This window comes from Paractinoplanes rishiriensis, assembly GCF_016862375.1.
Classification (GTDB): Bacteria; Actinomycetota; Actinomycetes; order Mycobacteriales; family Micromonosporaceae; genus Actinoplanes; species Actinoplanes rishiriensis.
The window spans coordinates 1-55897 of the sequence record NZ_BOMV01000042.1 but is presented as its reverse complement, the minus strand read 5'-3'; the positions used below and the strand labels follow the sequence as shown (position 1 = coordinate 55897).

The window sequence follows — 55897 nt, the reverse complement described above, 5'->3', positions numbered from 1 at the left end:
CCGACCCGAACAGCAGGTTGTCCACGCCGATCACGCCGAACAGCAGGTCGATGCCGGGCTGGTGGTAGACGCAGGTGTCGAAGAAGACGTTCGCCAGCACGCTCTCCTCCAGCGGCGGCCGCCGCAGCATGTCGGCCAGGCCGCGGAACCGGCCCCAGTGGAACGGCACGGCACCGCCCCCGTGCGGGATGATCATGCGGAGGCCGGGCAGGTCGCGGAACAGATCGGCCTGCAGGAACTGCATGAATGCGGTGGTGTCGGCGTTCAGGTAGTGCGATCCGGTGGCGTGGAAGTTCGGGTTGGTCACCTGCGAGACGTGCACCATCGCCGGCACGTCCAGCTCGATCATGGCTTCGTAGAAGGGGTACCAGCTGCGGTCGGTGAGCGGCGGCGACGTCCAGTGCCCGCCACTCGGGTCCGGGTTGAGATTGCAAGCCACAAAACCCATTTCCCGTACGCAGCGGCGCAGCTCGGCGATCGACCGCTCGATCGGCACGCCGGGCGACTGCGGCAGCTGACAGACCGGAGCGAAGCTCTCCGGGTAGAGGCTCGCTACCCGCGCGACCAGGTTGTTGCACGCCTCCGTCCAGCGCCGGCTCACGTCCTCGTCGCCCTCGTGGTGGGCCATCGCGGAGGCACGCGGCGAGAACAGGATGCGGTCGATGCCGCGTACGCCCATCAGTTGACGTTGGGTTTGCACCGACTCCCGGATCGCGTCGTCCGAGATCTCCGGGTAGGTGGGCGGTGCGGTCCCGGCGGCAAAAGATTCCAATTGCGCGGTACGCCATGACGTGTGCGCCGGAGGCACGGTCGTGTAGTGCCCGTGACAGTCGATGATCATGAGGGTGTCACCGGCGGCGTGCCGTGCGTGTGGAACGACTCGATGGTCTGGAGACCCCAGGCCTGCCCCTTGGCCCGCTCCGCCTCGGTCCAGTCGACCGGTTGCCAGTCCGGGGCCAGCACCAGACGCGCACCGGCGTTGCACAGCTCGATGCGGTTGCCGCCGGGCTCGTACACGTACAGGAAAAAGGTTTGTTGAATGGCGTGTTTGTGCGGCCCGGTCTCGATGAAGACGCCCTGCTCGAGCGCGATGTCGGCGGCCTTGAGGATGTCCTCGCGGGTGTCCGTGGCGAACGCGATGTGATGCAGCCGGCCCGCGGTGCCGGTGCGGTCCCGGGTGTAGACGGCGTCGTAGCCCTTGTTGGTGAAGGTCGTCCAGCTGCCGGCCACGCTGCCGTCGTCCAGCACGATCTGCTCGGTGACCAGGGCACCGAGGGTGTCGCGCAGGTAGTCCCGGTTGGCCACCACGTCGACGCCGAGGAAGTTGATGTGGTCGAGGCGGCGCACGCTGACCCCGCGGGCCGGGTACGCCTGGGCCTGGTTCTTCAGCGCCGGCTTCAGCTCATCGGTGGGACGGAACCACTCGCTGTCGTAGTAGAGGCCGAACTCGTGGCCGTCCGGATCGGTGAACACGTACGTGTCCCCGTACCCTTGATCGCCCGCCACCCAGCCGACGCCGCGCCCGCTCGCCTCGATCTCCCGCACCCGGGCTTGCAAAGCCTCCGGGCTGGCCGCGCGCAGGCAGGTGCGGCCGACGCCCGAGGTGGCGTGGCCGGTGAGCTTGATCGTGATGTTCTCGTAGTCGTCCCAGGCGCGCAGGAACACCGAGTCGCCGGATTCGCCGTTCACGGTGAGGCCCAGGTAATTGGTGAAGAACGCGACGCTCTGATCGACGACCGGAGTGCGGATCTCGACGTGGGCCAGATGGGCGATCTGGTGCAGAAGTGGCATGGCGACTTCTTCTTTCAAGAGCGGGGGAACGCGATGCCGTCGAAAAGCCTGCGGGCGGTGCGGACCACGCCCGAGCGGACGACCCGGGGCGGATCGGCGGCCGGATCCACGATCACGTCGACGAGCAGGTGGCCGGTGGGGTGTTCGACGTCGACCCGGCTGGACCAGCCGGCGGTGAGCTCGTGGCCCACGGCGCCGGGCAGCAGCATGCCGGTGACCGTGGTGATGGCGGCCAGCACGCCGATCGCGGTGTGCGGCTGCACCGGGATGAACGACCGGGTGCTGACCTGGCCGCCGTCGCGGGGCGGTGCGATGAGGACGGTCTTGGGGATCGAGCCGTTCTCCGGTAGTTGCATGAGGCGCCCGGCCTGGCGACGGAACGCATCAATCCGTTTCGTTGTTTCTGCGTCGGCAAGTTGCTCGGGCGACTCGTAGCCGGTCAGGCCGAACGCCTCGGCGGTGGCCAGCACCACCGGCATGCCGTTGTCGACGCAGGTGACCTCGATGCCGTCGATCACGTCACGGACCCGGCCGGTGGGCAGTAGCTCTGTGCTGGCGGCGAAGTCCAGGAGCACGGGTGCTGCGGTGCCGGGGACGCCGGAGATCTGGACATTACCGCTGTACTCCACCCGGCCGTCCGGGGTGGGGAAGGTGGCGACCGCGACGCTGTCCGAGTTGACCATGCGGATGCGCACCCGGGTCTCGGTCGCGCCGGCCGGCACCAGGCCGCGGTCCACCGCGAACGGGCCCACCCCGGCCAGGATGTTGCCGCAGTTCTGTTGGTCGCTGACCGTGGCCTCGTCGACGCCGACCTGCAGGAAGAGGTAGTCGACGTCGGCGGCCGGGTCAGCGGACCGGCTGACCACGGCGACCTTGCTGGTCAGCGAGGTGGCGCCGCCGAGGCCGTCGATCTGCCGCGGGTCGGGGGTGCCCATCAGCCGCAGCAGCAGGTCGTCGCGGTCGGCCGGGTCGGACGGCAGGTCACCGGCCTGGAAGTAGAGGCCGCGGGAGGTGCCGCCGCGCATCATCATGCAGCGGACCCCGTCGCCGGTTTTTGTCACGGCCGGTTCTCCGCGTGGCTGACGTTCTCGGTTTTTGTCACGGCCGGTTCTCCGCGTGGCTGACGTACTCGGTTTTTGTCACGGCCGGTACTCCGTGTGGCTGACGTACTCGACTCCCAGCTCGGGCAGTCGCGCGCGCAGGCCGTACCGGTCGAGGCCCAACTCGCCCGCGGCGAAGGCGGCGCGGGCGGCCGACTCCTTCCGGACGCGCTCCTCGGCGGCGACCAGGGCCCGGTCGACCGCGGCGCGCGGCACCAGGGTCACCCCGTCGTCGTCGCCGAGCAGCACGTCGCCGGGGTGGACCGTCTGGCCGCCGAGCGAGATGGGAACGTTCACAGCACCCGCGGTCGACTTGACGGTGCCCTGCGCGCTGACCGCCCGCGACCAGACCGGGAAGCCCATCTCGCGCAGGTCGGCCACGTCCCGGACGCCGGTGGCCAGGACGGCGCCGCGCACGCCACGGTGCTGGAGCGCGGTCGCGAACAGTTCACCGAACAGGCCGTCGGTGCACGGCGAGTTGGTGGCCACCACCAGCACGTCGCCGGGCCGGCACTGCTCGACCGCGACGTGGATCATCAGGTTGTCGCCGGGCCAGCACATGACGGTCACCGCGGTGCCGCCCATCCGCGCGCCGGTCCACACCGGACGGAACTCGGGCCCGAGGTAGCCGACGCGGCCGAGCGCCTCATGCACGGTGGCGACGCCGTAACCACCGAGCGTCTCGGCCGCGGCGATGTCGGCGCGCGGCGGATCGGTCACGACGACGGTCCTCATGACGCCAGCCTAGGTGGCCCTTCCAGATTGTCAACAATCAAGGTGACAGGACTCTCTATTAGCCGAGAGGATGCGCCCTCCCGGCCTGTCAGATTGTCGACAACATTGTTCCCGCAGGTAAAGGGAACGCGTTGCTCCGTACGGCCGGGTAATCCCGGCGTGGCGCCGATTCCGCTGTTGTGCCGATTATCCGGACAATAGCCCCATGTCTCGCAAACGGCGGCGTCTCGCGCTGATGGGGGCCCTCCTCCTCGTCAGCGGCCTGCTCCTCGCACACCGCTATCCGCCGGCCACCCGCCCGGCTTCCGTCCAGATGACGCCACCGTCCGCCGGGGTGCTGCCCGTCCCGACTGACCGGGCCGGCGTCACCTCACCCGAACCGCGCCAGATCACGGTGGGTGCCGCACCGGTCAGCGTGCGGTACACGTTCGACGGTGGCGTCCACCGCCCGCTCACGGATCTGAACGGCCAGCACGAACTGCGGCCGCTCGGGCAGAACGGGGGACTGCTGAGGCTCGTACGCCAAGGACCTGGTTTCGCCGTCGTCTACCCGAACCGCTGCACGCTGACCTTCGAACGCGACTGCCCGCGCGCGATCCTCGAGGGCTTCCGCGACGACAGCCTCAACCCCGGCACGCGAACGCTGCGGTACGGTGCCTCGGTCCTGATGACACACGGCGACCTGTCCGACGGTGCGAACGTGCTGCAGAAGGGCTACTCGGTAGGCGGCACAAGCCAGTTCAAACTGCAGGTCGACCACCGCCTGGGTCACCCCAGCTGCGTGATCACCGGAAACCGCCGCCGCATCTACCGAGCCGAGCCGTGGATCGACGTGGCCGACGGCCGCTGGCACCACCTGATGTGCACCCGATCCGGCAACCGCCTGACCTTGACGGTCGACGGGGTCGACCGGGCTTGGGTGGGCGTGCCCCCACGGCTGTCGATTGCTAATGCCGAGCCGCTCCGGGTGGGTGGCAAGGGCGCCGCGGTGGGGAACGACCAGTTCGCCGGCGCCATCGACAACGTGTTCCTGACGATCGGCCACTGACGGTTCCGGGCGGTGCGGCTCTCGCGGTGTTGATCGCCGCCGGCCAGCACCTCTACAAGGTCGCGCCGCCGCCCGGGGAAGGTCAGGGCAGCTGGTTGATACGCACCATGTTGCCGGCCGGGTCGCGGAACGCGCAGTCACGAACGCCGTACGGCTGGTCGGCCGGCTCCTGCACCACGTCGGCGCCGGAGGCCTGCACCTTGTCGAACGTGCCGGCCAGGTCGTTGGTGGCCAGGATGATGCTCGCGTAACTGCCCTTGGCCATCAGCTCGGCGATAGTCTGCCGCTCCTCGTCGGTGATCCCCGGGTCGGCCGCGGGCGGGTGCAGCACGATCGACGTCTGCGGCTGCCCCGCCGGCCCGACGGTGATCCACCGCATTTGCCCGTAGCCGACGTCGTTGCGTACCTCGAACCCGAGCGCGTCGCGGTAGAACTCGAGCGACTTCTCCGGGTCGTCAGTGGGGAGGAAGGTCGCGTTGATGATGATGTCCATGCAGTTCAGGTTAGGTTGGGCCGACTCGTGGCCGCTTCTCGATTCCTGATCGGTCGCATGACCTGCTTAGCCACGCAGTTCGGAATCCCCGCCCCGTCCTCCCGAGCCAGCCGCCGATAGGTGCTCGGCGACATCCCCACCAGCTCGGAGAACCGGGTGCTGAACGTCCCCAAAGACTGACATCCCACCGCAAAACAAACCTCGGTGACCGACATGTCCCCGATCCGCAGCAGCGTCATGGCCCGCTCGATCCGCCGAGTCATGAGATAGCTGTACGGCGACTCCCCGAACACGGCCCGAAACTCCCGGCTCAGATGCCCCGCCGACATGTGCACCCCACGTGCCAACGCCTCAACATCCAGCGGCTGCGCATAGTCCCGATCAATCCGATCCCGTACGCGTCGCAGCAGCACCAGCTCACGCAGCCGTGCTTCCCCCTTGGCCGTCACGCCTACAGCGTGCCCGCCAACCCACCCGTTTGCCTAGGAACAACTCGGCTTTCAGGTGGTCTGCATGCGTTCGGACAGGCCGCGTAGCTCTGTGCCGCCGGCTTGGCGACGGGAGCGGTTGAGCAGCACTCCGACGGTGGCCGCGACCTCCGGTGAGGTGCGCACGTGCTGCGGTGCCATGCGTTCGGCGGTGAGCAGGAAGCGGATCGCCTCGCGATCGTGGGCACCGAGGCGGGTCAGGGCACGGGCCGTGTCGGCGTAGTAATAGACCTGCCGGACATCGGCGGGGATTGCGGACGGGTCGGTTTGGCGGGCGATCTCGACGACGCGGGCCGGGTCGCCGTCGTCGACCTCGATGCTCATGCGCCAGATGTTCACGTTGGTGGGGCCGAAGAACATGCTCATCGTGGTGGTCTCGCCGGTGCGGCGGGCCAGCTCGGCTGCCTCGATCAACCAGTCGCGGCTGTCGTCCAAGCGCCGGCGGCAGCGGCTGGCCAGGGCGGCGACCAGGTGCAGCGAGCCGAGCACCTCCGGACCGCCGGGCCGGCTCAGGTAGCGGCCCAGGTCGTCGATGGCTCGTTCGGCCAGCGTCTGGCCCCGCTGGTACGAGCCGCACGCGATAGCTGACCTGGCCATCGCGTACGCCGCATGCCCTCGCAGCACCGGGTCGCCGGCGGCGTCGGCCGCATCGCGACATCGTTCCGCACCCAGCCAGGCGTCCGCGGGATGCCCGAGGCTGCGCAGCACCGAGCAGGCGATGGATGCGGCGTCGCAGAGCAGCCGCAGCGCCTCGGCATGATCCGGGCCGGCCGTCTCGGTATGCAGGTCGCGCAGCAGGACCGGCAGCAGCCGGGCGGCCCCCGCGTAGTCGCACGCCTGGTGCAACGCATCGGCCAACGCGACGCTGCGCGCCAACTCAGCCACCGGCGGCGCGGACCCGGCCGGCGGCTCGGTCAGGTCGATGTCGACGAGCGCCCGGCGCAGCCCGAGCACGCTGGCCCGGGCAGCCGCCGTAGCCCGGTCGGGCGCCGGCACCTCGGTTCCCGCCAGATCACCAGGCGCACACTCGAGCGCACTCGCCATGTCCGCCAGCATGAACCGGTTGTCCGTCGCCTGAAGCCCCCGTTCAACCCGACTCCAGGTGGCGTGCGAGACCCCGGCCCTGCTCGCGGCATACCGAACGCTCCACCCGCGCATCAACCGGCGCGCGCGAATGCGTTCCCCCACCGCAGGGTCAGCCCTCCGTCGTGGAGTCATAGAGCGACGCTAGCCTCACCCGAGACCCAAGCGGTCCGTCCCTGTACCACTGCGGGGCGGGGCACGCTGTTGCGATTGCTGCGTTCGTTGCGGGTAATTCGATTGCCGTTGGGGGTGGAATGTCGGCAACGAGCCAGGTCAAGCCGGGAGCTGACGCCGTGACCTTCGTCGTCTACGACGCCAGTGTGCTGTACCCGAGCACGCTGCGAGATCTGCTCGTCCGGATAGCGCAATCCGGTCTGGTGCAGGCCAAGTGGAGCGACGACATCCTCGACGAGATGTTCGCAGCGTTGCGCCGGCAACGCCCCGACGGCCATGACCCAGCGGTCCGCCGGCGGCGAGCGAACAAGCGCACCCCGAAAAGGGGCGTGCCGGGCACCCTGAGGGTGCCCGGCACAGAGGGTGGCGGGTGGATCAGGCAGGCGACAGGGAGAAGCGCTCCCAGGTGCCCAGACCGTAGGTCGGATTTTGTAGGTCGTAGTCACGCGACGAGATGAGCGGCGCGGTGCCCGCGCCGGCCGACGAGACGATCTGGTCGTCGATCCACGACCGGATGTAGACCGTGCCGTCCGTGTTGTAGTCGAAGAAGTCGAACATCTGGGCGTAGCCCAGCGATGTGCCGCTGGCGCGGAGCGGCTTGGTGCCGTTGCTCTCGGAAGTAACCAGCTTGTTGTTCGCCAGCGAACGGAGACCGAAGACGCCGCCGAACTCGTTGTTGGCATCGACGAGCTCGAACTTCTCCCAGCTGCCGACCGCGGTCGAGGCCGGAACGAGCGGGTTGTTTCCGGCGCTCGGTGCCGTCACGATCTTCGAGCTTGCCTTGGAGCGGATGCTGAAGACCGGAGCCGGAGCTTCGATGTCGAACTTCTCCCAGCTGCCGTTGATCTGGGTGGCGCTGGCGAGCAACGGCGACGTGGTGCTGGCCGGGGCACTGACGTACTTGTTGTTGGCCCGGGATTTGACGCTGACCGTGCCGTCGGTGTTGTTGATCAGATCGAATCGCTCCCAGCCCCCGACCGCGCTGGCCTGGGCCAGCAGCGGCTTGGAGCCACCGCTCATCGCGGTGACGTACTTGTTGTTCGCTTTGGAGCGCAGCGCGATCGAACCGCTGCCACCGTCGACGATGTCGAATTTCTCCCAGCCGCCCATCGAGGCGGCGCGCGCCACGAGTGGCTTGGTGCCGCCCGAGTCGGCAGAGACGACCTTGCCGTTGGACCGCGCCCGGAGACCGTGGGAGCTACGGGCCGGGCCGGGGCTGCCCACGTTCAGCAGCCGGTCGACCGAGCCCTTGGTGTCGAAGACCGGACCCGCGATGGCGCCGGTGATGAGGCGGTCGCGAACCTGCTTCGGGGTCATCGACGGGTTGGCCTGGAGCAGCAACGCGGCGGCGCCTGCCACGTGCGGCGACGCCATCGAGGTGCCGCTGGCGGTCAGCGTGCCCTGCGAGGTGCCAGCCGACGCGGACACAATGTTCACACCGGGCGCGTAGATGGTCGTGCACTTTCCGTAGTTCGAGAACCATGCCCGGACGTCGAGGTTGTCGGTCGCACCCACCGTGATGGTCTGCGCGGCGCTGGCCGGCGACGATTCACACGCGTCGGCCGCCTCGTTGCCGGACGCGACGGCGTAGGTGACGCCGCTGGAGACGGACCGGCTGACCGCCTCGTTGAGCGCCAGGTCCTTCGCGCCGCCGAGGCTCATGTTGGCCACCGCCGGCTTGACCGCGTTGGCGGTCACCCAGTCGATGCCCTGGATGACGTCCTCGGTGGTGCCGAAGCCCTGGCAGTCGAGTACGCGGACGGCCACCAGGTTGACGCCCTTGGCGACGCCGTACAGGTTGCCACCAACCGTGCCGGCGACGTGCGTACCGTGGCCGTCACAGTCGTCCGCGACCGGGCTCTCCTCCGCGGGCGTGCCGACGAAGCTGTAGCCGTGGCTGGCCCGTCCGCCGAAGTCGGCGTGGTTGATGTCGATACCGCTGTCGAGCACGTACGCGGTGACACCGGCGCCCGTGCCCGGGTACTGGTAGGACTGGTTGAGCTTCGGCCCGACCTGATCGATCCGGTCCAGTCCCCAGGACGGCGGGTTGGCCTGGGCGTCAGTGGCCGTGAACCGGTGAACCGGCGAGACGTACGCCACGTCAGGGTCCGCCTCGACATGCTTGGCCTGAGGAGCGGTCATCGAGACCGAGTAGCCCTTGAGCGCGTGGGTGAACACAGTTCCGACCTTGCCGCCGCTCTCCTTGACGAGAGCAGTAGCGGCCGCCTCGACCTTCGCGGGCGTGGCCTTCTTGTCCTTCAGTACGACGATGTAGCGGCCCGGCACCTGCGAGTTCAGGTCTGCGCTACGGATGTCCGGCCGCTTCCGCGCATCGTCGGAGGGGGCAGCGTGGGCGGCGCTTCCCACGCTTACGACGGCCGTCGCGGAGGCGAATACGAGCCCCGCCGCCGATAGTGACAGCAAGCCACGGTGTTTCACAGATAGATCTCCCCGTGTTTCAGTAGCCGTCCAACAGGACGCCCAGCAGTGGACATCGACCGTTCACCGGTACGACGCCTACGATCATCGATGGGGAGTTCCTATCCGCGCCTCAGCCTTTTGGTCGATACTGTGGCGTCTCGTCGTGGCGAGCAGTCCGCTGTGGCCCTCGTTCCGGACGAGGTGGGAAGCCTTGACTTCCGCGCACCGCTACGCGGGGTCTGGGGGGTTGGCCCCCAGATCAATATGCGAGAAGCCCTGGTCGCGCACTTTTGCGGATAGGGGCCTCCCGGCTTGGAGCGGGTTCCAGGTGTGACCCCACGAGCTAGCGCCTGGAGCACGAGCGGTCTTGCTGACGGTGTTCCGCAAGACGCGACAGATCGAACGAACTGAGGTCGGGCGTGCGATTGCCGCCCAACAAGCGTGTGAGTCCGGGCACGAGACCCACGCTCCCGCGACCGACATCTACGAACGGAAATGGCTCTGAGGAACCGGAGGCTCAAACGATGACCACGCGTCACAACCGTTGGGAGCGTACCGGCGCCGGCATGACGCAGCCGCAGTTTCCCGCTTGGAGTCGGCGGAGCTACCCCAACCGTGCCACTGCTGGCCCGCCTCGCAGCAGCACTGGACGCCGACCTTGACATCGCGTTCCGCCCGCACAACTCAGTCGCTGCTTGATCGGAGCTGGCGTCGCCGTGCTGCATATGCGTTTTAGCTAGCGCTGCGAGTCAAACAAGTAAGCCGAGCACCGCAGTGACCGCAACCGATAGTCACCGTGGGGGTCTGGGGGGTCGCCCCCCAGGTAGATATGCGAGGAGGCCCCGGTCCGCGCTTTCCGCGGACAGAGGCCTCCCGACGACGAGCGGGTGACGGGAATCGAACCCGCACTGTCAGCTTGGGAACCGTACAGAACGGTACTCGGCTGGCGAAGATCCGCAGGCTGATACGGCCACGAGTGGCCTGGACTGACTTCGGTCAGCCTGCTACAACGGCACGCGGATGGCACGGGCGGCGAGCGAGCGCACTCGCGAAGTATTCACTGCTGCGGGCTGTGGAACTCGTCGCGAGCTGGCTGACATACCAAGAACGGTATATGCTCGTCCGGTGAGCAGCCGGTACGACATTGAGCTGGAACCCGAGGTACGGGACTGGCTTGAGACGTTACGGCTCAAGGACTATGCGAAGGTCGAAGCCATGGCGGACATCCTCGCGGAACGAGCTGAAACTCTCGGTGAGCCATACTCGCGACATCTCAGCGGTAAGACTCGCGAGCTGCGGTTTCACCTCGATCGGGCCGCCGTCCGGATCAGTTACTGGCTGGCCCCGGGAGCGCGAGCAGTGTTGCTGACCGTGTTCCGCAAGACCCGACAGATCGAGCGAGCCGAGGTCGCAAGGGCGATCGCAGCCCAGCAAGTCTGCGAGTCAGGGCATGAGACCCACGCGCCCGCGTCCGAGATCTACGAACGGAAATGGCTCTGAGGAACCGGAGGATCGGACGATGACCACGCGTCACACCCGTTGGGAGCGTACCGGCGCTGACGAACACGTCGCCGCGTACGAAGAAGCTCGCGCGGCGCTGCTGCTCGGTCAGATGGTTCACGACCGGCGCACCGAACTCGCAATGACCCAGGCCGATCTGGCGGAGCGCGCCGGTATGACGCAGCCGCAGCTCTCTCGTCTAGAGTCCGGCGGAGCCACCCCGACCGTGCCATTGCTGGCCCGCCTAGCAGCAGCGCTGGACGCAGATCTCGACATCGCGTTCCGCCCCCACAACTCAGTCGCTGCTTGATCGAGCGCGAAGGCCAAGGTGCCCAACCTCCGCGGGGAGATGGCGGCTTTCGCCTGCCTCCGGCTGAGAAACGAACCGGTGAGGCACGATCGATGCCGGGAACCGCGTCCAGCGGCGCACTATGCTCCGATCTCCGCCGGCCCGATCGTGAAGGAGGCGCCTGATGGGAGCTCATCACGCGGCCTGCAAGTTCAGTGCCACCGTCATGACAGCGGACGTCGCCGTTTTACACATGCTCCGCGCGCTGTGCCAGCACTGTGAGTCAGGCAAGTACAAGCAGATTGCCTGGGGCGGCACGGGAGAGGGCGACTGGCGGAAGAACGGGAACGAGGTGACGTTCCGGTTCACTCGACAAGCTGACCGAGATTCCTTCCTCAGGGAAGCACAACGGCTGTTGCCGGGACTCTGGCACCTGGTCAAGATCAACAACCTAGATCCGGCCACTCCACGCCGATAGGGACGCGTACGTCGGGGTGGGCGCACAGCCGTCTGCGCCGGGTCGAACACACCTCAACGTCATCTCTCCGGATAGTCGCCACCCCGGGCGGCGCCGCCGGTCGGCCACGGCCCTGCTTGATCAAAGGATTGGCCGAGCCGCAAGGGCGAGGGGTTCCGTTGAACGACAAGCGGAGACAGGTGGGACACGAAGATGCCGCGCCAGACCAGCTGCCGAGTGCTGGAGCACTTCACCTAATGGCACGGCGGCAGCTGACAGTGCGCAGGAACGAAGAACGCCTGGCCTTGGCATCTGTCATGACCAGGCGCTTCGTATTGGAGCGGGTGACGGGAATCGAACCCGCACTGTCAGCTTGGGAAGCTGATGTTCTGCCATTGAACTACACCCGCGGCGGCCCCACTGTACCCGATTCGGGTGGGGTGTGGCGGGACCGGGCGGCGGGTCAGCGCGCCACCGCCAACGGGCGGGATAAGCGGGAGCGGGACTGGGCGCGCCACGTGCGGGAGGTGGGTGGAGCGGTGGGCGTGGCTGCCAGCGGGATGGCGCCGGCTGGGCCGTGGTGGCGGAGGGTGGCTGAGTCAACGTGTAGTTCGTACAGGTGCCAGTCGACGTCGGGGGAGGCTCGCAGGGTGCTGGCCAGGGTGGCGATCACTACGGGGTCTTGGACACGGGTGGCTCGGCCGGTCAGGTAGGCCTCGTCGTCGCTTTCCTCGGCGGGGAAGGAGTGCAGGGCGTAGCGGCCGTCGCGTTCCAGGTCGCGGCGTTTGGGGGAGGCGACTATGAAGCAGTACAGGGCCTGGTCGGTGAGCACGGGGGAGACGGGGTGCAGGCGGGGTGCGCCGTCTCGGCGGATGGTGGCCAGGTAGGCCATGCCGGGGCCGTACTGCTGTAGCAACGCTTGGATGCCGGACGCCAGGGTGGGGTCGGCGGCGGCGAAGTCGGACCAGGAAGCCATGGGGAGAGTCTATCGAACAAATGTTCGACACGCCCGCGAAAACACGCCGAATGGGCTGGTAGGTATGGTGTTGCGATGCTGCTCTCCGACCGCGACCTGGTCTCCGAGATCAAGGCCGGCGACCTTGCGCTGGAGCCGTTCGAGCCGGCGCTCATGCAACCGTCCAGCATCGACGTGCGGCTGGACAGGTTCTTCCGGGTTTTCAACAACCACCTGTACACGCACATCGATCCAGCCGAGCAACAGGATGACCTCACCGCGATGGTCGAGGTGGCCGACGGCGAGCCGTTCGTGCTGCACCCGGGCGAGTTCGTGCTGGCCTCGACGCTCGAGGTGATCACGCTGGGCGATCAGCTGGCGGGGCGGCTCGAGGGTAAGAGCAGCCTGGGGCGGCTGGGGCTGCTCACGCATTCGACGGCCGGCTTCATCGACCCGGGATTCTCGGGGCACGTCACGCTGGAGCTGTCCAACGTGGCCAATCTGCCGATCAAGCTCTGGCCGGGGATGAAGATCGGGCAGCTGTGCATCTTCCGGCTGTCCAGCCCGGCCGAGCATCCTTACGGCTCCGCCGTTTACGGATCCCGCTACCAGGGACAACGCGGCCCGACGCCGAGCCGCTCGTCGCAGAACTTCCGCACCTGGCCAACCACCTGAGAGTCGCTCGCGCGCGAGTGGCAGGCTGGCGCGATGAGCGGGGAGATTGAGCGGGCCTACCTGGCACGGACGCGCGCGGCCTATGACACCGTCGCGGCCGACTATGCCGACGTGCTCCGTGGCTTCATGGCCGACGCTACCTGGGACCGGGCCGTCCTCAACGCGTTCGCCGAGCTTGTCGACGGGCCCGTGGTTGACGTCGGGTGCGGGCCGGGGCGGATCACCGGCTACCTGGCCGAGCGCGGCCTCGACGTCAGCGGCATCGACCTCTCCCCGCAAATGGTCGAGGTGGCGCGGCGGGAGCATCCCGGCGTCAGCTTCCGGGTCGGGTCGCTGCTGGCACTCGACCTGGCCGACGCCAGCATCAACGGCCTGGTCGCCTGGTACTCGCTGGTGCACACCCCGAAGGAGCTACTACCCGCCGCTTTTGCGGAGTTTGCCCGGGTGCTGCGACCGCAAGGGCACCTGCTGATCGCCTTCAAGGCCGGCGACGACAAGCGCCACATAACCACCGCCTACGGGCATGACGTCGACGTGGACACGTACGACTACCCGCCGCAGGCGATCGCCGACCTGCTCGCCGCAAATGGGATCCGCGAGACGATGCGGCTCGTGCGGGCGGCCGAAGGCATCGAGCGCCAGCCTCAGGCGTACCTCCTCGGGGTGAAAGCCTAAGCCCGACGCACCCGCACGCCATGCCCGGCAGCCGTGCCCAGCACCTGCTCGATCTGTGCCGGCGTCAAGCCGGCGGTCGGGACCGGCAGGACTCGGGTGCGGGTCCGGCCGAAGATCAGCTGGCCGGACGTCTGCTCGACAAACCTAAAAGCATTCCAGGTGTACGCATGACGCGTGGCCCGGCTCGAGCTGGCAACGCCGGTTTCGGTGATTTCGTACGTGGTGAGCTCCGCGTCCTGCATGGCCTCGCGCATGCCGATGTTCGTCAGGAACATCGGGAACGCGACCGCCAACAGCAACCCGGTGAGCAGCAGCACCATGCTCAGGTCGCCGGTCGTGGCCTGCATCGCCAGGGCCAGGGCGATGGCGGCCCAGCCCAGGCCGCGCGAGGTCAGCACCAGGGGGCGGAGGCCGCGGCGGATGGCGACGGCCAGGAGCCGGGCGTCCGGCTGCGCGGTGATCTGGAGGAGCACAACCCGAAATGTAACTTTTTAGCGATTCGCGGGGAATGGCCCGGTCGGCCGAGCGGGGACCATGATCGTACGATTGCGGCTAGTCACCGGAGAGGAACTGCCGTGTACCTGATGATCTCGAAGTATCTGGTCCCGCTCGACGAGGTCGACCAGGCCCGCAGTGCTCATCTGGCCTTTCTGGACGGTATGGAGGAGCGCGGTCTGCTGGTCACCGCGGGCCGGCAGAACCCGCCGAAGGGTGGCGTCGTGGTGCTCGCGGTCGACGACGAGGCGGAGGCCCGCGAATTGATCGCCGCGGACCCTTATGTGCAGGGCGGACTTGCCGAATACACCGCGGTGGGCTGGACGCCGGCCCGGGGTGCCCTGGTCGACTACGGCAAGCCGTAGTCGAGGTCCTTCTCGGCCAGAAGTCCGCGAATGGTCAGCTCTCGGGAGACCGGGGGCGGGCACTCGTCGACGATCACCGCGGCGCCCACGTAGGACGTCCCGAACAGGCCACGCAGCGCGCGCACCTGTGCGCCGGTCGACGCCCAGTCGTCCACCACCAGCACCCGGTCGTCCGGTCGCACCAGGCCCTCGCGTACGCCTAGCAATTGACGTTGCCCACGATGGTCCGCAGGAACCTCCGCCCAGCTCATGGGCTCGGCGATCGGGCGCCGCGCGCCCGCACGATAAGCTTCCACAAAGCCGGCGCCGAGCGCGCGTGCCACCAGCGGTCCCACCAGAAATCCGGTGACCTCGGGAGCCACCACCACGGTCGGCGCGGGGTCGCGGAAGAGGTCTGCCAGCGCTTCCCCCAGACCGGAAAGGATCAGCGGATCACGCCACCATCCGGAGCGGTTGCTGACCAGGTACTCGCTACCGTCGCCGGGGTCGGTCCAGCGGAACGCGTGCCGGAGGCGGTCACGCAGATCGTCTGCCACGCGGACATCCTGTCACCGGCGGCGGCCCGACTGACCGACACCCAGGTAACAGGTGGTCAGAACCGGGTCAGACTACGGGTCAAGTTGATGCAGTGACTCGCTCCGATCGGGCATGCTGTTCCGCGTAACCATGCCTACCTTGTTGCCGGCGGGCCGTCGCCCGCTCAGTCCCGGATCCCGCGTCGGCCTCGGCGCGGCCCTTGTGCTGCTCGCGGTCGTGTCCGCGGTGGAGCTGGCGGACGGCCGGGGCGCGCATTTCGTGGGCCTCTTCGCCGCCGTGCCGTTCCTGGCTGCGGCCTTCGCCATATGGCGGACGGTGCTGGTGGTCGGCGTCTTCGCCGCGATGATCGGGATGATCTTTGTGGGCGCCAGCCCCAAACCGGACATGTCGATGCTGGTCAACATCCTCGGCATCATCCTGGCCACCGGCATCGCGGCCGGGGTGGCCACCATCCGGCAGCGGCAGGCCGACCGGATCGCCGAGCTTCAGCGCCTCGCCGCGGTGGCCCAGCAGGCGGTGCTGCGCCCGGTGGGACCGCAGGTGGGTGCGCTCGCGGTGGCCGGCCGGTACATCTCCGCGACCGCGGCCGCGGACATCGGCGGCGACCTCTACGAGGCCCTCGACACCCCCTATGGGGTCCGCATCATCATCGGCGACGTGCGGGGCAAGGGACTGGACGCGGTCCGGCTGGCCAGCATGGTGCTGGGTTCCTACCGGCATGTGGCGTACGAGCGGGCGGATCTCAAGGCGATCGTGGCCGACCTGGACCGGGCCGTCGCCCGGGGCGTGGGCGACGAGGACTTCGTGACCGCGGCGCTGGTGGAGGAGCGAGGGGGCACGCTCACCATCGTCAACTGTGGACATCCGGCGCCACTGCTGCTGCGCCGCGGTCAGGTCATCGCCCTCGAACCGCCCGCGCCCGCGCCCCCGCTGGGCTTCATGCCCGAGGTGAAGGCGCGGGTTGAGCGGCTCGAACCGGGCGACCGGCTGTTGCTGTTCACCGACGGCCTGGGCGAGGCGCGCCGGGAGGGCGAGTTCTTCCCGACCGCGGACCGGGCCTGGCGCCTGCTGGGGCACGGCACGGTCGGCGACGGGCTGGCGTCCCTGGAAACCGCGCTGGTCGACTGGGTGCACGGCCGACTCGAGGACGACATCGCCCTGGTGCTGCTGGAATACGCGGGACCCGACGACGGCCCGACCGTACCCATGCCGAGCTGGGAGGTCGGTGCCGCCGGAAGCTAGGCGGCTGCGGTTTCTTCGGCCGGCTTGTCGGGCGAGTTCACGATCGGGCTGGGCGGAACGGTGACCACCGGGGCCGGCGAGACCGGAGCGGCGGGCGGGACCGGCTCGGGCCGACGGTGACGTCCGACGTAGTGACGCGGCTGATCCGACTGGCGCGGCTCGGGAATCAGGTTCTTGATCGTGGCGAACATTGCGCCCCCTTTGTGTCGGCGAAGTCGATGGGCTTCGTCTCTATCCGGAGCAACGAGCCGCAAGACACCTCGATACGTCGAAGCTTCACCGGAAGCCCTAATTAGCCGAACGGCTGTCCTGCTGCCTGCCCGATCGGTGGGGTTTGATGTTCGTTCCGGCTGATGGACCACCCTCCCGAGGTGGTTGGTCACAGAACCACTCATGGCTTGTCGCTCTCTACCGATGAGTAATACAGTGGCTGTTACTGACGGGTAACTCGGATGAGCGGGGCCAGGCACCATGACTCACTACAAGGGCAACCTTCGGGACCTCCAGTTCAACCTGTTCGAGGTCTTCGGAGCGGATCGGGCGTTCGGTCAGGCACCGTTCGACGAGATCGACGCCGACACCGCACGCGACGTGCTCGCCGAGGTGCACCGGCTCGCCACCGAGGACCTGGCTGCCAGCTACACCGAGGCCGACCGCAACCCACCCGTCTTCGACCCGGTCACGCACACCGCCCCGCTGCCCGAGGCGTTCAAGAAGTCGTTCGAGCAGTGGATGGCCGCCGAGTTCTGGCGCCTCGACCTGCCCGGCGAGCTGGGCGGCACGCTGGCGCCGCGGGCGCTGTGGTGGGCCATCGCCGAGAACGTGCTGGGTGCCAACGCCCCGGTCTGGATGTACTCGTCCGGTCCGTCCTTCGCGCACGTCGTCTTCACCGAGGGCACCGAGGAACAGAAGCAGTGGGCCAAGCTCTTCGTCGAGAAGCAGTGGGCCTCGACCATGGTGCTCACCGAGCCGGACGCCGGCTCCGACGTGGGTGCCGGCCGGTCCCGGGCCATCCCGCAGCCGGACGGCTCGTGGCACATCGAGGGCGTCAAGCGCTTCATCACCTCGGGTGAGCACGACCTGAGCGACAACATCATCCACTACGTGCTGGCCCGCCCGGTCGGCGTCGAGGGTGCCGGCGGCCCGGGCACCAAGGGCCTGTCGCTGTTCATCGTGCCCAAGTACCACTTCGACCCGGAGACCGGCGAGCTGGGCGACCGCAACGGCGTCTACGCCACCAACGTCGAGCACAAGATGGGTCTCAAGGTCTCCAACACCTGCGAGCTGACCTTCGGCGAACACGGCGCCCCGGCCAAGGGCTGGCTGCTCGGCGAGGTGCACCAGGGCATCCGGCAGATGTTCATGATCATCGAGTATGCCCGGATGATGGTCGGTACCAAGGCGATCGCCACCCTCTCGACCGGTTACCTGAACGCGCTGGAGTACGCGAAGAACCGGGTGCAGGGCGCCGACCTGGTGCAGAACGACGACAAGGCCGCGCCGCGCGTCACGATCACGCACCACCCCGACGTGCGCCGCTCGCTGATGCTGCAGAAGTCGTACACCGAGGCCCTGCGCGCGCTGGTCATCTACACCGCCACCTGGCAGGACCGGGTGGCCATCGCGGAGGCGGCCGGCGACACCGCGGCGGCCAAGGCGGCCGCCACCGTCAACGACCTGCTGCTGCCGCTGGTCAAGGGCGTTGGTTCGGAACGCGCCTACGAACTGCTCGGGCACGAGTCGCTGCAGACATTCGGCGGTTCCGGCTTCCTGCAGGACTACCCGCTCGAGCAGTACGTGCGGGACGCGAAGATCGACACCCTGTACGAGGGCACCACCGCGATCCAGAGCCTCGACCTGATCTTCCGCAAGATCGTGAAGAACCAGGGCAAGGCGCTCGCCATGCTGGCCACCGAGATGCAGGGCTTCATCGAGAGCGAGGCCGGCAACGGCCGGCTCAAGGAGGAGCGGCTCGCGCTCGGCAAGGCGCTCGGCGAGTTGCAGCAGATCCTCGGCGTGACCATGGGCTGGCTCACCGCGGCGCAGAGCGGCGACACTCGCGAGCTGTACAAGGTGGGGCTGAGCTCGCGCCGGGTGCTGCTGGCGCTCGGCGACGTGGTCCTGGCCTGGCTGCTGCTGCGGCAGGCCGAGGTGGCGCTGAAGGCGCTCGGCGGCGAGGTGCCGGCCGCCGACAAGCACTTCTACGAGGGCAAGGTCGCCGCGGCGCAGTTCTTCGTCCGCGAGGTGCTGCCGCGTGTCGGCGCCGATCGCCGGATCATCGAGAACACCAACCTCGACGTGATGGACCTGTCCGAGGACGTCTTCTAACCGCTCGAAAGAGACGAGGGCCGGACGGCCCTCGTCTTTTCTTATCCGCGGGCGGTGTGCCGCTCGACCAGGCGCATCGAGCCGGGCTCGAGGTCTGCCCAGCCGCTGTCGGCCCGGTGCACGGCCAGGCCGGCCGTCTTCATCTCGACGCCCTGACCGTCGTACTGCTCGTCGGGAACGAGCAGGATGGACACCTCGGAGACGGTCGGATTGTGGCCCACCACGAGGACCGTGCGAACCGTGTCGGGCACCGTGCGCAGCAGGTCGAACACCTCGGTCCGCCCACCGAAGTAGAGGCCGGTCTCGTAGCGCACCTCGGGCGCGACCCCGCCGTGTCCGGCCTGTGCCAGCGCGATCGAAACGCCCTGCCAGGTCTGCCGGGTGCGGGCCGCCGGTGAGCAGAACACCAGGTCGGGACGAATGCGTTCGTCGGCCAGCCAGGAGCCTGCGGCATCCGCGTCGGTCTCGCCCCGCTCGGTCAGCCGGCGGTCGAAGTCGGGCTCGTCGTTCGGGGTCTCGGCCTTGGCGTGCCGGAGCAGTACGAGGGTCCGTGCGGTCATGGGAACAGCTTGCCTGATTGAGGATTCGGACGCGTGGGTAAAGCCATCCTCGAGGCATTGCATTGACCCCGGTGAGGATCAAGGAGGCCCGGTAATGGGCATCGGCGGAAGCATCTTCCTGCTGGCGGTGGGGGCGATCCTGGCGTTCGCCGTCAACGCGGAGATCAGCGGACTGGACATCAACGTCATCGGCTGGATCCTGATGGCCGCCGGGCTGATCGGCCTGGTCGTGACCCTCTGGTATTGGAACAGCCGGCGGCGCACCGTGGTGACCCGGCAGACGGCGCAGCCCGTCGCCCGTCCGGGCTACACCGCCGAGTACCGCGAGACCCGGCGCGAGGACACGGCTCCCCCGCCGCCGCCCCCCGGCTACTGATCAATCCGAACCCGCGACGCCGACCGCCGTCCCTCCCCCTAGCGGCTGGTCGGCGTCGCGTACTTTGAATCTCAGTGAATCGCGGCCCGGATCGCGGCGGCCAGCGGGGTGACCGGACGGCCGAGCAGGTTCTCCAGATCGGCGCGCGGCACCTCGAGCGCGCCGCCGGACGCGGCCCGGTCCGAGTCGGCCAGGATTTCCGCGTACGGCTGCGGCAGGCCGGCACCCACCAGCACCTCGATGTACTTCTCCGGGCTCAGGTCGGTGTAGGTCACCGGCTGACCGGACTCGCGCGAGATCACCTCGGCCAGTTGCGCCATCGTGAACGGCTCGCCGCCCAATTCGTACACCTTTCCGGCGTGGCCCTCGCCCGCCAGCACCGACGCCGCCGCCTCGGCGAAATCGGCCCGGGTCGCGGCGCTGATCCGGCCGTCGCCGGCTGCGCCGAACAGGCCGTGCGCGAGCGCCTGCGCCACGCTGTAGTTCTCGATGTACCAGCCGTTGCGCAGGATCACGTGCGGCAGCCCGGACGCGGCCAGCAGCCGCTCGGTGGCCAGGTGCTCAGCGGCCAGCTTCATGTCGGTGCGGTCCGCCTTGGGCGCGCTGGTGTAGACGATCAGCCCGACCCCGGCCGCCTTCGCCGCCTCGACGACGTTGGTGTGCTGCGGGATGCGCCGGCCGACCTCGCTGCCCGAGATGAACAGCACCTTGTCGGCGCCGGTGAAGGCGGCGGTGAGCGCGTCGCGGTCGTCGTACGAGACCTGCCGGACGGTGATCCCGAGGTCGGCGATCCGGTCGACCTGGCGGCCGAGGCCCACGATCTCGGCGGCCGGCACCCCCTTGGCCAGCAGCGACTCGATGACGAGGCGGCCCAGGTGTCCGGTGGCGCCGGTGACGACGATGCTCATGGTGTGCTCCCTCTGCGATACAACAGTCAGGAGTACGCAACGCCACAGGTCAACGATCACTTCCCAATAGATAGTGGGCACCTTGAAGTGCAGTACTTACCCGAGGGATAGTTAGCGGATGCAGATCAGCGCGTACGCGAAGGACTGCCCGAGCCGGCAGATCCTGGACCGCATCGGCGACACCTGGAGCGTCCTGATCGTGGTCATGCTGGCCGACGGTCCGCACCGGTACACCGAACTCGCCCGGCGCATCCAAGGCGTGAGTCCCAAGATGCTCACCCAGACGCTGCGCGGTCTCGAACGCGACGGGCTGATCGAGCGGACCGTGTACGCGGTGGTGCCGCCGCGGGTCGACTACGCGCTCACCGAACTGGGCCGCAGTCTGCACGGCCTGGTCGAGGCGCTGGAGAAGTGGGCCGAGGCGCACATCGACGAGGTTCTCGCCGCGCGTCAGGCGTACAGCGCAAAATAGACGGCGATGTGGTGGCAGATGGCCGCCACCAGCGTGCAGGCGTGGAAAAACTCGTGATGGCCGAAGACCTCGGGCCACGGGTTGGGCCGGCGCAGCGCATAGAAGATCGCGCCCGCGCTGTAGATCAGCCCGCCGGCGATCAGCAGCACCAGGCAGGCGACGCCGCCGCGGTGCAACACGTCCGGAAGGATCGCCACGGCCGCCCAGCCCAGGGCCAGGTAGAGGGGGGCGCCGACCCAGCGTGGCAGGTGTGGCCAGACCACCTTGAGCGCCACCCCGCCGAGCGCGCCGCCCCAGATCAGGCTGAGCATCAGCGTGGCCTTGCTGGTGGAGAGCAACTCGACGCAGAACGGGGTGTAGGTGCCGGCGATGAATATGAAGATCATCGAGTGGTCGAGGCGGCGCATGACCTGAAAGCCGCGTTTGCTCCACACCCGACGGTGGTAGAGGGCGCTGATCCCGAACAGGCCGCACACGGTGGCGCTGTAGATGAGGCAGCTCAGGAAGGGAGCCGCACCCGGGCGGCTGAGCGCGACCGCGGTGAGCACGATGCCGCAGACGACGGCGACGAAGAACGCGTACTGGTGCAGCCGGCCGCGCAGGCGTGGTTTGCCTAGGTCGGCCGGTTTCATCCGGAACGGGGCGGTAGTCGTCACGCCTCCCAGGTTACGGCACCGTAGGTTACTAGCGGGTAGTGAAGCCGCTCACCCGGGTGCTTCGGGCAGGATGTTGCTCATGAGACTACGGCGTGCGGGTGGGTCTGCGCTGCTTATCGAGTGTCACGACGGTGAACACGTCGAGGCGTGGCGCGCCGAACTGTGGCGTCGCCGCGCGGCCGGTGAACTGGAAGTGACCGACATCGTGCCCGGTGCGCGCACCGTTCTGCTCGACGGCGTAGCTCCGGAAACGGCCGCGCTCGTGGAGAGTTGGCCGGAACCGGCTCCGGCGGCGACCGCGGACGGGCCGCTGGTGGAGATCCCGGTGACCTTCGGCGGCGAGGACCTGCCCGACGTAGCGACGCGCTGGCAGGTTCCGGTCGAGGAGGCGGTCGACCGGCTGCTGGCGACGCCGCTGACCGTGGCGTTCTGCGGTTTTGCGCCCGGATTCGCCTATCTGCGCGGCCTACCGGAGGAGTGCGCGGTGCCCCGGCTCGACGCGCCCCGCCCCCGAGTTCCGGCGGGCTCCGTGGGCCTCGCCGGGGCATATGCCGGCATTTATCCGACGGCCTCGCCGGGCGGTTGGCGACTCGTGGGGAAAACTTCCCAAAACCTTTTTGACGTACGACGTGAGCCACCGGCCCTGCTCGTGCCGGGCACCCGGGTCCGGCTGGTCAGAGCATGATCACCGTGGTCCGCTCGGGGCCGCTCAGCACGGTCCAGGACCTCGGCAGGCCCGGGTACGCACACCTCGGCGTGCCCCGGTCGGGCGCGCTGGATCTCGCGGCGCTGCGGCGGGCCAACGCGCTGGTCGGCAATCCGGTCACGGCCGCCGTCGTGGAGACGACGTTGCTCGGCTGCGCGCTGCGGTTCGCGGTCGCGGCACGGGTGGCGGTCACCGGTGCGACGGCCGCGGTACGCCTGGACCGGCAACCGGTCCCGGACGAGGTGATCGAGGTGCCGGTCGGGTCGGTGCTGGACGTGGGGCGGGCGACGGCCGGGGTGCGGTCCTATGTGGCGGTCGCGGGCGGCATCGACGTGGAACCGATACTCGGCAGTCGCGCCACCGACACGCTCTCCGGCCTCGGACCACCACGCCTGACCGACGGCATGAAGCTGCCGATCGGCACCGAGCAGTTCGGTAGTGCTGTCGTCGGGCCGGCGATGCTGCCCACCACCGAGCTCGAGCTGGGCGTCCGGCTCGGGCCTCGCGATGACTGGTTCGAGGCCGCGGGACTCTTCGCCTCGGCGTACCAGGTCAGTCCGTTGAGCAACCGCGTCGGATGCCGGCTGGCCGGCATCGCCCTGACCCGCACCCGGGCCGGCGAGTTTGCCTCCGAAGGCGTGGTGCTCGGCGCCATCCAGGTGCCGGCCGACGGGCAGCCGCTGATTTTCCTGGCCGACCACCCGACGACCGGCGGCTATCCGGTGATCGGCGTGGTGGATGACGTGACGCCGCTCGCGCAGGCGCGCCCGGGGACTACGGTTCGATTTCGTGCACTCGATTGACCTGAACGCGGACCTGGGCGAGGGCTTCGGCCACTGGCGCCTGGGCGACGACGACGCCCTGCTCGACGTCGTGACCTCGGCGAACGTGGCGTGCGGCTTCCACGCCGGCGACCCGGCCACCATGCACCGCATCTGCCGCGCGGCGGTATCCCGAGGCGTGGCGATCGGCGCGCAGGTGGGCTACCGGGACCTGGCCGGCTTCGGGCGCCGCCGGATCGACTACGACCTGGACGAGCTCCGGGACGACATTCTGTACCAAATGGGAGCGCTGGAGGGCTTCTGTCGGGTCGCCGGCGGGAGAGTGGCCTATCTGAAGCCGCATGGCGCGCTCTACAACACGGCCGCGGTGGATGCGGGACAGGCGTCGGCGGTGGTCGCGGCGGCGCTCGCCTACGACGCGGGGTTGCCGGTGCTCTGCCAGCCGGGTTCGGTGCTGGCGCGGCTGGCGGTGGATGCGGGACTGCCGGTGGTGGGCGAGGGGTTCGCCGACCGCGGCTACCGTGCGGACGGGACGCTGGTGCCGCGCTCGGCCGCGGGGGCGGTGATCCACGATCCGGCGGCGGTGGTGGCGCGGGCGGTGCGGATGGCGGTCGAGGGCGAGGTCGAGGCCGCGGACGGGTCGGTGGTGCCGTGCCGGGTCGCCTCGATCTGCGTGCACGGCGACACGCCCGGCGCGGTCGACCTGGCGGCGCAGGTGCGGGCGGGGTTACGTGCGGCCGGCGCCGAGGTGGCGGCGTTCACCTGAACCGGCCGCCGGGCCTCAGGACTGGTCGAGTCCTCGCAGGATCAACGGCAGCCTCGCGGGGCCACCCGGGGTGACCACGACCGGCACGCCCCAGTCCTGCCGGGTCAGGTGGCACGCCGGGAACTCCACGTCGACGTCGCACGTTGCGGCCTGGGCCACGACCTGGAGGACACCCTTCTCGACCGCCGGGTTGACCTCCAGGGTGCGGGTCAGCTGGGTGGTGACGCCGGCGCCGGCGAGCAGCAACTCGGGCGGGGCCGCGGAGATCTCGAGCCGGGTGGACGGGCCGAACTGGGTGTCGAGCTTCTGGCCCGGTGCGGGGGTGAAGACCACGTCCAGCACCAGCGCGCCGGGGGCGATGGCGGCGGGCGGGCGTTCGGTGTGGTGCCGCTCGCCGGTCACCGTCTTGACCACGCCGGGGGCCAGCCGGGTGAGCCGGTGCGCGGCCGATTCCACCACGAAGACGTCGCCGGACGCGGTGACCAGGATGTCGCTCGGCTCGGCCAGGCCGGCGTCCACCGTCGACACCTCGCCGGTGGCCGGGTCGAAGCGGCGGACCGCGCCGTTGTAGGTGTCGGCCACCAGGACCGAGCCGTCCGGCAGGGCCGCCACGCCGAGCGGGTGCTGGAACAGCGCGTCGGCGGCCGGACCGTCCACATGACCGAAATCGAACAGGCCCTGACCGGCTGCGGTGTGCATTGCGTCACCGGCGATCCAGCGGAGTGCCGAAGTTTCACTGTCGGCGATCCACAGGCGATCCGCGGTAGCGGACAAACCGGACGGCTGGGCCATCCACACGTCCGGGAGGGTGCCGTCGCGCAGCGACTCCACGGTGGTGCCGGCGTAGACGCCGACCTGGCCGGCGCGCGGGTCGAACCACCACAGCTGGTGGATGCCGGCCATCGCGATCACCACCCGGTCGTCGAACCAGGCCAGGTCCCAGGGCGAGGACAGGTCGGCGGCCAGCGCGTCCTGCGGACCGTCCACGGCCGACCGCCACGGCCGGCCCGAACCGGCCACCAGGGTCACCTCGCCGGTCGCCAGCCGGACGCCGCGCAACTGGTGGTGGACCGTGTCGGTCACCAGGACGTCATAACCGGCCGCGGCGGCCACTTCGCCGGGCAGCAGGAGCAGGCCCTGCGGCTCGTTGAACGGGTCGCCGCGTTCGCCGCTGCCGATCCGGCGCACCAGGGTCTCGCCGTCCGGGGTGAGTTCGGCCAGCGAGTGCCGGGCCGAGTCGGAGACCAGCAGGTTGCCGCCCGGCAGTTCGATCGCCTTGCCGGGGAAGCGCAGCAGCGTGTCGGCGGGGGTTGGCGGCACGTACGGGCCGTCGCCGCGGTGTAGGGTGCCGTCCGCGCCGTGCTTGGCGATCAGTTCGTCGAGCAGCCGGGACAGGCCCTCGGCGTGCCCCTCGCCGGCCATCGAGGCGACCAGATAGCCGGTCGGGTCGATCACCGCGAGGGTGGGCCACGCCTTCGCCGCGTACTGCTGCCAGAGATGCATGTCGACGTCGTCGACGACCGGGTGGTGCACGCCGTAACGCTCCACCGCGGCGGCCAGCGCGGCCGGGTCGCGTTCGTGCTCGAACTTGGGCGAATGCACGCCGATCACCACCAGCGCGTCGCCGTACTTCTCCTCGAGCGGCCGCAACTCATCCAGCACGTGCAGGCAGTTGATGCAGCAGAAGGTCCAGAAGTCCAGCAGGACGATCTTGCCCCGGAGATCGGCCAGGGTCAGCTCCCGGCCACCGGTGTTCAGCCAGGCCCGCCCCCGCAGTTCGGGCGCCCGCACGCGCGCAGTCATCGGACCATCGTGCCGTACCGGTCCGGCCGGTACGGCACGAAGGTGGTCAGGATGACACCCGGTTGTCGATCTGGTTGTCGATCAGGCTTTCGGCTTGAGGCAGAGCACCTGGTTCTTGCCGTCGCTGGTCGGGTTGATCACGTACGGCTGACCGGGGTCCGCGCAGTTCGCCTTGTCGTCCACGATGGACACCACCTCGAACGAGGCCGCGTCGCTGCAATCCGACTTCACCGCGGCGTTCCCCTCGCGCTTCACGCACTCGCCGGTGCTCACGCTGAACGTCTCGTCCCCGTCGCCGGAGACCAGGTAAACGATGCCGATCGCGCTGCCCAGCAGCACCACCGCACCGATCACGACCGCGATCAGAATGGGAAACATCTTCACGTTTGGCGTCTCCGGCTTGGCCGGGGTGGCCTCGGGCTTGAAGTTGTCGAACCGGTTCTGGTCACCCGTCCCGGGCCAGTTGGTGGTGTCGTCCGGCGACGGCGGGGTCACCGTGGCGCGGCTGGCCGGCCCCGGGAAGAGCCCACCCATCCGCATCTCGCCCTCGGGCGGCGGCGGGAACTGGTGATCCTGTCCCCGGCCGGCGATGTCGGTGGTCATCTCGCCGTAGTGCTCGGGCTTCATGCCGGTGCCGGGCGGCGGCGGGCTGCCGAACGGCGGGAACGGCGGCGCGCTGCCCGGCTGCTGGTCCGGCGCCGGCGGCGCGACGCGCGCACTTGCCGAGGCGCGGGCTGAGGCACGGGCCGGGCTCTGCGGGGCGACATCGGGCACGTTCGGATTTTGGGGGTACGCGGGTGAGCCGAACCCGGTCGGAGCGGGCCGGCCCGCATCCGGGCCGTCCCCGAACGGGCGGCGGTCGCTGTCGGTGCGGTTGTCGAACGGCGACGCCTCGTGCTGCTGGTCGACATCGTCGGACGGTTCTGCGGCCGGCTCGGCGGGCCGCCCGTAAACCCGAGCCTGCGGTGCCGCGGCCGGCGGCGGCAACTCACCCGGATCGACCGGCGCAACCCGGCTGGCCGACGGCACCGATGCACTGGCCGTCACCGGCCGAGCGGAACCCACCGCGCCGCCCGGCTCGGCCGGGTCACGCGGCTGCGGCACGGCCCCGCCGCGGGTCTCGCCACCGGACCCGAGCGCGGCCCCCGGAACCCGCTGCGGGAACTCGGACTCCGAACCCGGAGCCTCGGGACGCCGGTAGAGAGCGTGCTCGTCGCCGGCCGGAGACGCGGGCTCGGGCGAGTCACCGAACGGCGACGGCGACGAGGCGCGCGGAGGCGTGCTGCCGAACGGGCTGTCCGGCTCGGCCGGGCCGCCGAACGGCGATGCGGGGGCGGGTCGCTGTCCGAACGGGCTGTCCGGCGCAGAGCCCGGCGCGCTGCCGAACGGCGATCCGGTAGAAGGCTGCTCCGGGCTGCCGAAGGGCGATCCGGAGGCGGGTCGCTGTCCGAACGGGCTGTCCGGCGCCGATTCGGGTGCGCCGCCGTAGGGAGGCCGCTGTCCGAACGGATGGTCGGGCGCCGGCTCAGGTGCGCTGCCGTAGGGCGAGCCGGAGGCGGGCTCCTGTGCGCTGCCGAACGGGTTGCCGGAGGAGGCCGGTTCGGGTGCGGCGCCGAAGGAGGGCCGCTGGGCGAACGGGCTGTCCGGCGCCGGGTCGGCTGCGCCACCGAAGGGTGAGCCGGAAGCAGGTCGCTGTCCGAACGGGCTGTCCGAGGGTGCCGAGTCGGCTGCGTCGCCGAATGTCGCGGGCCCGCTGAACGGGTTGGGTGCGGAGGTCGGTTCGGGTGCGGCGCCGAAGGGTGAGCCGGAGGCGGGTCGCTGCGCGAACGGGCTGTCCGCGTCGGAGACGTTGCCGTAGGGCGTGCCCGAGGACGGGGACTTGGGCGCACCGTCGAAGGCGGCCGGGTCGCCGTCGGCGAACGGGGTGGCCGGCTTCGCGCTGCCGTAGGCGGTGGGTGAGGCCGGCTGCGGGGCGTCCTCGGCGTCGACGCGAGGGCGCGCGGTGCCGTAGGTCGGCTGCGGGCTGCCGAACGCCGCATTGTCGCCGGGGCGGGCGGTGCCGTAGGTCGGCGCGGGTGACGCCGGTTCCGGGCGGGCCGTGCCGTAGGTCGCTTCGGCGGGCGCGGCGGCCGGTGAGGCGGGGCGGGCGGAGCCGTAGGCCGTGCCGGTGGGCTGGTCGGCGCCGGGACGGGCCGAACCGTAGACGGGTGCCGGCGAAGCCGGCATGGCCGTGGCGCCGAAGGCCGACTCGTCGGGGCGTGCGGAGTCGGGGCGAGCGGAGTCGGGGCGGGTCGAGTCGGGATGGGCCGATTCGGGAAGGGCAGACTCCGAGCGAGGAGACTCGGGACGGGCCGTGCCGTAGGCGGCCGCCGGGGAAGCCGGTCTAGCGGCGCCGAATGTCGCGTCGTCGGGCCGGGCCGCGCCGAAGGAGGAGGCCGCGGCGGCCGGGCGGCCAAACGGGTCGGACTCGGCGTCGGGGCGGCGGCCGAAGGGGTCGGCTGGGGGCGCGGCGTCGGGGCGGCGGCCGAAGGGGTCGGCTGCGGGCGCGGCGTCGGGGCGCGCGTAGGGGTGCGGCTCGGACTGCTGCTGCTCGGACGGCGGAGGGCCGAAGGCGCTGAACGGCGAGCCGGCCGTGGGTGCCGCGTAGGGGGGCTGCTGACTGCGGATCGGCAGGTCGCCGGGCTGGCCGGGGATCTCGGGGCGGGCCGCGGCGGCGAAGCCGGTGCCGGTGGGCTCGCCGTTGCCGCGCAGCGGGAAGCCGCCGCCGCTGTCGCCTCGGCGGGTCGGGAAGGTGGCGCTGCCGCCGGTGCGCAGCGGGAAGCCGCCGGAGTCGGCGTTGCGGTCGTCGCCGGGGCCGCGGGCCGGGAAGCCGCCGCTGTCGCCGGAGCGGCCGTTGTCGCTGCGGCCGGCGGCGTCGGGCAGGTCGGTCAGGGTGGCGCCGGGGACGCGGACGCGCTGGTCGCCGAACGCGGAGAGGCCGGGCGGGCGGCCGGTGCCCGGGTCGGGCTGGGCACCGGATTGGGCACCGGATTGGGCGCCGACCGAGCCGCGGCCGGGGGTGCCGGCCGCGAAACCGTCGAACTCGCCGATGGTGGCCGGGTCGACCGTTGACGGGGTGCGCTGCGGGAGCGGGATCGGGTTGTCGGCGCCCTCGGCGGCGCCGGGTGCGGTCTGCGGGGCCCACGCCGAGCTGGGCGGCTCGGGGGCGTTGCCGGAGGCCGGCACGAAAGGCGGAGACGGTGCGTCACCGGCGCCGGCGGTGGGGGCGAAAGGCGAGGCGAAATTGTTACCTGCGGCGGGCGCGACCGAACCGTAGGGCGACCCAGGGTTGCCGGGCGACACCGAACCGTAGGGCGAGGCGGCCTGGCGCTGGGGAAGCTGGGCCGACTGGTCGTCGGGCTGCGGCACCCGGGCCGAGCCGTACGAGGTGCCGGCCGGCTGGCTGGCGGCGGAGTCTGAGCCGGAGCCGAAGGTGCGTACCGCGGGAACCACGAAGGGCGAGCCACCGTTCGGCGTGTTCGGCGGCGGCGGTGCATAGGAGCTGGGGAAACCGTCGGCGGGGGGCGGGGCCGAAGCCCGGCCGGAGACCCGCTGACCGTCGGAGTCCGGCGGGAAGCCGTCCGACGTGGGTCCGCCCGACGTGGCCTCGGCCGGCTGCGTACCGGCGTAGTGCCCCTCGGACGTCATGAGCGCCTCCTCCATCAGTGCGGCCGCGCCAGCTTTACACGGACGCGACTCACCGGCCATTCACACGGCGAGTCGTGCCCAGCTCTGAGGCCAGGCCGTGCAGCCCCTCGTGCCGACCGGCCCTCGTGCCGACCGGCCGAGCCAGCCCGGGGGACCGTGCCCCACCGTACCGGGCCGACGCTGCCCTCGGAATCCCGGTGTACGCCCCGGAGGGGACGCCGAACTGATCTTTAAGCGACTCTTCAAACATGCGACGGCCCGCCCGGATTGCTCCGGACGGGCCGTCGTGGTCTGGTGGATCAGAACGTCCTGCGCTGGGCGAAGATCGCTATCTCGTCCCGCATGGCCTGGGTGGGCGCCGAGTGCCACGCTCGGTCGATGGCGCGGTCCTGGCGGTTGATCAGCCGACGCCGGCGTACCCGGTCGACGATGCTCATGGTGCTGCTCACATCCCTCATCTCGATGCGAGTCAATGATCCCTCGCATCGAGACGTGTCGCCAAATAATCAGCGGGTGACGCTGCGCACCTGCCTAAGGATCTAATGTCGGCAACGGATGTGGACTGAGTTTCTTAAGTCCAGGCGAGCAGTGCCGCCTCTGGGTCGGTGAGGAACGCGCCGATGTCCCGGAGGAACTTCGAACCCAGCTCGCCGTCGATGATCCGGTGGTCGAAGGACAGGGCCAGGGTGGTGACCTGGCGGATCTTGATCTTGTCCTTGTGCACCCACGGTGTAGGCCGGATCACGCCGACCGCCAGGATCGCGGACTCGCCCGGCGGCAGGATCGGGGTGCCGGTGTCGACGCCGAACACGCCCACGTTGGTGATCGAGAGCGTGCCACCGGACATGTCGGCCGGCGGGGTCTTGCCCGACTTCGCGACCTGGACCAGGGTGTTCAGGGCCTCGGCCAGCTCGCGCAGCGAGAGCCGGCCGGCGTCCTTCACGTTCGGCACGATCAGGCCGCGCTCGGTGGCCGCCGCGATGCCCAGGTTGACGTAGTCCTTGACCACGATCTCGCCGGTCGCGCCCGACCAGGTCGAGTTGACCATCGGGTGCCGCCGGACCGCGAGCAGCACGGCCTTGGCCACCAGCAGCAGCGGCGAGACCTTGAGGTCACGGAACTCGGGGCGGGCCCTGATCTTGTCGAGGGCCTTCATGGTGCGGGTCACGTCGGCCGTGAGGAACTCGGTGACGTGTGGCGCGGTGAACGCCGAGGCGACCATGTTTTCCGCGGTGAGCTTGCGGACACCCTTGACCGGGATGCGCTGCTCGCGGGCTGTGTCGTAAACGGCCGCCGCGGGCGCCGGTGTGGCCGCCGCCCGCTGCACGTCGTCCCTGGTCACCGAGCCCATCGGGCCGCTGCCGGGAATCGTGGTCAGGTCGACGCCGAGATCGCGGGCCAGCTTGCGGACCGGCGGTTTCGCCAGCACCGGACCGGTCGAAGCCGACGGTGTGGGCTCGGGGGCGGGCCGGCTCGCGGGTGGCGCGGCCACGATCGGATCTGAAGCCGCCGCAGGCGGTGAAGGGTCGGGATGGGTGGTCGCGCGGTCCGTACGCGTACCATTTGATCTTGGTCGTCTTTTGGCACTTGTGGTTCTCGGGCCGTAACCCACCAGGACGGCCGTGCGGCCCCCCGGAGCCGGACCACCGATCAGGCCGGGCTCGACGGAACCCTCCTCGGGCGCGATTTCGACGGCCGCCAGCGACTCCGCCGACGGCTCGGGGAGTTTGTCGCCATCTGAAAGTGGACCACCGGACGGGTCGGTGTCGATCGCCACGATGGGGGCGCCCACCTCGACCGTGCTGCCCGCCTCGTGGAAGATCCGGGTGACCACGCCCGCCCACTTGGCCGGGATCTCGACCGCCGCCTTCGCCGTCTCGACCTCGACGATCGGCTGGTTGAGCTCGATGCTGTCGCCCACCTTGACCAACCAGGACAGGATCTCGCCCTCGGTCAGGCCCTCGCCCAGGTCGGGCAGCGTGAACTCCTTGATCCTGGACATCGCCGTCACCAGCCGAACGAACGGTCGACGGCGTCCAGCACGCGGTCGAGGTCGGGAAGGTATTCCTCCTCGACCCGGGCGGCCGGGTAGGGCGTGTCGTAGCCGGTCACCCGCAGCACCGGTGCCTCCAGCGAGTAGAAGCACTCCTCGGTGATCCGGGCGGCCAGTTCGGCGCCGAGACCCAGGTTGCCGGGCGCCTCGTGCACCACCACGACCCGGCCGGTGCGGCGCACCGAGTCATAGACCGTGGGCATGTCCAGCGGGGACAGCGAGCGCAGGTCGATGACCTCGAGATCGCGGCCGTCCTCGGCCGCTGCCGTCGCCGCGTCCAGCGCGGTTCGGACCATGGGGCCGTACGCGAGCAGCGTCGCGTCCCGGCCGGCGCGGGCCACCCGGGCGGAGTGCAGCGGGTACGCGCCGGAGAGGTCGGCGTCCAGGTCGACCTCGCCCTTCTCCCAGTAGCGCCGCTTCGGCTCGAAGAACACGATCGGGTCGTCCGAACGGATCGACTGCCGGATCATCGTGTAGGCGTCGGCGGGACTCGCGCAGCTCACCACCTTGAGACCGGGGGTGTGCGCGAAGTACGCCTCGGGCGACTCGGAGTGGTGCTCGACCGCGCCGATGCCGCCGCCGAACGGGATCCGGATGACGATCGGCAACTTCACGTTGCCCAGCGACCGGTAGTACATCTTGGCCACCTGGGCCACGATCTGGTCGAACGCCGGGAACACGAAGCCGTCGAACTGGATCTCGCAGACCGGGCGGTACCCGCGGATGGCCAGGCCGATCGCGGTGCCGATGATGCCCGACTCGGCGAGCGGGGTGTCGATGACCCGGTCCTCGCCGAAGTCCTTCTGCAGGCCGTCGGTGATGCGGAAGACGCCGCCGAGCTTGCCGACGTCCTCGCCCATGATGACGACCTTGGAGTCGTCCTCGAGGGAGCGGCGCAGGCCGTGGTTGAGGGCCTTGCCGAGGCTGATGTTCTCGCTCATCAGTGCGCGCTCCCCTCGAACGACGCCTGGTACTGCTCGAACGACGCGCGCTGGGCGTCGACCTCGGGCGAACCGTGCGGGTAGACGTTGTCGAACAGGGTCACCGGCTGCGGGTCGGGCATTTCCAGTACGCGTTCGCGCAGGTGCAGGGCGAGCTTCTTGGCGTCGTCGTCGACCTCGCCGAAGAACGCGTCGTCGGCCAGTTGCTGCTTGGCGAGGAACGCCTTGACCCGGGCGATCGGGTCCTTGGCCTTCCATGACTCGACCTCGCTGGCGATCCGGTAGCGGGTCGGGTCGTCGGAACTGGTGTGCGCGCCCATCCGGTAGGTGTACGCCTCGATCAGAGTCGGGCCCTGGCCGTTGCGGGCCTGGTCGAGCGCGGCACGGGTGACCGCGTAGCTCGCCAGCACGTCGTTGCCGTCGATCCGGACACCCGGGAAGCCGTAGCCGAGCGCCCGCCGGTACAGCGGGATGCGGGTCTGCCGCTCCAGCGGCTCACTGATCGCGTACTGGTTGTTCTGGCAGAAGAACACGATCGGCGCGTTGAAGACGCCGGACCAGACGAACGCCTCGTTCACGTCGCCCTGGCTGGTGGCGCCGTCGCCGAAGTACGCGATCACGGCCTCGCCGTCGGCGTTGCCGGTCTTGCCGTCCATGGTGATGCCCATGGCGTAGCCGGTGGCGTGCAGGGTCTGCGCGCCGATCACGATGGTGTACGTGTTGAACTTGAACTCGTTGGGGTCCCAGCCACCCTGGTCGACGCCCCGGAACAGGCCGAACGGCATGATCGGGTCGATCCCGCGGGTGTAGAGGACGCCGTGCTCGCGGTAGGTGGGGAAGGCCATGTCCTGCGGTCGCATCGCCCGGCCCGAGCCGACCTGGGCCGCCTCCTGGCCCAGCAGGCTGGCCCAGATGCCCAGTTCGCCCTGGCGTTGCAGGGCGGTCGCCTCGGCGTCGAGCCGCCGGACGGTCACCAGGTCCCGGTAAAGATCGCGATACTCGTCGTCGGTGAAGTCGACGGTGTACGTCGTGCCGTCAGCAGTGGTGACGCTGTCGATGCGTTCGCCGTCGGGGGTGAGCAGTTGGACGAAGCCGCCGGCTGGGGCGTCCCCGCCGACTCCGCTTTCGCCGTTCGCCATCCGTGTCTCCCTGTTTCATCTCTGCGCCCGCGGCGGGTGTTGCCCGTCCGCGCGGCGAACCGCTTGGTCGCCGCGCCTGACCTTGGTGAGGTTGCCGCGCGGCAGTTCGGCGCGGGTCGTTACCCCGCCGGGGAGTGACGGCCCCCACCTCCCGGCGGCGGTGCCATCGCCTTCATCCTGACAGAGAACGTGAGCGTCGTTACAGGTCGGGTCGATCACAGTCCCGAAATCTCGCTGCCACATCGGTGCCCTTTTTTGTCCTATTAAGTGGTTTTCGTACGGTCACTACCGTACGAACAGCCCATCTCTGCCGCTGCGGATTCCCAGATCCGTCGTTCACCCCTGTGACCGAGACAGATCAATGTTGATCATTGCTCGCAAGGAGGGGAACCGGCCGTGCCGGACCAGCCAGACGACGATCTCGTGCCGCCGCTCAAGGTCATGCGGAAGCGGCTGGACGGGGTGTACCGGGCCGATTCCGGCTTCTCCGGACCTACGCGCCGGTATGTGCTGATCGTGGCACTTCTGGTCGGTTTGGCGTCGGTGCCCACGTTGGCGGCTATTACGGCGGGCTCAAACGAGTTGGCCGACGGCATGACCGACACGATGGATGTGCCGTTCTTGCCGCCGGCTTCGCCGGGGCCGGTGCAGGGGTCTGGTGGTCCCGCTTCCATTGCGAGCGGAGTTCCCGGCGGCGTCCGGCCCGGGGCGTCGCCGGGCTCGGGGGTGGGTGCGCCTCCGGGTGGGCTGCCTTCGGGTGCCGGTTCTCCGGGGTTGTCTGCGGGGCCAGGTGGGGGTGGCCCTGGTGGGCGGTCGCCCGGTGGTGCTACTCCCGGTCGTGCTTCGCCCGGTGGCGCGCTGCCTGGGGGTGTCGCTCCGGGTGGTTCTGGACCGGGTGGGCCGGGTCCCGGTGGGCCTGGTCCCGGTAGGCCCGGTCCGGGAGGTGCCGTTGCTGGCGGTTCTCGGCCGGACGGTTCTGGGATGGGGCCGGGCGGCATTCCCGGGGCGGCTCCCGGTGGGTCACGGCCGGGCGATGCCGGCCCTGGTAGGTCTGCCCCGGGTGGATCTGGGCCGGGTGGATCTGGGCCGGGTGGTCCGTCGAAGGGCGCCGGCGTCAAGCCGGGCGGAAGTGGTTCGCCGTCCGGTGGGGCGTCGGCGGATGGCGCGTCGCAGCCGGCCAAGCGCACCGGCCGTCTCGTGGGCGAGGCCGGCAAGCGCCGCGACCGCGTCCAGCCGCGCTCATCCCGGCAGGGCGAAAAGAAGGTCACGAAGAAGTTCAAGGCCCGCGCTTCATCCGGAAAGTCCAAAAAGCACAAATCATCCCGTACGACGACACGAGGCTCCGCGGCCGACAACCCGTCGATGGACGCGTTCCCGGCCCTGCCCGGCATGCCCCGGCTCCCCGGCCTGCCGTCGCTGGCCAAGGCACCCGCCCCGGACCATCCCGACCAGCCGCCCGCCTGGACCGCCCGCCCGCACTGCGTCGAGCGGACCAGGGGCGAACGAGCACGGACCGTCCACATCGAGTCGACCGGCCAGGAGCACGAGCGGCGCCGGTTCGAGCAGGTCAAGCGTTCCATCGTCAAGCACCGGTCCGCGGACCGGTCCGAGCACAGCCGGAGAGAAGCCGTGGCCGAACGCCCGCAGAACATTCGAGCCGCCAGGATCCTCGAACTCAGCTATGCCACCGGCGGCCACCACAACCGCCGGCTCATCCCCGAGGCCCGCAGCGACGAGAACCAGATCGCCAACCGCTCCTACCGCGGCAGCCACCGCGCCGGCAGCATGCACCACGCCGACGACCAGACCGCCGAACAGCAGCGCAACTCCCGCGTCGGCCGCCACCACGCCGAGCCCACCGACGACCTGTCCGGCCGCTGGTAGGGCCGTCACCGCCCGAGAAACCCGCCCGAGGAGCCCGCCGGAGGGCAGACGGCGGCGCCGCAGAGGCCGTGCGGACGGGCGCCGGGATGCCGGGCCCGCCGCGGGGCGGTTCTGATCGGCGGAGCGTCAGGGCTCGTCGAGGCGGTGGCGGTTGGCGTCCAGCCAGGCGTCGATCGCGTCGGGGTCGTCGGGGTCGACGCCCTCCGAGATGAGCTGGGCCACCGCGGCCGTTGCGGGGCTGCGGCGTTCGCCGGTCGCGTAGAGGCGGGCGAACTCGGGGATCATCTCCTCGACCAGGGTGTCGGTCTGGTTGATGGCGGCGTCGGGCAGGGCGCGCCTGCGGGTCGCGTACGCCGTCCAGGCGCGGGTCACCCGGGGCAGCATGGCCGCGTCGTCCATGTCGAGCACCGCGCGCCGGTGCACCCAGTCCAGCAGGAACAGGCCGGCCACCGCGGGGCTCCAGCGCAGCGGGTCGCCGTCCGGCAGGCTCGCGGCGTGGTCGAGCAGCAGGCTCACGCAGAAGTGCAGCGAGGCCAGTTCGGCGTCGCCGGTCACCCGGTCGAGGCCGAAGTGGGCTGCCTCGGGACTGGCCACGAAGTCGCGCGCCAGGTCGCTGTGGCTGGGCCGCACCGGTTCGGCCAGCGGCGGCGTGGTGGTGGTCGGCAACAGCGCGAGCCGAGCGGCGGCCAGCGCCCGGTCGGTGGCCAGTGAGCCGTCGGCCGGCAGGGCGCTCAGGCCGTCGGTGACCGCGAGGTGGCGATCGACCTCGCCGCGCAGCCGGCCCGGGTCCTCCTCGCGGAACCAGGTGAGGTCGTCGTCGGCGCACATGTCGCGGACCTGCTGCAGGATGCGCTCGGCCGAGGCGCCGACGAAGACGTCCTTGGTGATGCCGATGTTGTGGTCGACCAGGGCCACCACGGCGTGCTCGGGACCACCGTCGGTGGTGTCGTCGTAGGCGAAGGTGACCAGATAGGACGTCTGGTCTCCGTACACGTCGCCGTAGGCATAGCAACCGGTGGGCCGGACGCGCCCCAACTGGGCCGCCCACGACGGAGCTTGCGATCCCCGCCGCACCTCGGCGGCGCCCGCCGCATCCGGTACCAGCGACGCGAACACCTCGCGGATTGTCGTGGCCGACGCCGTGCGGCGCCGATTGGTCGCGGAGAGGAAGTCGCTCACGAACGTGCGTACCGCGTCGGCCCGGTCGGACACGGCCACCGCGTAGACGCTGCCGAGCAACGCGGTGCCCAGCATCTCGGCGTCCAGGGCGCAGTCGAGCTTCGCCACGTCGCGGGCGGCGTGCAAAACCGCCTCGAACGGACTCTGTGGTGCCGGCATATCGCGAGCGTACCGGCCGCGGGGCTTGCGGGACCTACTCCGAACGAACGGCGGTGAGCGCTTCCCGCGCCTGGGCGTACGCGTTCAGCACCTCGCGGACCGGCGCCACCACGTATTCCCGGGAGACCTCGGTGATGGATTGCCGGAGGCGTTGCTCGGCGCGGTGCCGTGCGCGGCGCGCGCCCAGGTCGACCAACGGCTTGAGCAGCAGCCAGAGCAGTAGTCCGGTGAACAGGCCGCCGAGCAGCATGAGCGTCGGCAGCGGCACCGAGCCGACCTCGGGATAGTTGATCTCCGGCATGCCCAGCGCACGAAGCAGATAGCCGACGACCAGCCAGCCCAGCCCGGCCACCGCGGCCGCGACGAGCAGCCACTGCAGCAGGCCGACGCCGCGCCACCAGAGCGGGGTGCGTCCGCTGCCCAGGTCGGTCTTGGCCACCGCGCGGTCGAGCGCGTCCGGCAGGTCGTTGAGCCGGGCCCGGGAGGCGTTGGTGAGTGCCGGTGCCCAGACCGCGGGCAGCGGGGCCGCCGCCCGGGTCGCGACCGCGCGCACCGACAGGCCGACCGCCGATTTCTGCGCGGCGTCCGGGGCCGGCAACGAGGTGCGCGGCACGATATCGGTGGACACCGCGTCGGTGGCCGGCTTGTCACCGAGGTGCAGCCGGCGCAACGGATCGGGCCGCAGCTTGCGCAGCCCGCGCAGCAGCGGCCAGCCGGTGGCCGCGGCCGCCCGGTGCCGATAGGACCCGGCCGCCGCGTCGGCGACCGCGCCCACCCCGGCCGAGGCGGCCAGCGCGTCGGCCAACTGCCGGACCGTGGCCCGGTCGACCTCGTCCTCGGCGGCCGGCGGGCCGATCATCTCGGTCAGCGGGCCGCTCACCGCTTCCAGGTCGCCGGCCAGGCGGCGCAGCGCGGCCTGCCGGTCGGCCACCGTCTTTTCCAGCGTGTCCCGCAGCTCGGTCAGCATGCCGGGCTGCTTGGCCGAGGTGGCCAGCACCGGCGCGCCGGTCAGGCCGTCCTCGGCGAGCAACCGCTTGAGGTCACCGAGGACCACCTCGGTGTCGTGTGTGGACAGCCGGTCGGCCTGGTTGAGCACCACGATCGTGACGCCGACATGTGTCTGGAACTGCGACAGGTAGGCCTGGTGCAGGATGCGGTCGCCGTACTTCTGCGGGTCGACCACCCAGACCACCTGGTCGACGAGGCCGAGCAGCCGGTCGACCTCGAGCCGGTGGCTGCGTTCGATCGAGTCGAAGTCGGGCAGGTCGAGCAGCACGAGACCGCGCAGGGCCGCCTCGTCCTCGCCGTCGAGCGCGCTCTCCCGGATGAAGCGCTGGCGCGGCAGCACACCAATCCAGTCGAGCAGCCGGTTGGCCGGTTCCAGCGGTCCCCAGACGCAGGCGTGCGCGGCGCCGGTGGTCGGCCGGCGCACCCCGACCGGCGAGAGCCGCAGCCGGGCGAGTGCGTTGAACAGGCTGGACTTGCCGCTGCCGGTGCTGCCGGCCAGCGCCACCACGGTGTGGTCCCGGGACAGCGCGAGCCGGGTGCCGGCCCGCTCCACCAGAGTGTGCGCCGCGACCAGGTCATTGTCCGGCAGGTGCGGGTCGACCAGGCGCAGGAACTTGGCCAGCGCGTCGAGCCGCTCGACCAGCTCCTCGGCGTCGACCCGGCCGCCGCGTACCTTTTCCACCAGGCTCATGTCGCGCTCCCCGTCAACGCGAGCTGCCGCCGGGCGTCCTCGACCCGGGTGGCGGCCTCGCGCAGGGTGGCCGCGGGCGCGGCGTCCAGGGTGGCAGCCGCGGTGCGGTCGGTGAACCGGGCCGCTTCCTGGTCGAGCAGTTCGCCGGTGCGCACCAGCAGGTCTTCCCGGGCGCGGTTGGCCAGCGTCCGGATCGCCTGATCGCCGAAGATCGCCTCGAGCACCTTTTGCGCGGCCACCGTGGTGCCGGCGCCGACCGCGAGCTCCATCCCGGTGGGTATGAACGCGGTCGAGGTGAAGACGGCGATCATTACGGCCAGGCCGGCGCCGTTCACCGCGTACGCGGCACCGCGGGCGACCACCCTTTTCTCGCTGCTCTGCTCGCGGACCAGGCCGAGCACCCACTCCTGCCAGTCACGGACCAGCCGGTCGGCGCGTTCCGGCAGGCCGTCTGAGGCGCGCTGGAGATCGGGCTCGAGCAGCGCGGACCCGGCCGGGTGCGCCTGCCAGGCCGTGTATGCCTGCTCGGCCGCGTCGGTGGCCACCCCGCGCAGCAGCGTGACCAGCTGGGACTCGAGCGCCGCCTGGAGGTTGCGGCCGGGCAGCGGGCGCCCGGTGATCGCCGAGACGATCCGGTCGCGCAGCTGGCCCACCTTGCTCTCCAGGGTGCGCATGAACTCGCCGGTGCCGACGAACTCCTGCCACCGGGCCAGCACCTCGCCGCGCAGCAGCCGGCCGTCCTGGAGGCCGTCGACCACGGTCTCGCGGGCGTTGCGATAGGCGTTGCCGACCCGCTCGTCCAGTCCGCGCGCGGCGATCTCCTGATCGTCGGCGGCGTCGGCGAGGCCCTCCACGGCCGGTCCGAGCGCGGCGAGCGCCCCGTCCAGGGTCTGCCGCACCACGGCCCCCCGGGCGGTGGCGTCGGCGGCCAGTTGCTTGAACCAGTCGTGCAGCGGCCCGATCACGTCTTCGGCGATCAGGCCCTGGCCGTCCAGTGTGGTCTCGGGCAGCACGAACAGCGGCGCCGCACCGAGGTTGCGCGCCTCGAGCATCTCGCGCAGGTGGGCGCTGATGTCGGCGGCGGCGTCCGGCGGGACGCGATCCAGGACCAGCGCGATCACCGTGCCGCGCAGCCGTGCCGTGGTCAGAAGTTCCCAAGGTACGGCGTCCGCGTAGCGCGCCGCGGTGGTCACGAACAGCCAGAGGTCGGCCGCCGCGAGCAACTGGGCCGCGAGGGTCCGGTTGCCCTCCTCGACCGAGTCGATGTCGGGCGCGTCCAGGAAGGCGAGTCCGGCGCCGAGCGCCGGTGCCGAGGCGATCTGAAGCGTACGCGGATCCGGGCTGGACACGGGCGTGCGGACCAGTCCCGGCAGCAGCTGTCCCTGCCGGAACCAGGCCAGGTCGGCCGGGTTGCTGACCAGCACCGGCGAGCGGGTCGTCGGCCGCAGCACGCCGGCCGTGCTGACCGGCGCCCGGACCAGGCTGTTGACCAGCGTGGACTTGCCGGCACCGGTGGAACCGCCGACGACCACCAGCAGCGGCGCGTCGAGCCGGGCGAGGCGGGGCAGCAGGTAGTCGTCCAGCTGGGACACCAGCGACCGGCTGATCCGGCGGGCGTCCTCGGCGGACGGCATGACCAGCGGGTACGAGGCGCCGCCGATGGTCGCACGCAACCCGCTCAGAGCGTCGGCGAGTTGTCCCAGGGCCGCCGGCGGCTCGACCGGGACGTCGCTCTGGGTGACCGGCTCGGCGCTGACGGTGGGTTCGTCGTCGGCGGATGAATTTTCGGTGACGGCCGTGTCCGCTGGGGCTTCAACTAACTCGATCTTGGCGGTCTCGTCACTCTCCGTGACGGATTCCTTGGGTGTATGCGAAGCGTCGTCATCGTGTTCGGGATGTGGCTGACGGGGCACGACGGCTTCCGTAGGATCAGAGTTGTCCCCGGCATCGGCGGGAACCTTGCTCGTCAGGTCCTCTTCGCCCGATGCGGTGGGCTCTTCCGTCGCGGCGGGTACGGCGGAAAGGGCCGACGGACCGACCGCGTCACCGTGCGTCGTCACGGGTAAAGAGTGCCCGATCGATGCATGCAGGACAACCGGTGCCGGTATGCCGTGACCGGACAGGTATGAACCGAACAGACCGTACGAGTGGCGATCGGAACGGACTTGCGTCGCATCGGCTCAACTCCGATTTGACGACGTGCTTCCTCGTGGCATCATTGAGTCGGCTCCACTCAACCTTGTACTGAACCGAGCTCTGCAAGAAGCGAGGAACACCATGGCACGTGCGGTCGGCATCGACCTCGGCACCACGAACTCCTGCGTCAGCGTTCTGGAAGGAGGCGAGCCCACCGTCATCGCCAACGCGGAGGGCTCCCGGACGACCCCGTCCATCGTCGCCTTCGCCCGCAACGGCGAGGTGCTGGTCGGCGAGGTCGCGAAGCGCCAGGCGGTGACGAACCCGGACCGGACCATCCGTTCCGTGAAGCGGGAGATCGGCACCAGCTGGTCGATCGACATCGACAGCAAGAAGTACTCCCCGCAGGAGATCTCGGCGCGGGTCCTGATGAAGCTGAAGCGCGACTCCGAGGCGTACCTCGGCGAGACGGTCACCGACGCGGTGATCACCGTGCCGGCCTACTTCAACGACGCGCAGCGCCAGGCCACCAAGGAAGCCGGCGAGATCGCCGGCCTGAACGTCCTGCGGATCGTCAACGAGCCCACCGCGGCCGCTCTGGCCTACGGCATGGACAAGGGCTCCAAGGAACAGACCGTCCTGGTCTTCGACCTCGGCGGCGGCACCTTCGACGTCTCGCTGCTCGAACTGGGCGACGGCGTCATCGAGGTCAAGTCGACCTCCGGCGACAACCACCTGGGCGGCGACGACTGGGACCAGCGGGTCATCGACCACCTGGTCAAGACGTTCCGCGGCGAGCACGGCATCGACCTGGGCGCCGACAAGATGGCGCTGCAGCGTCTGCGCGAGGCCGCCGAGAAGGCCAAGATCGAGCTGTCCGCGGCGACCACCACCAGCATCAACCTGCCCTACATCACGGCCGGCCCGGCCGGTCCGCTGCACCTGGACATGTCGCTGAGCCGTTCCGAGTTCCAGCGCATGACCCAGGACCTGCTGGACCGCTGCAAGGGCCCGTTCGAGTCCGCGATCAAGGACGCCGACGTCAAGCTCGCCGACATCGACCACGTCATCCTGGTCGGCGGCTCCACCCGGATGCCCGCGGTGGCCGAACTGGTCAAGAGCATGACCGGCAAGGAGCCCAACAAGGGCGTCAACCCGGACGAGGTCGTCGCGGTCGGCGCGGCGCTGCAGGCCGGCGTGCTCAAGGGCGAGGTCAAGGACGTCCTGCTGCTCGATGTCACCCCGCTGTCGCTGGGCATCGAGACCAAGGGCGGCATCATGCACAAGCTGGTGGAGCGCAACACCACCATCCCGGCGCACCGCTCCGAGGTCTACACCACGGCCGACGACAACCAGCCGTCCGTGCTGATCCAGGTCTTCCAGGGCGAGCGCGAGATGGCCGCGTACAACAAGAAGCTCGGCACCTTCGAGCTCAGCGGCATCGCGCCGGCCCCGCGTGGCGTACCGCAGATCGAGGTCTCCTTCGACATCGACGCGAACGGCATCGTGCACGTGTCCGCCAAGGACCTGGGCACGGGCAAGGAGCAGAAGATGACGATCACCGGCGGCTCCGCGCTGCCGAAGGAAGACATCGAGCGCATGATGCGCGACGCCCAGGACCACGCGGACGAGGACAAGAAGCGCCGCGAGGACGCGGAGACCCGCAACCTGGCCGAGCAGCTGCAGTGGCAGACCGAGAAGTTCCTGGCCGAGAGCGGCGACAAGCTGCCCGAGGACAGCAAGAACAAGATCGGCGAGGCACTCGGCGACCTTCGTGGCGCGCTCGGCGGCAGCGACATCGACAAGATCAAGGCTGCCCACGAGCGGCTGTCGCAGGTCTCCCAGGAGGCCGGCTCGCTGCTTTACTCGCAGGGCGACGGCACGCAGGCCACCGCCGGCCCCGACGGCACCCAGGACGGCGCGCCCGGCGGTGCCCCCGGTGGCGCGGCCGGTCCGGCCGGTGCCGGCCCGGCCGGCGGAGGCGCCGACGACGTGGTCGACGCCGAGATCGTGGAGGACGACAAGAAGTGACTGCCGCGGACGACGAGAACGACGGTCAGGCGACCGAGCGGGTCGTCATCCGGGACCGCCGCAAGATCGATCCGAAGGCCGAGGCGAAGGGAACCGCCGCGGTCAAGGAGAAGCCTCCGGTTGGGGCGCACCGTGCGGCCGAACCGGAGGAGGGCGCCGGCGCCGAGGTGGCCGAGACCGCGGTCACGGCTTTCGGCGCCGAGCTGGAGGCGTTGCGGAACGAGCTCGACGAGCGGACCCACGATCTCCAGCGGGTCACCGCCGAGTACGCCAACTACCGCAAGCGGGTCGACCGGGACCGGGAGAAGGCCGCCGAGAACACCATCGGCGTGGTGCTCACCGCGCTGCTGCCGGTGCTCGACGACATCGACCGGGCCCGGGAGCACGGTGACCTGGTCGGGCCGTTCGCCTCAGTGGCGGAGTCGCTCACCGCGGTGACCGGCAAGCTCGGGCTGACGGTCTTCGGTGAGAAGGGCGACCCGTTCGATCCGAACCGCCACGAGGCGGTCGCCCACCAGACGTCGGCCGACGTCACGGAGGCGACCTGCATCGAGGTGATGCGCCGGGGTTACACCCTGGGTGAGCGGCTGCTGCGGCCGGCCATGGTCGCCGTGGCCGACCCAGAGTGATCTCACGAGCTGTCCGTCCCGCCCACCGCGCAGCGGTGGGCGGGACAACCGCATGGAGGAGGTGGACGCGATGAGCTCGAAGGACTGGCTCGAGAAGGACTTCTACGCCGTTCTGGGCGTGACCAAGTCCGCCTCAACCGACGAGATCAAGAAGGCCTATCGGAAGTTGGCCCGTGATCTGCACCCGGACCGGAACCCGGGCAACCGGGAGGCCGAGGAGAAGTTCAAGGCCGCGTCCGAGGCCTACGACGTGCTCTCCGACGACAAAAAGCGCAAAGAGTACGACGAGATGCGGTCGCTGTTCGGGTCCGGGGCGTTCCGCCGCGGCGCCCGCTCCGGCGGCACCCAGTTCGACCCCTCCGACCTGTTCGGCGGTTTCGCCAACGCGGGTGCGGCGGGTGGCGCCGGTGACCGCCGGTTCGGTGGCGCCGGCTTCTCCGACATCTTCAGCTCGATCTTCTCGGGTGGCGGTCCGGGTGGCGGTGCCGCCCGGCGTGGCCCGCGCCGGGGCCGGGACGTGGAGACCGAGGTGACTCTCGACTTCGTCCAGGCGGTACGCGGTACGACGTTGCCGCTGACGCTGCGCTCGGCCGGCGAGTGCGACACCTGCCACGGCAACGGCGCCAAGCCGGGCACCGCGCCGCGGACCTGCCCGCAGTGCCACGGCAGCGGCCTGCTCTCGCGTAACCAGGGCTCGTTCAGCTTTTCCGAGCCGTGCCGCGAGTGCCAGGGCGCCGGGTCGATCGTCGACGAGAAGTGCGCGGAGTGCCGGGGCACCGGCGGGGTCACCAAGACCCGCACCATCAACGTCCGGTTCCCGGCCGGCGTGGCCGACGGGCAGCGCATCCGGCTCAGCGGCCGGGGCGAGCCGGGCGACCGCGGCGGCCCGGCCGGCGACCTGTACGTGCAGGTCATGGTGCGACCGGACGACCTGTTCGGGCGCAGCGGCGACGACCTCACCCTGACCCTGCCGATCAGCATCGCCGAGGCGGTGCTCGGCGCCGATCTGCGGGTGCCGACGCTGGACAGCCCGGTCACCATGCGGGTGCCGGCCGGCACTCCGAGCGGGCGCAAGCTGCGGGCCCGGGGCAAGGGTGTGGCACGCAAGGACGGTCCGCCCGGCGACCTGATCGTCACGGTCGACGTTCAGGTGCCGGACGGCGTTACGGGGGAAGCGCGCGACGCACTGGAGCGTTTCGCGAAACTGACCCCGCCGGCTGGGCGGGAGCGGCTCGAGGCGCGCGTGCGCCGGAGCGGTTGAGACCGTCGGGAGGTGGCGCATGTACGAAGAGATCAACATCACGATCGAGCAGGCCTCCGATGCGAAGGTCCTGATCATCTCGGTCGCGGCACGGTTGGCCGGCATGCATCCGCAGACGTTGCGGCAGTACGACCGGCTCGGGCTGGTGCAGCCCGGCCGGGCCGGTGGCGGCGGCCGACGGTACAGCGAACGGGACGTGGCGCTGCTGCGCGAGGTGCAGCGGCTCAGCCAGGAGGACGGCGTCAACCTGGCCGGCATCAAGCGGATCATCGGGCTCGAGCAGCTGGTCGGCGACCTCCAGCAGCGGCTGCACGAGCTCGAGGCCGAGCTGGAGGCGGCGTACGCCCGAATCGCGCAGTTGGAGAGCCCGTACGCTCGCCGCGACCTGGTGGTGCGCCAGGAGGGTCCGTCCACCGCGCTGGTGGTGTGGCGGCCGCGCCAGGCCCCCGGCAAATAAGGAATCGAACGAAAGGCGGCCGGCAGCGGCCGCCTTTCGTCAGGTCAGCGGCGGAACATCCCGAGACGCCGCGGGTGGCGGACCAGGCCGCCCTCGATCCAGTCGGCGTAGTCGAAGATCTCCGGCCGGCTCATCAGCACCCGGCAGTTGTGCGCCCAGATCGCCATCGGCTCGTCGCCGACCTCCTCGGCGCGTTCCACGTACTTCTTCAGACGCCGTTTGCGCTGGTTGGAGGCGTTTTGCCGGACCCCGTCGGCGGCGTAGATATACATGCAGTGCTGGGCGAAACGGCGCGCCGGACACTGCCTGTCCATGGCCAGCTCGAAGAGGGTCGGCGCCAGGACGTCACCCGAGATGAGCAGGTCCCAGTCGGGCGGCATGGCGTCGAGCGGCACGGACTCCGGGTGATAGGCCCAGGTCTGAAGCTCTTCCGGTCGAGGATCCACCGGGTTGGCGAACCCGTAGAAAGTCGACTCGCGCACTGTCACGTCGCCGCCCGCCAAAAGTCCGAATAACACATAGTTGTCGAGGCGGTACGGTAGCGCGCCGAAAGTTCCTACGGAAGTGCTGCCGGATCACAATCGGATACTGGTCAGTAGCTTTAAGCAGTATTGACAGGTCAGGGGTCTACTCCGGAGCGGGAATCGGCTGCGCGATCGTCATGCGACGACGGACCATTTGCCGGAACCACTGGTAATCGGGCAGGCGGGCGAGCATCGGACCGGACACCACAGTGATCAACACATACGCGGTGGCCAGCGGGGCCAAGCGCGGCTCGATCCCGGAGGCGACCGCGAGGCCCGCGATGACGACCGAGAACTCCCCGCGCGGCATCAGCGCCAGGCCGGTCCGCAGCCGGCCGGGCAGCGCGATGCCGGCCCGGCGGGCGGCCAGATAGCCGGTGAGGACCTTGGTCGACATGGTCAGCACCGCGAGGCCGAGCGCCGGCAGCAGCACCGGCGGCATGTCGGCCGGGTTGGTGGACAGGCCGAAGAACACGAAGAACACCGCGGCGAACAGGTCGCGCAGCGGCGACAGCATCTCGGTGGCGTGGTGCGCGACCGGCCCGGACAGCGCGATGCCGACCAGGAACGCGCCGACCGCGGCGGACACCTTGAGCTCGGCCGCGACCCCGGCCACGAACAGGGTCAGGCCGAATACGCTGAGCAGCAGCGCCTCGGCGTCCTTGACCGAGATGAACCGGCTGATCGTGCTGCCGTACCGGATCGCCACCACGAGCACCGCGATCACGGTGATCACCGCGACCGCCAGCGCCTTGCCGCCGCCGGCCAGACCCATCCCGGCCAGCACCGCGGTGACCAGCGGCAGATAGAAGGCCATCGCGAGGTCCTCGATGACCAGCACCGAGAGGATCACCGGGGTCTCGCGGTTACCGAGCCGGCCCAGGTCGCCGAGCACCTTGGCGATCACGCCGGACGACGAGACCCAGGTGATGCCGGCCAGCACCAGCGCGGCCTCCCAGCCCCAGCCGAGCAGGAAGGCGAATGCGGCGCCGGGCAGCGCGTTGAACACCGCGTCGAGCAGGCCGGCGGGCGCGGCCGCCCGCAGGTTGGAGACCAGTTCCGAGGCCGAGTATTCGAGGCCGAGCATGACCAGCAGCAGGATGACGCCGATCTCGGCGCCGACCTCGATGAACTCCTGGCTGGCCGAGAGCGGGATCAACCCGCCATGGCCGAAGGCGAGCCCGGCGAGGAGGTAGAGCGGAATCGGGGAGAGGCCGACTCGCCGGCCGAGGCGGCCCAGCATGCCGAGCGCGAACAGCAGCGCGCCGACCTCGATCAGGAGGATCGTCGTACTGTGCACCTTTTCGCCCTTTTCTGGGGTTTATAGCCGCGGGCCAACTCAGTCGTCGATGTCGCCGGCCAGGATGGCGGTCACGCCGTCCAGGCCATCGCGGGTGCCGACGGCGACGACCACGTCGTTCGCCTCGAAGGCGAAGGACGGGCCGGGAGAGGCGATGACCTCGCGGTCGCGCAGGACGGCCACGATGGACGCGCTGGTGCGGGTGCGGGCGCGGGTGTCGCCCAGGCGCCGGCCCACGAACGGCGAGCCGGCCGGCAGCGCGATCTGCTCGGTGAGCAGTCCGGCCGCCTGCTGTCGCAGGCCGGCGAGTTGGCCCAGCATCAGCGAGGCGCCGAGCACGTCGGCGAGGGCCTCGGCCTCGTCGTCGGTCAGCGGGATCGACGCCAGACATGAGTCGGGGTCGTCCACGTCGTACAACACCAGGTCACGGCGACCGTTGCGGTGAGAGACCACACCGAGGGTCCGGCCGGACGAGGTGATCAGGTCATGCCGGACGCCAATTCCCGGCAGCGGAGTCTGTTCCACCCGTACACGCACGCCGCCAACCGTACTGGACATCGGCTGTCATATCATTCCGAAATGGTGGATACGCCGGTCATATACCAAAGATCCGGATCGCGTCCGCGGCTCCGGCACACCGGTCCGATCGATCCGGCCCGGCGGCTCACCGTGCTCGGCGTGCACGGCAGCGGCGCAGTGGCCGGCACCTTCGTCTCCGATGTGGCCGGTTACCAGGCGGTTGTCGACCGCGCCGGCGCCGCCGTGACGCCGGACTGGTTCGGCGACAACGTGCGGGGTTCGCTCTGCGCGTATCTCTGGGACAACGAGTCCGGGACTGTGCTGGTGCTGCCCGACCCACTGGCCGGCGGCCTGGTGTACGTGCACGAGAGCGGTGACCTGACCGCGGTCTCCTCGGGACTGGCCGAACTGGTCGGCACGCTGGCCCGGCTGGGCCGCAAACCGGCCAAGTCGCTCGGCTTCCTGGCCGAGGTGGTCGCCACCACCAACGGCGGCTGGGCACATCCGGCCAGCTATCAGGGCGTCGACGTGCTGGCCCCGTTCGAATACCTGGAGATCGGCGCGACCGGGGTGCGGCGGTGCACTTACCGGGCGGCGGCGCGACTGCTGGACGGCTCGGTCCCGTACCGGGAACGGCTGGCCGCCGCGGCCGCCGAGATCCGTTCCAACGTCGCGGCGCTGGCCACGGCCGGCCGCGACCCGAAGGTGCTGCATCTCACGGCCGGCTTCGACTCGCGCCTGATGCTGGCGGCGATCCTCGAGGGCGGCTTCGCCGACCGGGTGCACTTCACCTGCACGGGCCGCAGCGACACGGCCGACAAGCGGGTCTCCGCGGCGCTGGCCGCCGAGTTCGGGCTGACCATGACCGAGGGACAGGGCGCACCGCTGGCCGAGCACCCGCGCACGCTGACCGACCAGGTGCTGTGGCAGATGCGGGCCGCGTACGGGATGGCCACGGTCGGCCCGCACCGCGGGTACCGGCCGGGCGGCTCGGTGATCGGCGCCGGCGGGTACGGCGAGATTGCGCGTTCGTTCTACAGCCATCGGCTGCGGCACCTGGACCAGCACGACGTGCCCGCGGTGGTCGGCACGCTGTGGGGCGGCGACGTGCTCTCCCTCGGCCCGCGCGGGCTGCTCGCGCCGGCGCTGGTCGAGCGGGTGCACGCCGGGCTGGCCGAGCGGCTGGCGGCGGCCGGGCGGCTCGGGGTGCGGGCCGACGCGCGCTGGGACCACCTCTATCTGACCGGGCGCAACCGGTACTTCGTCGGCGAGATCTCCCGGCAGTGGACGCCGGTGGCGGCCCGCTTCGACCCGCTCTACTCGCTGAACGCCGCGGCCCTGGCGCTGAGCCTGCCGGTCGACGAGCGGTCCGCAAACCTGGTCGGGTTCGACCTGATGAACCAGTTCTGCCCGGCGCTCGCCGAACTGCCCTTCGGCGAGGACCGGTACACCGACACCTACCGGCGGCTGCGCGGCGAGCCCCGGCGGCGCCCGTTCACCGCGGACCGGCCGCCGGCCCGGGTGGTGCCGACCTTCCCGGTGCCGCCGCAGCCACGCGACCGGGAGACCTTCCCGGAGCCCACCGCGGCCGACCGGGACCTGGCCGAGCGCCTGCGGATCGTCCCGGCCCAGGCGGCCGGCATCGGGCCGATGCGCGCCGAGGTGCGCCGGCTGGCCGCCGAGATCGGCCCGGACCGGCTGGACACGATCGTGAACCGGCCGGTGTTCGACCGCTTCCTGCGCGCCGAGGTGACGAATCGAGGTCGCTTCCGGGCGCTCAGCGGGCTGCGTACCGCTCTGCTCTGGTACACCGACCCGGACGGGATCACGAACCGGCCGCGCTGGCTGCCCTCCCGGCAACCCGGAACTCCGGTGCCGCGGTAGTCCGGTCGCGGACGCCGGCGACGAGCAGGGCCAGTCCGAGCAGGCAAAGAACAAGACCGATGCCGTACGCGAAGCGGAAGCCGAAGTGCTGGGCCAGTCCGAACATCGGCGCGGACAGGATCTGCGACACCGGGAACGTGTTGCTGACCAGCGTGGTGGCCCGGCCCGGAGAGCCCGGGAGCAGGTCCTGCACGTACGTGATGCTCAGCGCGCCCACGGTCGCGATCACCGCGGCCTGCAGCACCTGGGCCACGGCCAGCATCCAGACCGCGGTCGCGGCCCAGGCCACCCCCTGGTAGGCGACCGCGCACACCGCCCCGGCCAGGATGAGCCGGCGCAGCGGCACCCGGGCCCCGAGCGCGCCGAAGCCGAGCATCAGCGGGATCTCCAGCGCCGCGCACAGGCCCAGCACCAGGCCGGCGGACCGGATCGTGCCGTCCAGGTCGGCGCTCACGTACAGCGGCATGGCCTGGACGTTGAGGGTGGCGGCGGTCTGCACCGCGGTGATGCCGGCGATGACCAGCCAGAGCGTGGTGCGGGCGGCGGCCGGCTCGGCCGCCTCGACCTCGACCGAACCCGCCGCGGGCACCGGCAGCCGGGGCAGGCCGACCAGGACGACCACGGCCGCGATCGCGTACATCGCCGCGGCGAGGGCATAGGTATAGCCGAAGCCGCCGGCCGCCAGCACCAGGGCGGCCAGCGGCGGACCGCCCACCCAGGCGACCGAGAAGATGGTGCGCAGCGTGCTGATGCCGAACGCCGCCCGGCCCGGATCGGTCCGCTGCAGTACCTGCCGGGCGTACGCGAAGGTCTGTGGAAAGAGTGACCCGGCAAACGCCGTCACCGTCGCGGTGAGCGCAAGCAGCACCCAGTAGTCCCGGACCACGGCGGTGAGCGCGCTGCCGACCACGCCGGCCAGCGCGGCCAGGATCAGCAACTGCCGGCGGATCGGGCGGCGATCGGAGAGCCGGCCCACCAGCGAGGCGATCACCACGCCGCAGATCGGCGCGACGATCAGGAAGGCGGTCGTCTGCAGCGGGCCGGCGCCGACCGAGTCGGTGAGGAAGAGCGCGAAATACGGGCCGACGAACGACGTGGCCAGGCCCACCACGACGAAGATGAGGGCGAGAGCGAGCAGCCGTCGATGCGCGGAGGGAACGGCCACGTTCAGTCACGTTACGGCGAGCCGGGCTCGACCACGGGGCTCCGGTGGCCACCGTCACGTAGTTCGCGGATCCGCGTTGTCGACGTGGCACTGGGCTCGTAGAGTTGAGTGCGCCACGCTCAAGTCTGCGGTGATTCCGATCAGGGGAGCACATGAACGCCGAACGTCTGACCACCAAGAGCCGCGACGTCATCACCGGAGCGGTTGCCGACGCCGGCCGGCGCGGGCACGCCACGGTCGAACCCTGGCACCTGCTGCTGTCGCTGCTCGACACCGGTGGGTCCACGGCGCCGGCCCTGCTGCGCGCGGTCGGCGCCAACCCGGCCGACGTCCGCCGCGCCGCGGTCCGGGCGATCGAGCAGTTGCCGTCCGCCCGCGGTGCCAGCACCGCCGAGCCGAGCCTGTCCCGCGAGTTCGTGAACGCCATCGGCGAGGCCGAACTGATCGCACAGCCGCTCGGCGACGAATATGTCTCCACCGAGCACCTGCTGGCCGGCCTGGCCCGGGGCGACGGCGCGGTGGGCCGCGCGCTCAAGGGCGCCGGCGCCGCCGAGGAGGCCCTGGTGGCCGCGTTCCCGCAGGTGCGCGGCGGTGAGCGCCGGGTGACCAGCGCCGAGGGCGAGCAGACCTACCAGGCCCTGGAGAAATACAGCGTCGACCTGACCGCGCTGGCCCGGGACGGCAAGATCGACCCGGTCATCGGCCGGGACACCGAGATCCGCCGGGTCATCCAGGTGCTCTCCCGGCGCACCAAGAACAACCCGGTCCTGATCGGCGAGCCGGGCGTCGGCAAGACCGCGATCGTCGAGGGACTGGCCCAGCGGATCGTGGCCGGCGATGTGCCCGAGACCCTGCGCGACAAAAAGCTGGTGTCGCTCGACCTCGGCGCCATGGTGGCCGGCGCGCAGTACCGCGGCCAGTTCGAGGAGCGGCTCAAGAGCGTGCTCGAGGAGATCCGCGGCTCGAACGGCCAGGTCGTCACCTTCCTGGACGAGCTGCACACGGTGGTCGGCGCCGGCAAGGGCGAGGGCTCGATGGACGCCGGCAACATGCTCAAGCCGATGCTCGCGCGTGGCGAACTGCGGATGGTCGGCGCCACGACGCTGGACGAGTATCGCGAGCACATCGAGAAGGACCCCGCGCTCGAGCGGCGCTTCCAGCCGGTGGTGGTCGGCGAGCCCACGGTCGAGGACACCATCGGCATCCTGCGCGGGCTCAAGGGCCGCTACGAGGCCCACCACCGGGTGCAGATCACCGACGCCGCGCTGGTCGCCGCGGCCAGCCTGTCCGACCGCTACATCAGCGACCGGTTCCTGCCGGACAAGGCCATCGACCTGATCGACGAGGCCGCGTCCCGGCTGCGCATGGAGATCGACTCCCGCCCGGTGGAGCTCGACCAGCTCCAGCGCCAGGTGGACCGGATGCGGGTGGAGAAGCTGGCCCTCGCCAAGGAGACCGATCCGGCCTCGATGGCCCGGCTGGAGCGGCTGGAACGCGACCTCGCCGACCGCGAGGAGGAGCTCACCGCCCTGAACGCCCGGTGGGAGCGGGAGCGCGGCGGCCTCAACCGGGTCGGCGAGCTCAAGAAGCGGCTCGACGAGGCGCGGGCCGAGCTGGAGCGGGCGCAGCGCGACGCCGAGTGGGAGCGCGCCTCCCGCCTGCAATACCAGGAGATCCCGGCGCTGGAGCACGAGCTGGGCAGTGCGGCCGCCGCCGAGGACCAGAAGTCCGAGCCGCCGATGGTCAAGGAGGAGGTCGGCGCCGACGACATCGCCGAGGTGATCTCGTCGTGGACCGGCATCCCGGCCGGCCGGATGATGGAGGGCGAGACCGCCAAGCTGCTGCGGATGGAGGAGTCGCTGGCGGCCAAGGTGATCGGCCAGCCCGAGGCGGTGGCCGCGGTGGCCAGCGCGGTGCGCCGGGCGCGGGCCGGCATCGCCGACCCCGACCGGCCCACCGGCAGCTTCCTGTTCCTCGGCCCCACCGGCGTCGGCAAGACCGAGCTGGCCAAGGCGCTCGCCGGGTTCCTGTTCGACGACGAGCGGGCGATGGTGCGGATCGACATGAGCGAGTACGGCGAGAAGCACTCGGTCGCCCGGCTCGTCGGGGCTCCGCCCGGCTACGTCGGCTACGAGGAGGGTGGGCAGCTCACCGAGGCGGTGCGGCGCCGGCCGTACAGCGTGGTGCTGCTCGACGAGGTGGAAAAGGCCCACCCGGACGTGTTCGACGTGCTGCTCCAGGTGCTCGACGACGGACGGCTGACCGACGGCCAGGGGCGTACGGTCGACTTCCGCAACGCCATCCTGGTGCTGACCTCGAACCTCGGCTCGCAGGCGGCCGACTTCACGATGGGCGACGAGGAGCGGCGGGACGAGGTGCTGGCCGTGGTCCGGGCGCACTTCAAGCCCGAGTTCCTCAACCGGCTCGACGACATCGTGGTGTTCCACGCGCTCACCAAGTACGACCTCTCCGCGATCGTCGACATCCAGCTGAGCCGGCTCCGCAACCGGCTGGCCGAGCGGCGACTGCGGCTCGAGGTCGCCCCGGGCGCGGTGGAGTGGCTCGGCGAACACGGGTACGACCCGATCTACGGTGCCCGGCCGCTGCGCCGGCTCGTGCAGTCGACGATCGGGGACGCGCTGGCCCGGGCGCTGCTGGCCGGGCAGATCCGGGACGGCGACACGGTGGTGGCCGACTTGAGCGACGGCAAGGACGGCCTCATGGTCTACCGAGGCTGACGCCGGCAACGGAAACGGCCCCGGATCTCTCCCGGGGCCGTTCGCTGTCTAGCCGGCGGTTGCTCGCTGCCGGTAGGCCTGAGTCATCAGGATGTCGGTGACGAGGTGCTCGCCCTCGGCCGACCAAATCCGGATGCCGTCGCGGTGCAGCTCATATCGGACGTCTTTGAATCTGGTGCGGGTGTCGTCGTGGTGGACGACGGTCAGGGTGTCGGCGTGCGGCATGGGACTCACCGGTCCTTACAAGGTCTGGGGCAGCCGCGGTGTGGTCACGCGGCCGGCCTAATGGGATGGGTGCCCGGATGCGGCGGTCTGCCTCGGCCCCGGCGACATTGGTGCGGGGCGGGCGACTCGCGCGGGCGGATGGAGCCGCTGGCGGTCTCTGCTGCCTGATCGGCGCCACGGATGGAAGTGTAGGGGTCGGAATCGAGCCGTGTCGCCCCCTGAACGAGCGACCTTTTTCCGGATATATCGTCCATCGTCGCCCGATGTTGCCACAGCGGGACGGCGGGTGCAGCACGGTCGCGAATGTGGCGCCCGACCGATACCGTGAGTGGATCTAGATTGGGGGAATTGTGACCGCTCCGAGTTATCCGTCCTCCGGCTACCCGGCACCAGGTCCGCGGTCGCGGCCGAGTGTCGTGACGGTGGCGGTAAACCTGCTGTACGTGGTCGCCGCGCTTCAGGTGATCAACGCGCTCCTGGGCTTCGCCACGATCGGTGCGGTGACCGAGGCGCTAGAGGAGGCCTACGCGGACACCTCGCTCGGCGAGAGCGCCAGCAGCATCGCGGTGATCGGCTTCGTCGGGGGCGCCATCATCAACCTGCTGCTCGCGGCCGGCTTCGCGGTGCTGGGCATCTTCGACGGGCGCGGCAAGAACCCCGCTCGCATCGTGACCTGGGTGGTCGGCGGCATCTCGCTGTGCTGCGTGGGCGCCGGACTGGGCGGCAACGCACTCTCCAGCACGATGAACTCCGGCAGCACCGAGGGCGGTCCGACCTCGGCCGAGGTGCAGGAGCGCCTCGACGCCGCGATGCCGTCCTGGTACACCCCGGTCACCACGGTCACGTCGGTGCTGGTCCTGCTGGCCATCCTCGCTGTGATCATCCTGCTGGCGCTGCCGGCGGCCAACGACTTCTTCCGCAAGGCCCCCGCGCAGGCGTTCGACGCGGCGGCGCCGTACCCGTACCCGCAGGGTCCGGGCTATCCGCAGCCGGGTCAGCCCGGTCAGCCGGGATACCCGCCGTACCCCGGGCAGCAGCCGAGCCCGTTCGGGCAGCAGGGCCAGCCCGGCCAGCCGGCACCCGGCCTGTCGCCGTACCCGACCTACCCCGGTCAGTCGTCACCCGCGGCCCCGCCGCCGCCCCCGCCGCCGGCCAGTGACCCGTTCGCGCCGCCGCCGCCGGGCGACCAGCCGCCCAAGCCGCCGTCCGATCCTTCCTGATCGCCTGGCCTGAACGTCCGGGGTTGCCGGGTTCCGGCCCGGCAACCCCATTCCCGACGGGTTCCTCCGCGTTCTTGAGCGCGCCCGGGTAGGTTCGGCGCAACGGATCACCGTGGGGAGTCATCGATGTCGTACCCAGCCCTGCCCCCGCTCGCGCCCGCGCCCGTCGCCACCCCGGCACCCGCCGGCCGGCCGCCGGTCGTGTCGTTCGCGGCCGTCCTGCTCTGGGCGATGGCCGCGGTCGGTCTGATCTACGCGATCGCGACGCTGGCCGTCGTGCCCGGCACGGTGGACCGCTTCCGGTCGACCTCGGGCACCGCGTTCCGGCGCTTCTCCGACGTCAACAACGACCCGGAGTCCTTCATCGCGGTGGTCTGGCTGGGCGCCGCGGTGGCCCTGGCGGTCGCGGTGATCCTCTTCGCGCTCTACGTCGTGCTGGGCATAGCGCTGCGCCGAGGCAGCAACGCCGCCCGCATCGCCACGCTGGTGGTCTGCGCGGCCGGCGCCCTGGCCGGCATCGGCACGATCGCCACGGTCGCGGTCGAACGCTCCGGCAACGCCCTGCCCGGCTCCCTCGGCCAGCTGCTGACCACGGCCTATCCGAGCGGTTGGATCGGCGTCAACATCACCCTGGCGATCCTTCAGGTGCTGGCGTACGCCCTGGTGGGCGTCCTGGTGCTGGCGGCGCCGAGGGCTTTCTTCCGCCGTGGGGGTACGGCCGAGGCGGTCCCGGCGATGGCGGGGGCGCCGCAGTACGGGCTGCCGTACCCGAGCGGCTACCCGGCGAGCGCGGGATATCCGGGGGCGCCGGGCTACGCGCCCGCCTCGGCGCCGCCTGCGCCGGGCTACCTGCCGGCTTCGGCGCCGCCTGCGCCGGGCTACATGCCGGCTTCCGCGCCGCCTGCGCCGGGCGGGTACGGTCCTGCCTCCTCCCCGCCGGCGGGTTTCTATGGTCCGCCGCCTGCGGCGGGCTACGGCCCTGGGGCAGCGGCGCCGGGTGCTTACGGTCCGCCTGCGCCGGGTGGCTATGGCCCTGCCTCCGCGCCGGGGCACGGTCCGGCCGCGCCCGGTAGCTACGGTCCGGCCTCCGCGCCAGGTGGCTACGGTCCGCCTGCGCCGGGTGGCTATGGTCCGGCCTCCGCGCCGAGTGGGTACGGTCCCGATCCGATGCCGGGGGGTTACGGCCC

Annotated in this window: 52 protein-coding genes and 1 tRNA gene (1 of these 53 cut by a window edge); 23 read left to right on the top strand and 30 right to left on the bottom strand. The window is 70.5% G+C overall.

The window, feature by feature from the left end; all coding sequences use genetic code 11:
• From Ari01nite_RS19145 to Ari01nite_RS19130, 4 genes are all read right to left on the bottom strand, one after another.
• Positions 1-841 carry the 5' portion of an amidohydrolase family protein gene (locus tag Ari01nite_RS19145; protein WP_203782627.1) on the bottom strand. It extends 173 nt beyond the left edge of the window, so only the first 841 of its 1014 coding nucleotides appear in the window; its start codon is at positions 839-841; its stop codon lies off the left edge, out of view.
• Entirely contained in the window at positions 838-1791 is a 954-nt protein-coding gene (locus Ari01nite_RS19140; RefSeq protein ID WP_203782626.1) for a VOC family protein, read from the bottom strand. Before Ari01nite_RS19140 ends, Ari01nite_RS19145 begins: the two co-directional genes overlap by 4 nt.
• A gap of 14 nt (positions 1792-1805) precedes the next feature.
• Positions 1806-2852 (bottom strand): 4-oxalomesaconate tautomerase, encoded by a 1047-nt coding sequence (locus Ari01nite_RS19135; protein ID WP_239162846.1) that lies wholly within the window; start codon positions 2850-2852, stop codon positions 1806-1808.
• Positions 2853-2930: 78 nt separating this feature from the next.
• Positions 2931-3626, bottom strand: a complete 696-nt coding sequence (locus Ari01nite_RS19130) for a 4-carboxy-4-hydroxy-2-oxoadipate aldolase/oxaloacetate decarboxylase (RefSeq protein ID WP_203782625.1) — start codon at positions 3624-3626, stop codon at positions 2931-2933.
• 205 nt (positions 3627-3831) lie between these two features.
• On the opposite strand from Ari01nite_RS19130, the gene Ari01nite_RS19125 reads away from it, so the two are divergent.
• Positions 3832-4674, top strand: a complete 843-nt coding sequence (locus Ari01nite_RS19125; RefSeq protein ID WP_239162845.1) for a LamG-like jellyroll fold domain-containing protein — start codon at positions 3832-3834, stop codon at positions 4672-4674.
• Between the two features lie 82 nt (positions 4675-4756).
• Here the strand turns inward: Ari01nite_RS19125 and Ari01nite_RS19120 are convergent, their stop codons facing one another.
• The 4 genes from Ari01nite_RS19120 to Ari01nite_RS19105 all read right to left on the bottom strand — a co-directional run bounded on the left by Ari01nite_RS19120 (position 4757) and on the right by Ari01nite_RS19105 (position 9279).
• Entirely contained in the window at positions 4757-5167 is a 411-nt protein-coding gene (locus Ari01nite_RS19120) for a VOC family protein (RefSeq protein WP_203782624.1), read from the bottom strand.
• 5 nt (positions 5168-5172) lie between these two features.
• Positions 5173-5616: a helix-turn-helix transcriptional regulator gene (locus Ari01nite_RS19115; RefSeq protein WP_203782623.1), complete on the bottom strand. Its 444-nt coding sequence runs from the start codon at positions 5614-5616 to the stop codon at positions 5173-5175.
• 51 nt (positions 5617-5667) lie between these two features.
• The gene (locus Ari01nite_RS19110; RefSeq protein ID WP_203782622.1) at positions 5668-6873 is read right to left on the bottom strand and encodes a helix-turn-helix domain-containing protein; all 1206 of its coding nucleotides are present in this window, start codon (positions 6871-6873) and stop codon (positions 5668-5670) included.
• A gap of 414 nt (positions 6874-7287) precedes the next feature.
• Positions 7288-9279, bottom strand: a complete 1992-nt coding sequence (locus Ari01nite_RS19105; protein WP_239162844.1) for a S8 family peptidase — start codon at positions 9277-9279, stop codon at positions 7288-7290.
• A gap of 1179 nt (positions 9280-10458) precedes the next feature.
• On the opposite strand from Ari01nite_RS19105, the gene Ari01nite_RS19100 reads away from it, so the two are divergent.
• The 3 genes from Ari01nite_RS19100 (at position 10459) to Ari01nite_RS19090 (ending at position 11600) form a co-directional block, all read left to right on the top strand.
• Positions 10459-10833 (top strand): type II toxin-antitoxin system RelE/ParE family toxin, encoded by a 375-nt coding sequence (locus tag Ari01nite_RS19100; protein WP_203782620.1) that lies wholly within the window; start codon positions 10459-10461, stop codon positions 10831-10833.
• A 19-nt stretch (positions 10834-10852) separates the two neighbouring features.
• Positions 10853-11143: a helix-turn-helix domain-containing protein gene (locus tag Ari01nite_RS19095; RefSeq protein ID WP_203782619.1), complete on the top strand. Its 291-nt coding sequence runs from the start codon at positions 10853-10855 to the stop codon at positions 11141-11143.
• Positions 11144-11306: 163 nt separating this feature from the next.
• Positions 11307-11600 (top strand): hypothetical protein, encoded by a 294-nt coding sequence (locus tag Ari01nite_RS19090; RefSeq protein ID WP_203782618.1) that lies wholly within the window; start codon positions 11307-11309, stop codon positions 11598-11600.
• Between the two features lie 315 nt (positions 11601-11915).
• Here Ari01nite_RS19090 and Ari01nite_RS19085 read toward each other — a convergent pair.
• Together Ari01nite_RS19085 and Ari01nite_RS19080 are read right to left on the bottom strand one after the other, a co-directional pair.
• Positions 11916-11989: transfer RNA gene (locus Ari01nite_RS19085), tRNA-Gly, on the bottom strand.
• 53 nt (positions 11990-12042) lie between these two features.
• Positions 12043-12555 (bottom strand): pyridoxamine 5'-phosphate oxidase family protein, encoded by a 513-nt coding sequence (locus Ari01nite_RS19080; RefSeq protein WP_203782617.1) that lies wholly within the window; start codon positions 12553-12555, stop codon positions 12043-12045.
• A gap of 75 nt (positions 12556-12630) precedes the next feature.
• On the opposite strand from Ari01nite_RS19080, the gene dcd reads away from it, so the two are divergent.
• Together dcd and Ari01nite_RS19070 are read left to right on the top strand one after the other, a co-directional pair.
• Positions 12631-13209: a dCTP deaminase gene (gene dcd / locus Ari01nite_RS19075; protein ID WP_203782616.1), complete on the top strand. Its 579-nt coding sequence runs from the start codon at positions 12631-12633 to the stop codon at positions 13207-13209.
• Positions 13210-13242: 33 nt separating this feature from the next.
• Positions 13243-13884, top strand: coding sequence for a class I SAM-dependent DNA methyltransferase (locus tag Ari01nite_RS19070; RefSeq protein ID WP_203782615.1), 642 nt, complete (start codon positions 13243-13245; stop codon positions 13882-13884).
• Here the strand turns inward: Ari01nite_RS19070 and Ari01nite_RS19065 are convergent.
• Positions 13881-14357 (bottom strand): YcxB family protein, encoded by a 477-nt coding sequence (locus Ari01nite_RS19065; RefSeq protein ID WP_203782614.1) that lies wholly within the window; start codon positions 14355-14357, stop codon positions 13881-13883. The two genes, Ari01nite_RS19070 and Ari01nite_RS19065, sit on opposite strands and share 4 nt — an antisense overlap.
• A 111-nt stretch (positions 14358-14468) precedes the next feature.
• Between Ari01nite_RS19065 and Ari01nite_RS19060 the strand changes: the two genes are divergently transcribed.
• Complete coding sequence (locus Ari01nite_RS19060; RefSeq protein WP_203782613.1) at positions 14469-14744, top strand: YciI family protein; 276 nt, start codon at positions 14469-14471, stop codon at positions 14742-14744.
• Here Ari01nite_RS19060 and Ari01nite_RS19055 read toward each other — a convergent pair.
• Positions 14729-15280, bottom strand: coding sequence for a phosphoribosyltransferase (locus Ari01nite_RS19055; RefSeq protein ID WP_203782612.1), 552 nt, complete (start codon positions 15278-15280; stop codon positions 14729-14731). The two genes, Ari01nite_RS19060 and Ari01nite_RS19055, sit on opposite strands and share 16 nt — an antisense overlap.
• A gap of 112 nt (positions 15281-15392) precedes the next feature.
• Between Ari01nite_RS19055 and Ari01nite_RS19050 the strand changes: the two genes are divergently transcribed.
• Positions 15393-16523 carry a PP2C family protein-serine/threonine phosphatase gene (locus Ari01nite_RS19050; protein ID WP_203782611.1) on the top strand — a complete coding sequence of 377 codons (1131 nt, stop codon included), beginning with the start codon at positions 15393-15395 and terminating at the stop codon, positions 16521-16523.
• Here the strand turns inward: Ari01nite_RS19050 and Ari01nite_RS19045 are convergent.
• Positions 16520-16714, bottom strand: a complete 195-nt coding sequence (locus Ari01nite_RS19045) for a hypothetical protein (protein WP_203782610.1) — start codon at positions 16712-16714, stop codon at positions 16520-16522. The genes Ari01nite_RS19050 and Ari01nite_RS19045 overlap by 4 nt on opposite strands.
• 280 nt (positions 16715-16994) lie before the next feature.
• Here Ari01nite_RS19045 and Ari01nite_RS19040 point away from each other — a divergent pair, with 280 nt between their 5' ends.
• Positions 16995-18851 carry an acyl-CoA dehydrogenase gene (locus tag Ari01nite_RS19040; RefSeq protein ID WP_203782609.1) on the top strand — a complete coding sequence of 619 codons (1857 nt, stop codon included), beginning with the start codon at positions 16995-16997 and terminating at the stop codon, positions 18849-18851.
• A gap of 41 nt (positions 18852-18892) precedes the next feature.
• On the opposite strand, the gene Ari01nite_RS19035 is transcribed toward Ari01nite_RS19040, so the two are convergent.
• The gene (locus Ari01nite_RS19035) at positions 18893-19411 is read right to left on the bottom strand and encodes a SixA phosphatase family protein (RefSeq protein ID WP_203782608.1); all 519 of its coding nucleotides are present in this window, start codon (positions 19409-19411) and stop codon (positions 18893-18895) included.
• Positions 19412-19505: 94 nt separating this feature from the next.
• Here Ari01nite_RS19035 and Ari01nite_RS19030 point away from each other — a divergent pair, with 94 nt between their 5' ends.
• Entirely contained in the window at positions 19506-19787 is a 282-nt protein-coding gene (locus Ari01nite_RS19030; RefSeq protein WP_203782607.1) for a DUF6458 family protein, read from the top strand.
• Positions 19788-19858: 71 nt separating this feature from the next.
• On the opposite strand, the gene Ari01nite_RS19025 is transcribed toward Ari01nite_RS19030, so the two are convergent.
• Entirely contained in the window at positions 19859-20695 is an 837-nt protein-coding gene (locus Ari01nite_RS19025; protein WP_203782606.1) for an SDR family oxidoreductase, read from the bottom strand.
• 118 nt (positions 20696-20813) lie between these two features.
• Here Ari01nite_RS19025 and Ari01nite_RS19020 point away from each other — a divergent pair, with 118 nt between their 5' ends.
• Complete coding sequence (locus Ari01nite_RS19020) at positions 20814-21167, top strand: winged helix-turn-helix transcriptional regulator (protein WP_203782605.1); 354 nt, start codon at positions 20814-20816, stop codon at positions 21165-21167.
• Here Ari01nite_RS19020 and trhA read toward each other — a convergent pair.
• Positions 21146-21823: a PAQR family membrane homeostasis protein TrhA gene (gene trhA / locus Ari01nite_RS19015; protein ID WP_203782604.1), complete on the bottom strand. Its 678-nt coding sequence runs from the start codon at positions 21821-21823 to the stop codon at positions 21146-21148. The genes Ari01nite_RS19020 and trhA overlap by 22 nt on opposite strands.
• A 79-nt stretch (positions 21824-21902) precedes the next feature.
• Here trhA and Ari01nite_RS19010 point away from each other — a divergent pair, with 79 nt between their 5' ends.
• Genes Ari01nite_RS19010 through Ari01nite_RS19000 form a run of 3 tightly spaced genes read left to right on the top strand, consistent with a single transcriptional unit; the run spans position 21903 to position 24077 of the window.
• A complete protein-coding gene (locus Ari01nite_RS19010; RefSeq protein ID WP_203782603.1) occupies positions 21903-22508 on the top strand; it encodes a 5-oxoprolinase subunit B family protein in 606 nt (201 codons plus the stop codon).
• Positions 22505-23332 carry a 5-oxoprolinase subunit C family protein gene (locus tag Ari01nite_RS19005; RefSeq protein WP_203782602.1) on the top strand — a complete coding sequence of 276 codons (828 nt, stop codon included), beginning with the start codon at positions 22505-22507 and terminating at the stop codon, positions 23330-23332. The genes Ari01nite_RS19010 and Ari01nite_RS19005 overlap by 4 nt, the downstream gene beginning before the upstream one ends.
• Positions 23328-24077 carry a LamB/YcsF family protein gene (locus Ari01nite_RS19000; RefSeq protein WP_203782640.1) on the top strand — a complete coding sequence of 250 codons (750 nt, stop codon included), beginning with the start codon at positions 23328-23330 and terminating at the stop codon, positions 24075-24077. Before Ari01nite_RS19005 ends, Ari01nite_RS19000 begins: the two co-directional genes overlap by 5 nt.
• A gap of 15 nt (positions 24078-24092) precedes the next feature.
• On the opposite strand, the gene Ari01nite_RS18995 is transcribed toward Ari01nite_RS19000, so the two are convergent.
• The 6 genes from Ari01nite_RS18995 to pdhA all read right to left on the bottom strand — a co-directional run bounded on the left by Ari01nite_RS18995 (position 24093) and on the right by pdhA (position 33700).
• Positions 24093-25880 carry an NHL domain-containing thioredoxin family protein gene (locus Ari01nite_RS18995; protein WP_203782601.1) on the bottom strand — a complete coding sequence of 596 codons (1788 nt, stop codon included), beginning with the start codon at positions 25878-25880 and terminating at the stop codon, positions 24093-24095.
• An 81-nt stretch (positions 25881-25961) separates the two neighbouring features.
• Positions 25962-29567, bottom strand: a complete 3606-nt coding sequence (locus tag Ari01nite_RS18990; RefSeq protein ID WP_203782600.1) for a hypothetical protein — start codon at positions 29565-29567, stop codon at positions 25962-25964.
• A 299-nt stretch (positions 29568-29866) separates the two neighbouring features.
• Positions 29867-30016, bottom strand: a complete 150-nt coding sequence (locus Ari01nite_RS18985) for a hypothetical protein (RefSeq protein ID WP_203782644.1) — start codon at positions 30014-30016, stop codon at positions 29867-29869.
• 122 nt (positions 30017-30138) lie between these two features.
• The gene (locus Ari01nite_RS18980) at positions 30139-31569 is read right to left on the bottom strand and encodes a dihydrolipoamide acetyltransferase family protein (protein ID WP_203782599.1); all 1431 of its coding nucleotides are present in this window, start codon (positions 31567-31569) and stop codon (positions 30139-30141) included.
• Between the two features lie 5 nt (positions 31570-31574).
• Positions 31575-32561 carry an alpha-ketoacid dehydrogenase subunit beta gene (locus Ari01nite_RS18975; RefSeq protein WP_438872195.1) on the bottom strand — a complete coding sequence of 329 codons (987 nt, stop codon included), beginning with the start codon at positions 32559-32561 and terminating at the stop codon, positions 31575-31577.
• Positions 32561-33700: a pyruvate dehydrogenase (acetyl-transferring) E1 component subunit alpha gene (pdhA, locus tag Ari01nite_RS18970; RefSeq protein ID WP_203782598.1), complete on the bottom strand. Its 1140-nt coding sequence runs from the start codon at positions 33698-33700 to the stop codon at positions 32561-32563. The genes Ari01nite_RS18975 and pdhA overlap by 1 nt, the downstream gene beginning before the upstream one ends.
• 1362 nt (positions 33701-35062) lie before the next feature.
• Between pdhA and Ari01nite_RS18965 the strand changes: the two genes are divergently transcribed.
• Entirely contained in the window at positions 35063-35584 is a 522-nt protein-coding gene (locus tag Ari01nite_RS18965; protein WP_203782597.1) for a hypothetical protein, read from the top strand.
• Positions 35585-35710: 126 nt separating this feature from the next.
• On the opposite strand, the gene Ari01nite_RS18960 is transcribed toward Ari01nite_RS18965, so the two are convergent.
• From Ari01nite_RS18960 to Ari01nite_RS18950, 3 genes are read right to left on the bottom strand one after another with little or no spacing between them, the layout of a single operon-like run.
• Positions 35711-36922 (bottom strand): hypothetical protein, encoded by a 1212-nt coding sequence (locus tag Ari01nite_RS18960; RefSeq protein WP_203782596.1) that lies wholly within the window; start codon positions 36920-36922, stop codon positions 35711-35713.
• Between the two features lie 34 nt (positions 36923-36956).
• Entirely contained in the window at positions 36957-38621 is a 1665-nt protein-coding gene (locus Ari01nite_RS18955) for a GTPase (protein ID WP_203782595.1), read from the bottom strand.
• Positions 38618-40255 carry a GTPase domain-containing protein gene (locus Ari01nite_RS18950; protein ID WP_438872196.1) on the bottom strand — a complete coding sequence of 546 codons (1638 nt, stop codon included), beginning with the start codon at positions 40253-40255 and terminating at the stop codon, positions 38618-38620. The genes Ari01nite_RS18955 and Ari01nite_RS18950 overlap by 4 nt, the downstream gene beginning before the upstream one ends.
• Positions 40256-40898: 643 nt before the next feature.
• On the opposite strand from Ari01nite_RS18950, the gene dnaK reads away from it, so the two are divergent.
• The 4 genes from dnaK to Ari01nite_RS18930 all read left to right on the top strand — a co-directional run bounded on the left by dnaK (position 40899) and on the right by Ari01nite_RS18930 (position 45135).
• The gene (dnaK, locus tag Ari01nite_RS18945) at positions 40899-42788 is read left to right on the top strand and encodes a molecular chaperone DnaK (RefSeq protein ID WP_203782594.1); all 1890 of its coding nucleotides are present in this window, start codon (positions 40899-40901) and stop codon (positions 42786-42788) included.
• On the top strand, positions 42785-43417 hold the full coding sequence (gene grpE, locus Ari01nite_RS18940; RefSeq protein ID WP_203782593.1) for a nucleotide exchange factor GrpE: 633 nt from the start codon (positions 42785-42787) through the stop codon (positions 43415-43417). The genes dnaK and grpE overlap by 4 nt, the downstream gene beginning before the upstream one ends.
• A gap of 70 nt (positions 43418-43487) precedes the next feature.
• Positions 43488-44678 (top strand): molecular chaperone DnaJ, encoded by a 1191-nt coding sequence (gene dnaJ, locus Ari01nite_RS18935; RefSeq protein WP_203782592.1) that lies wholly within the window; start codon positions 43488-43490, stop codon positions 44676-44678.
• Between the two features lie 19 nt (positions 44679-44697).
• On the top strand, positions 44698-45135 hold the full coding sequence (locus Ari01nite_RS18930) for a heat shock protein transcriptional repressor HspR (protein WP_203782591.1): 438 nt from the start codon (positions 44698-44700) through the stop codon (positions 45133-45135).
• 44 nt (positions 45136-45179) lie between these two features.
• Here Ari01nite_RS18930 and Ari01nite_RS18925 read toward each other — a convergent pair whose 3' ends face one another.
• The 3 genes from Ari01nite_RS18925 to Ari01nite_RS18915 all read right to left on the bottom strand — a co-directional run bounded on the left by Ari01nite_RS18925 (position 45180) and on the right by Ari01nite_RS18915 (position 47496).
• A complete protein-coding gene (locus Ari01nite_RS18925) occupies positions 45180-45623 on the bottom strand; it encodes a hypothetical protein (RefSeq protein ID WP_203782590.1) in 444 nt (147 codons plus the stop codon).
• Between the two features lie 139 nt (positions 45624-45762).
• Entirely contained in the window at positions 45763-46959 is a 1197-nt protein-coding gene (locus Ari01nite_RS18920; RefSeq protein WP_203782589.1) for a cation:proton antiporter, read from the bottom strand.
• A 39-nt stretch (positions 46960-46998) separates the two neighbouring features.
• Entirely contained in the window at positions 46999-47496 is a 498-nt protein-coding gene (locus Ari01nite_RS18915) for a cation:proton antiporter regulatory subunit (protein ID WP_203782588.1), read from the bottom strand.
• 42 nt (positions 47497-47538) lie between these two features.
• Here Ari01nite_RS18915 and Ari01nite_RS18910 point away from each other — a divergent pair, with 42 nt between their 5' ends.
• Positions 47539-49362: a hypothetical protein gene (locus tag Ari01nite_RS18910; RefSeq protein WP_203782587.1), complete on the top strand. Its 1824-nt coding sequence runs from the start codon at positions 47539-47541 to the stop codon at positions 49360-49362.
• Here Ari01nite_RS18910 and Ari01nite_RS18905 read toward each other — a convergent pair.
• Positions 49304-50527, bottom strand: a complete 1224-nt coding sequence (locus tag Ari01nite_RS18905; RefSeq protein ID WP_203782586.1) for a sugar efflux transporter — start codon at positions 50525-50527, stop codon at positions 49304-49306. The two genes, Ari01nite_RS18910 and Ari01nite_RS18905, sit on opposite strands and share 59 nt — an antisense overlap.
• Before the next feature lie 152 nt (positions 50528-50679).
• On the opposite strand from Ari01nite_RS18905, the gene clpB reads away from it, so the two are divergent.
• Positions 50680-53265 carry an ATP-dependent chaperone ClpB gene (gene clpB / locus Ari01nite_RS18900; RefSeq protein WP_203782585.1) on the top strand — a complete coding sequence of 862 codons (2586 nt, stop codon included), beginning with the start codon at positions 50680-50682 and terminating at the stop codon, positions 53263-53265.
• Positions 53266-53313: 48 nt separating this feature from the next.
• On the opposite strand, the gene Ari01nite_RS18895 is transcribed toward clpB, so the two are convergent.
• Positions 53314-53490, bottom strand: coding sequence for a hypothetical protein (locus Ari01nite_RS18895; RefSeq protein WP_203782584.1), 177 nt, complete (start codon positions 53488-53490; stop codon positions 53314-53316).
• 422 nt (positions 53491-53912) lie between these two features.
• On the opposite strand from Ari01nite_RS18895, the gene Ari01nite_RS18890 reads away from it, so the two are divergent.
• Together Ari01nite_RS18890 and Ari01nite_RS18885 are read left to right on the top strand one after the other, a co-directional pair.
• Positions 53913-54710 (top strand): hypothetical protein, encoded by a 798-nt coding sequence (locus Ari01nite_RS18890; RefSeq protein WP_203782583.1) that lies wholly within the window; start codon positions 53913-53915, stop codon positions 54708-54710.
• Between the two features lie 126 nt (positions 54711-54836).
• Positions 54837-55897, top strand: a 1061-nt coding sequence (locus Ari01nite_RS18885) for a hypothetical protein (RefSeq protein WP_203782582.1), incomplete at its 3' end; no start/stop codon positions are given.

What these genes read in the sequence shown, in the direction of transcription:
- Ari01nite_RS19140 (WP_203782626.1), bottom strand. Translation starts at nt 1,791, where the DNA reads ATGCCACTTCTGCACCAGATCGCCCATCTGGCCCACGTCGAGATCCGC.
- Ari01nite_RS19130 (WP_203782625.1), bottom strand. Translation starts at nt 3,626, where the DNA reads ATGAGGACCGTCGTCGTGACCGATCCGCCGCGCGCCGACATCGCCGCG.
- Ari01nite_RS19125 (WP_239162845.1), top strand. Translation starts at nt 3,832, where the DNA reads ATGTCTCGCAAACGGCGGCGTCTCGCGCTGATGGGGGCCCTCCTCCTC.
- Ari01nite_RS19120 (WP_203782624.1), bottom strand. Translation starts at nt 5,167, where the DNA reads ATGGACATCATCATCAACGCGACCTTCCTCCCCACTGACGACCCGGAG.
- Ari01nite_RS19110 (WP_203782622.1), bottom strand. Translation starts at nt 6,873, where the DNA reads ATGACTCCACGACGGAGGGCTGACCCTGCGGTGGGGGAACGCATTCGC.
- Ari01nite_RS19095 (WP_203782619.1), top strand. Translation starts at nt 10,853, where the DNA reads ATGACCACGCGTCACACCCGTTGGGAGCGTACCGGCGCTGACGAACAC.
- Ari01nite_RS19090 (WP_203782618.1), top strand. Translation starts at nt 11,307, where the DNA reads ATGGGAGCTCATCACGCGGCCTGCAAGTTCAGTGCCACCGTCATGACA.
- Ari01nite_RS19080 (WP_203782617.1), bottom strand. Translation starts at nt 12,555, where the DNA reads ATGGCTTCCTGGTCCGACTTCGCCGCCGCCGACCCCACCCTGGCGTCC.
- dcd (WP_203782616.1), top strand. Translation starts at nt 12,631, where the DNA reads ATGCTGCTCTCCGACCGCGACCTGGTCTCCGAGATCAAGGCCGGCGAC.
- Ari01nite_RS19070 (WP_203782615.1), top strand. Translation starts at nt 13,243, where the DNA reads ATGAGCGGGGAGATTGAGCGGGCCTACCTGGCACGGACGCGCGCGGCC.
- Ari01nite_RS19060 (WP_203782613.1), top strand. Translation starts at nt 14,469, where the DNA reads ATGATCTCGAAGTATCTGGTCCCGCTCGACGAGGTCGACCAGGCCCGC.
- Ari01nite_RS19050 (WP_203782611.1), top strand. Translation starts at nt 15,393, where the DNA reads ATGCTGTTCCGCGTAACCATGCCTACCTTGTTGCCGGCGGGCCGTCGC.
- Ari01nite_RS19045 (WP_203782610.1), bottom strand. Translation starts at nt 16,714, where the DNA reads ATGTTCGCCACGATCAAGAACCTGATTCCCGAGCCGCGCCAGTCGGAT.
- Ari01nite_RS19040 (WP_203782609.1), top strand. Translation starts at nt 16,995, where the DNA reads ATGACTCACTACAAGGGCAACCTTCGGGACCTCCAGTTCAACCTGTTC.
- Ari01nite_RS19035 (WP_203782608.1), bottom strand. Translation starts at nt 19,411, where the DNA reads ATGACCGCACGGACCCTCGTACTGCTCCGGCACGCCAAGGCCGAGACC.
- Ari01nite_RS19030 (WP_203782607.1), top strand. Translation starts at nt 19,506, where the DNA reads ATGGGCATCGGCGGAAGCATCTTCCTGCTGGCGGTGGGGGCGATCCTG.
- Ari01nite_RS19025 (WP_203782606.1), bottom strand. Translation starts at nt 20,695, where the DNA reads ATGAGCATCGTCGTCACCGGCGCCACCGGACACCTGGGCCGCCTCGTC.
- Ari01nite_RS19020 (WP_203782605.1), top strand. Translation starts at nt 20,814, where the DNA reads ATGCAGATCAGCGCGTACGCGAAGGACTGCCCGAGCCGGCAGATCCTG.
- Ari01nite_RS19010 (WP_203782603.1), top strand. Translation starts at nt 21,903, where the DNA reads ATGAGACTACGGCGTGCGGGTGGGTCTGCGCTGCTTATCGAGTGTCAC.
- Ari01nite_RS19005 (WP_203782602.1), top strand. Translation starts at nt 22,505, where the DNA reads ATGATCACCGTGGTCCGCTCGGGGCCGCTCAGCACGGTCCAGGACCTC.
- Ari01nite_RS18995 (WP_203782601.1), bottom strand. Translation starts at nt 25,880, where the DNA reads ATGACTGCGCGCGTGCGGGCGCCCGAACTGCGGGGGCGGGCCTGGCTG.
- Ari01nite_RS18990 (WP_203782600.1), bottom strand. Translation starts at nt 29,567, where the DNA reads ATGACGTCCGAGGGGCACTACGCCGGTACGCAGCCGGCCGAGGCCACG.
- Ari01nite_RS18980 (WP_203782599.1), bottom strand. Translation starts at nt 31,569, where the DNA reads ATGTCCAGGATCAAGGAGTTCACGCTGCCCGACCTGGGCGAGGGCCTG.
- Ari01nite_RS18975 (WP_438872195.1), bottom strand. Translation starts at nt 32,561, where the DNA reads ATGAGCGAGAACATCAGCCTCGGCAAGGCCCTCAACCACGGCCTGCGC.
- pdhA (WP_203782598.1), bottom strand. Translation starts at nt 33,700, where the DNA reads ATGGCGAACGGCGAAAGCGGAGTCGGCGGGGACGCCCCAGCCGGCGGC.
- Ari01nite_RS18965 (WP_203782597.1), top strand. Translation starts at nt 35,063, where the DNA reads ATGGACGCGTTCCCGGCCCTGCCCGGCATGCCCCGGCTCCCCGGCCTG.
- Ari01nite_RS18960 (WP_203782596.1), bottom strand. Translation starts at nt 36,922, where the DNA reads ATGCCGGCACCACAGAGTCCGTTCGAGGCGGTTTTGCACGCCGCCCGC.
- Ari01nite_RS18955 (WP_203782595.1), bottom strand. Translation starts at nt 38,621, where the DNA reads ATGAGCCTGGTGGAAAAGGTACGCGGCGGCCGGGTCGACGCCGAGGAG.
- Ari01nite_RS18950 (WP_438872196.1), bottom strand. Translation starts at nt 40,255, where the DNA reads ATGCCGTCCGCCGAGGACGCCCGCCGGATCAGCCGGTCGCTGGTGTCC.
- dnaK (WP_203782594.1), top strand. Translation starts at nt 40,899, where the DNA reads ATGGCACGTGCGGTCGGCATCGACCTCGGCACCACGAACTCCTGCGTC.
- dnaJ (WP_203782592.1), top strand. Translation starts at nt 43,488, where the DNA reads ATGAGCTCGAAGGACTGGCTCGAGAAGGACTTCTACGCCGTTCTGGGC.
- Ari01nite_RS18930 (WP_203782591.1), top strand. Translation starts at nt 44,698, where the DNA reads ATGTACGAAGAGATCAACATCACGATCGAGCAGGCCTCCGATGCGAAG.
- Ari01nite_RS18910 (WP_203782587.1), top strand. Translation starts at nt 47,539, where the DNA reads ATGGTGGATACGCCGGTCATATACCAAAGATCCGGATCGCGTCCGCGG.
- clpB (WP_203782585.1), top strand. Translation starts at nt 50,680, where the DNA reads ATGAACGCCGAACGTCTGACCACCAAGAGCCGCGACGTCATCACCGGA.
- Ari01nite_RS18895 (WP_203782584.1), bottom strand. Translation starts at nt 53,490, where the DNA reads ATGCCGCACGCCGACACCCTGACCGTCGTCCACCACGACGACACCCGC.